This is a genomic window from Pseudomonas sp. Pseusp3, from assembly GCF_047304225.1.
GTDB classification, from domain to species: Bacteria; Pseudomonadota; Gammaproteobacteria; order Pseudomonadales; family Pseudomonadaceae; genus Aquipseudomonas; species Aquipseudomonas fluorescens_CD.
In genome coordinates this window covers 1-57671 of sequence record NZ_JBGLYV010000033.1, presented here as the reverse complement: position 1 = coordinate 57671, position 57671 = coordinate 1, and the positions used below count along the sequence as shown (strand labels likewise).

The following is a 57671-nucleotide window of genomic DNA, read 5'->3' as shown; positions in this document are numbered from 1 at the left end:
AGTGAGGCGAGCAACAGGGCAAACTTCCTGTCCATCGTTGCCATGCGTTTGCCGGCATTATCCGACTGCCCCTCCCTGAAGTAGGAAAAGATCAGCAAGGCCTCGTTCACCATTTCGACCATCGCAGCATCAATTGCACCCACCTCATCCTTCAATGCAAGGGTAAAGGCTTGTATATCTGCACTGTGTTCAGCCTCATTGGCGATCCGTACCTCCAACTGTTTTTTGGCCATTGCCAAATGCTCGTTGAAGGCGCGCAAGGCTTCATCCATGTTCCGCGATTCGGCTTCAACATTATGTGTATCGAACACATTATTGCCCGGCGCATTGACTGTGGAAGCCAGGCTGCCCAGCGTTGAATAGCTCGACAGCTGTTGGACCCACGACTGGTTTGCCTTGATGGAGCGGTGATAGGTATCGACGATCAGGTGATTCAATAGCACGCTCAGCACAACAACCAGCACGTCGAACCCCGCAAGAAAAAAGTACATGCGGTGCCATTTGGTCGAGCGCGGCTTATTTGAACGGGTGGGTATGTCTTGCTTTGCGGCGCTTTTATTCCTGAAAAAATCCATTTCACAATCTCCAAACATAATCCTTCTAAATTGGCCAATAGAAGCGGTATTCGGAAACCTATTAACCTTTTGTGCCGACACCTGAACCTGAGAACACACCGCACGTAGCATTAGCCAAATTTTTTCTCTGTTCTGGATTCACGCTGGTTTTCGTGAGCGAAGCTCCCGAGACAAGCATTAGCTACCGAAGCTATACGTCTTAAGTGTCACGCCAACCAACCATTCGACACTAAGCAATGCATTTGGCGATGCTAATTTCATGGTGAAATTTTTTACCCTCGGAAGCAGTCTCTTAACATTTCAGCGATAAAACGAAATCATCTTCATTTGCTGTGTTTGAGATCATCGTTTCAGGTAACGATTCTCCTCGCTCTCCATTGTAGAACTGAACGTCGGCAATCACTTTTGCCAGATGTTCTGTTCCTTTCAATTTCCTCAGCCTCTTTCTGCGCCTCTGGCGAGCGTGCAGACCTTGGCCAGCATGTCTGGGGTGAGCATATCCCCGCTTTCGCAGTGCCCAGCCGCACCGTAGCGAAAGTCGATTCGATCCTGAGTGATCCCGACAGATCCAGTCCAAACCCTGCGCCTGCAGGTGCAGGGTTTGCTCCATGTCTTGCCGAGTGCCGTTGCGGATTTGCGCCCCTGAACTGGATGCTTCACGCAGCATAGTCGGGTGACATAGGGCACGTTGCGGGTCATTTCCGCGCAGCCTGCCGGACTGCCTGAACAGTTTCGACAGCAGACCAAGCATAGCCACTAATTTGCCATTATTCTGTTCGCCGACTGCTCCAGGTCGGTAGCAGCCCTTGATGGTCGGCAGCTTTTCAACCCAAAGCAGCCCTCCGAGAAGGGCTGATATCGGGCAACAGCAGACTTCTGCGATGAAAAACTCTCCTAACTATGTCACCCAACGTGCATATGGAATGCACTACCTCAAAACATAACTGGCCGTCATGGCCTAACCTCGACTTCAGACGAACGCTCAAATGAGGGTTGCCAAGGGATCTTAATGAGGCAGATTGGCAGTCACTCACTCGTTCCACGCGTAAAAAAAATACGTGAAAAAAGTTAGATTAGATAAGTGACTGATTTATGGAAGATAAAACAAATATAACTGTTAACGAGGCTCCGGAACCCATGAGTCAACCGATCGAGCCCGACGTACCGAGCCATGCCGCTCAACAACGTCAGCGTGCCAGCCACCTGGCGCAGGCCGTACGCAATGAACTGCAAAAAGCCTTGATCGGCCAGGACAGCGTGATCGACGACGTCCTGACTGCGCTGATCGCCGGCGGTCACGTGCTGCTCGAAGGCGTACCGGGTTTGGGCAAGACCCTGTTGGTGCGCGCCCTCGCCCGCTGCTTCGGCGGCGAGTTTGCGCGCATCCAGTTCACCCCGGACCTGATGCCCAGCGACGTCACCGGGCACGCGGTGTACGACTTGCAGACCGAGCAATTCAAACTGCGCAAAGGCCCGCTGTTCACCAACCTGTTGTTGGCCGACGAAATCAACCGCGCCCCGGCGAAAACCCAGGCGGCGCTGCTCGAAGCCATGCAGGAACGGCAAGTCACCCTTGAAGGCCGTCCATTGCCGATTGGACAACCGTTCATGGTGCTCGCCACTCAGAACCCGATCGAACAGGAAGGCACTTACCCGTTGCCGGAGGCCGAACTCGACCGTTTCATGCTCAAGGTGCGCATGGATTACCCCGACGCCGAACAGGAGCTGAATATGGTCCGTCAGGTCAGCCGCTCGACCCGGGCCGACATGCTCGATGTCCAACCGATGCGCACGTTGTTGCAGGCCAAGGATGTACTGGCCCTGCAACGTATCGCCAGCGACCTGCCACTGGACGATCAGGTGCTCGATTACGCCGTGCGCCTGGCCCGCTCCACCCGCAACTGGCCCGGCTTGATCCTCGGCGCCGGGCCACGCGCGTCCATCGCGCTGGTGCGATGTGCCCGGGCCCGTGCGCTGCTGCGCGGTGGTGAGTTCGTGATTCCGGATGACATCAAGGGTTGCGCACTGGCCGTGCTGCGTCATCGTGTGCGCATCGCACCGGAGCTGGATATCGAGGGCCTGGATGTCGATCAGGTGCTCCGGCAGTTGCTCGACCAAGTGCCGGCGCCGCGCCTGTGAAACCGTCGCGTCTGATGCTCGTCTGGCTATTGATCCTGCTGGCCTGCGGCATTGTGTCGGGCACATTGCAAGCACTGGAGTTCACGGTTCCGGCGAATCTCATGGCGATCAACTGGGGGTTGCTCCTGGCGCTGCTGGCCCTGGCCCTGTTGGATGCTGTTCGCGTGAAGCACCTGCCATCGCCCCGGCTGAAGCGCCAGTTACCCGGCAGCCTGGCGCTGGGCCGATGGGGCGAAGTGCAACTGACCCTTGAGCACGACTTTGCCCAACCGCTGAACGTACAAGTCTTCGACCATGTGCCAGCGGGCCTGAGCTTCGAAAACCTGCCACTGTCAGTCGAGTTGCAACCCGGCCAGCACAGCCTGGCCGGTTATCGCCTGCGTCCGCTCAAACGCGGTCATTTCAGCTTCGAGCGCTGTGAAATCAGCCTGCCAAGTCCCTTGGGGCTCTGGTCGGACAGACGCTTGCTCGAGCTGCCCGACGCCACCCGCGTCTACCCCGACTTCGCCCGTCTCTATGAAGGGCAGTTGCTGGCGGTGGATAACTGGCTCAGCCAGCTTGGCGTACGCCAGAAACAACGACGGGGCCTGGGCCTGGAATTTCATCAATTGCGCGAGTTTCGCGAGGGCGACAGCCTGCGCCAGATCGACTGGAAAGCCACCGCCCGCCAGCGCACACCGATTGCCCGGGAGTACCAGGACGAGCGCGACCAGCAGATCATCTTCATGCTCGACTGCGGCCGGCACATGCGCAGCCAGGATGATGAGCTGTCGCACTTCGATCACGCCCTCAACGCCTGTCTGTTGCTCAGCTACGTCGCGCTACGCCAGGGCAACGCGGTGGGCCTGAGTACCTTTGCCAGCGAACAGCCGCGCTACCTTGCACCAGTAAAAGGCACCAGCCATCTCAACACACTGCTCAACAGCGTTTATGACTTGAACAGCACCCAACGCAGCGCCGACTATCAAGCAGCGGTAACGCAACTGCTGGCACGGCAAAAACGCCGGGCGCTGGTGGTGTTGGTGACCAACCTGCGGGATGAGGACGACGATGAGTTGCTCTCGGCAGTAAAACGCCTGAGCCAGCAACATCAGGTGCTGGTCGCGAGCCTGCGCGAAGAGGTGCTCGACACCCAGCGTCAGTCACCGGTGCAGACTTTGCCCGAAGCGCTGGCCTATTGCGGGACCGTGGACTACCTGAATGCACGCGCCGAACTCCATGAGCGCTTGAGCGCTCATGGAGTACTGGTGATGGATGCGCGACCCGGGGAGTTGGGCCCGGCCCTGGTGACGCAGTATTTAAGCTGGAAGCGGGCCGGAGCTGCGTAGGCATCTGGCGGCATACCCCCACGCATCGATGGATTAAAGCTCATAAGTCTGATCATCAACCTTGGCCCAAGCCAACTCCAGGGGTGCGAGATGCAGTTGAACGTCGAGGTCGGTCATACGTAAACCGCTCGATCCCCCCAGGCTGGAACCATGCAACTCGAACGTCATGTCTTTGTCAGCCGCCACGACCGTGAGCCCATAGGGCTCAAAGGGATTCCAATCCGCCAGAGGTCGATCCGGGAGTTTCCCGCTCAGATCAATGGGGTCCTCAACCCCGGTCCCCGATCTGACGATTACCTTGGAGTTTGCCCCATCACCAAAGTTTTCATATTGAAAGCTCAACCGATACCAGGCGTTCGCCAGTTGCGCGGTGGTGAGCGGTGCAGCGCTGAATGTCTGGGTAACGGCGGCCGCCCCATTCATCATCAGATAAAAGCCATACTCCGGGTCCGCGAATGTTCGCGCAATGCCCTTGCCATTGAAATGCGTCCAGTGCTCCCTCCAACCGGAGGAAAACCTGCCGTCTGCAATCAGGTTGCGACCACGAATTTCGTCATTGCTCATGATGCTTTCACACCTCTGTTGATCCATGACTCCTGAATCGACACCACGTCACCCAGGCACTGTTGAAACGACGTCAATCCCCCAACTTATCCAGCACAGCCTCGGTGTAAGCCGTCCCCCCTGCCTTCGCCAGGTACCGCACCTGCACAATGATGTCCGTCAGGCTTTCGATCAGGGCTTTTTGCTGCTCTGACGCATGCCGCGGAAAATGCAGTTGCCACCTCGAAACAGCCCCGGTTCCTTCGAATGGCAAGTAGCGTTCATCGCCAAACATCAGCTGGTGCAGGCCGGCATCATCCAGGCCGCTGCTGATGCCCACTTGCTGGTGACTGCGCAGGTTGAGCAGGATATCCGCCGGAGGCATCTGGTTGCCGTCGCCATACAGGTAGTCGAGTGAGTCAACACTGGCTTTGAGCACCGTGGTACTGGCGGTTTGCGTCAACGTCGCGCGCACATCCTGGTAAGGGCCCAACACCACGGGCAGCGACAGCGCCACCGTTGTGATCTGCCGGCAGTAATGGCCGGGGTAATCGCTGTCGAACAGCTTCTGGGTCAACTCGAAATCCAGCTTGCCCTTGCCGAGTTCTGCCAGCACCTGTTCCCAGGTTTTAGGTGTCGTGAATTGCCCCTTCTCGAACAGGTCGCGCAGGGAAATGGTCTTGATGAGTTCCAGTCGCCGCTCGTTGCGATAGAGGAAGTCCCGCTCCAGGCGCAACAAGTCGAGCTGCATCGATTCACCGGCGCTCAAGCCATGTCGGTTGTCCATCCAGACGTTGGGCCGAATGACCCGGGTGTCGAAATCACCCATTTCATACTGCCAGCTGGCTTCGGCGCTCAGGCACAGGCCCACCACAGCGTCATAGGCCTGGAAGTACAGCGTGGCCATCTGGCTCAACAACCAGCGGTAGAGTTCGACGTTGGTGGCGCGGGTTTTGTAGAAGGAGTAAAGCTCCTGGGCCTGCTCGTTGGCTTTTTGGGTTTGCAGCAGGCTGGCTCGAGCGGCCTTGAGTGTGTGTTCATGAGCTTCGAGCTGTTCGTCAATGACCCGCAACTCGCTCTTGGCCTGGGCCTCGGCGAAGCTCCATTCCTGGCTTCGACGCAGGTAAAAAGCGGTTCGCTGGAAAGCTTCACCTGTCGCATACGCGGTGGCGCCCGAAGTCGATAGCCCGTTACCCGTTGCTTTCAGGGGATCCCCACGATCTCCACCTTGCGTACCGGCCGATGCTAAGGGCAAGGGGCCAGCCGCGCCACCGAGCGTTTGCTCCTTCACGGCTGCATTTGTAACTGCGCCAGCGTTTACAGGAACAATAGCCGCAGCGCTCTTCAGCTTGCCAACCAGTCCGATCACATCCCCGGCTATTTCCATGTTCAGCAACGGGTCAGCATTGAGGTCCTCATAGTGCCTGGCTCGCTCCTCGATCATTCTTTGACTTTCTTTCAACGCCGCCTCCGACGACTCCAGTTGTTTGATCGTCTCTTCCTGAATGGTCCTGGCATGGCCGCCCAACGCAATCACATGACTCTGCTGCAACTCTTCCAGTTGCCCGCGATCACGCAGCTCCATCAATTGGCGAACCTCGCGACCAAACCCGATAAGCGTCTGCACCGCATTTTGCGCGGTGGCCAGCATGGTCCGGAATCGATAATGCGGAATGTTCAGCCAGCCGCCCGCACTGCGCGCGGCCCCCGAAGAACCACCCGCTTGGGCGCGTAGCAGATCGAGTGGATTGGTCGGCGGGGCGTACAACGCCAGCGACATCGGTTTGCCATCAATGGTCAGATTATGTCGCATGTTCCACAGGCATTCGTCGATGTACTTCCAGATCCCCAACAACTGATCATTGGTAGCCGGACGGAACTCATCCCGTGCCAGAATTTCAAAATCCGGTGTTCCCTCTACCCGTGCGGGCAGGTTCGCCACATTGACATCCAGTGACCGGGCGAATGTCAGAAGTGACGAGGTGCCGGTAGCCGCCTTGGGTTTGAGGATCTGGTCAGCGGACTGTGGCACCCAATGGCTCATCGCTTTTGCGGTGGGGGCGTTGCCCATCAGCGACAAGGCCCGCACATACTGCAGTTTCGCCGCCGCCAGGCTGTCACGGGTCAGCCGCCGATAGAGTGAATCGGCGTGGGCAATGATGCAGCGCACATAGGCGACAAAAATGGTTTTGCGGTAGTGGATGCGTTTGGAAAAGGCAATCGCGTCGGGGTCTACCAACCCCAGGGCTTCAAAGCCGGTATAGCCTTCTTCCAGCAATGGGCGGCACCACCAGTAGCGGTCGCTCGGTTTGACTGCTCCCGGACGCGGCTCGCGAATGTGCGGGTTGAAAATGTACTGATACCAGCGCTGCGATTCATGGTAATCGCGTGTCTCGCACAGACGATGGGCGATCAGGAACGGCAAGTGGAAGAACAATTCCCAGTAAAAAATGCCGTGGGCACTGTTGAAGTCGATGGGTGCGGTTGCGGGCGTAACACCCGCCGGTTGAGGCTCTAGGGTGTTCTGGGTTGCCCAGGACAATACCTCGTCGATGGAAATGGCGGCTTTGGCTACCAGCTCCGGACCAAACAGGGAGTTGAGGCGTATCCATTTTAGCCTGGTCAATGCCAGTGGCTGAATATCCAGGAACTGAGCACCGGTTGACTGTTTACTGATCAGTGGAACAGCGCTGGCATTCGGGGTCTGCTTGATCACGATTTCATAGCGGTTGCGACCATAACTACCATCGGCACTTTCCCCCCACACGACATGCAAGGTCTTGCCGACCGGATCGCCAGTCCAGCGATATTCAATCCAGGGGGTTTGAAACCAGCCCTTCAATTCGCTCAACGATTCCCACTTGCCTGGCGCGACCGTTGCACCATCCTTCACTTTCAGGCCCAGCGTGACTGTCTCCGGCTTCTGCACCAGAGACAACGTATTGCCGCTGCCCGCGAATGGCAGGTACTGAGTACCTGTCAATATGGAGAAACCGGCGCCGCCTCTGATGTGTCCGGGGCTTTGCAACCACAATATTTCCCGTTGCCGATGAGAAAGTACGATGTCCTTTTTGACGGAAACCCAACCATTGGCCAAGGCGAACTCATTCGCCTTGATAGCCGCCAATTCGACAGGCTTTCCTTCAACGTCATCCAGGCACAATGAAAAATCGAATCCCGACTCGGATTGACGGAAACAGGTCACCTTGATGCCTTTGGTTCCGACCCTGGAAATTTCAAAGAAGGTGACAAACGTTGCCACCTGGTGTTGAACGACCAAGGCAATGTCCTTCAACTCGTACTCGGGCCGGGTCAAATCGCAGACGCCTTGTACCTGCAACACATTTTCAGTCGCAAGGGCACCGTCGACCACGGTTTGCCGGCTGCTGAAATTGATATCCAACGAAAGGAACTTGCTCAGAGTGCCATCTCGCGTATCGTCGACAGCGGCAACGCTCGAAGCCGGTACGCGCACCTGACTGAGCACGGCTGCTTCACTGAGCAAGAGCTTGTGCTGCAAACCGTATTGATTGGCAAAACGACCATTGGCCAACACTTTAAGACTGGCCATGTCGGGCGGTAGCGGCTCAAACAGAGCATTGCGTGCGGCAAACATCCATCCGTGTTCCTGCTCGTTCTCCGCCGTCGCCTGCGCCGCTGGCAAATCCGTGGTGGTGAAACACACCGCCAACAGGTCATCGACGTCTTTTTTTGCACCCGCATAAGTTACAACCACCAAACGCGCGGACTCCACCGATGCCTTGGCGAACTCCTTCGTCCCCAGGGTCGATGGTGTCGACCAGATCCCGTTCACGGCAAGATAAGACAGCTTGGCTTCAACCTGCCACGTCCCTTCGGTAATCACTTCATTACCGTCGTTACCTTTCGTCTTCGTGTCCCGGGCTTTGGTCCCTTCGACCTGAACCACCATCAATCGACCGGCGAAAAACACCGGCCGGATCGCCAGCACGGTTGGCGCGGCGGGGATATCGACGGGCTTCCATTCGGTCCACGCGGTCGGGTTCAGAAACTCACTGGCGGCATTCAACTCAACATGGGCCTTGCGCCAAAAATAACCAAAGGGTTGAACCCGTTGCCGACCGATGAAGTAGTAATCGGCGTTCTTGAAGTTCGTTCCCTTTTCAGCTCCATTTCCCTCGGTACTGTCGATATAAGCCGAAATCAAATCGAGATTGCATACTTCTTCGAACCGCTTCAGATGCTCATAAAGCGCCATTTGCACCGATGCATCGTTGAGACTCGCTTGCCCGAGGTTGTTTTCCAGCTCTTTGAAAGATTCAGACTTATTGAGGCGCAATGTCGGATCGATGTAGTTTTCCGGATAATCCACAAGCATCTGATAACCGGCCCAATCGCTGATATTGCAATAACGTTGATGCCAGTCTTGCAGCTCATCTTTGGTAAACGCCTCGGTATGACCGGGCTCCATACCGCTGTAAATGGCGCCGATATATTGCTGCACACAAGCGATCGCCTCCGCCAGGCGTGCTGTTTCCAGCTCATGACCGACCTGACTGTCGAGCAACAGGTATTGATACAAGTCATTGAGCGAGGTCAGGTTCAGCTTGTTCGGACGGCCCTCATCTTCTTTCGGAGCCACTTGCCCCAAATAGAAATCCGCCAGGGCCATGCAACGACGCTCTTCCAACGCACCAATAATTGACTTGTTCATTGTTTTCTCCAGTTTTCAGTCTTAATGCGCTTGGCAACATCGAGGCAATAACCTGTTGCAGCGGCAATTACACGTCAGTACCGCCAGTGAAAAAAATCGCTGTATTCAAGACGGTTACTACCCCCGAAACTCGATCAACCTCTGGCAACAACAACAATTTCATGGTCGTAGCCCATCCAGGGGGAGGTCACGGAACCGACCTTCAAATTGGCTTCAAGAAAATGTGTACCAACGGCCAAGGGAGGGTGAAGCTGAACCCGCCAGCGCCCGTCTGAACCAACAACCCCCGCGGCATACACCGTTCCGTATTTAGCCCGGCACACATTAATTTCCGCTCCCGGCAACCCCACCCCTTCAATCCAGGACGCAGGATCTACTTTTGCTTTTACTATCGGGCTCACTATCGCTGCTGCGGCAATAGAGCTGTTTACTGTCACCCGAACATCCGGTGCCCAAGCCTCGGTCGTATCGATATGCCGCTGTTTCACTGAAATCACATGCGGCCCCATCGCCAGCGGTTCAGGCATCCGCACCGACCACTGCCCGTCATTCCCCACACTGGTACGCGCCAACAACGGCCCACCCCTGCCTTCAAACACATAAATCTGCGCCGATGGACTGCCAGTACCTTTAAGCAAGGGCTGAACTTCCACGGTGTTGCCAGTGGCGGGATAGATCAGCACCGGCGGCGGTGCGTCCAGCCGGCCCGGCAATACCAGGCGCTGGTCGAGACGATTGCAGAAGAAGGTCAAGTCGAATGCGCCATTGCGCAGGTCCTTGCAATCGACATCCCAGTGGAGTTTCGTATTGCCGCCGATGATGACGTAGGCCCCGGTGGGCGGGCTGAAGATCATTCCCAGGCCTTTGGCCGAGAGCTCTCCGCTCCAGATCAGCATCGCCCGGGCATCCTTGAGGTCCACCGACGTTGGCAGGTCAATCTCGAGTCTGTATTGGCGCCCGCGGATAAACGCCAGAGGCGCCCCACTGATAACGGCATTGGTTGTGGTATCGATCAGTTTGTAAGTCCACTGAATGGCCGGAACGACTTTGAGATTGAACGTGCGTATTTGCCCTGTGGTGCTCTTGAGCCTGGCGGTCACCACGTAGTCCCCCTCTGCATCCGCCTCGAACGCAAAGGTCGAACGGCCCAATACATCGGTGGAGATATCGACCCGCGTCGAACTGCTCCCTCCGTTTTTTTGCACCGTCCATTCAACCGGGCTGTTGGGTATGAGCCTGGACTGGTTGTTCGCTTCCTCCCGGACGGCGACCCACAACAAGGTCGGCGTCCCCGAGCCCGCTATCGGGTACAGGAAGTCAGTAGACTCACCATGGATCACTGCCGTTTTAGCCACGTAGACATCAAGCCGTTGCTCGCCCATTTCGACCTTGGCGATATAGGTCTGATCTCCGTCGGTTGGCGTGGTCACGGTGTACTGCGCAATCCCCACGGCCGAGGTAGTGCCCTCTCCAAGCTTCGTTTCTCCTTTGAAGAACTCGACTTTCACACCAGGCGCCGGCTTCTTGGTCAAACCGATAACGTGACAACTCAACACAAGTGGTTGCCCGACGACAGCCATCGAGGTTGCCTCCAGCAGTTTGATGAACGGCTTGTCAACAAACGTGATGTTGTTGATGACGAGGGGATCCTTGGTGCTGTAGCTCGCCACCAGACTGGCCTTTTCCACCGGTTCCATACTTCTGACTTTGGTTCGGGCATAGCCCTGATCGTCGGTCACCACCACCAGCGGATCGGCAACCACACCCTTCCCGGCGAATGTCACGGCACGGCCGCGCCCCGGATTCCCGTGTCTATCGACAAGCTGAACATACACAGGGAAAAACGCCTGTCCGCCAGCAAGGAATGTCTCGTCTTTTCCCGGATCCTCAGTACTGTCGAGGCTGAAGCCCAGGGAGAATTCATCGCAGTCGATCAGGATTTTCGGTGCATACACCGTTTGAGCCAGACCGTAGGTGCCTTTCACTTGCACGGCGCCCATCCAGGATCCTTTTTCCGGCTTGAAGTGAATCACCGCGCGCCCCTCATGATCGGTGATAGAGACCGACTCCATCAGCCCTGGACGATCACTGCTCCAGGTCACGGTGATATTCGGCAATACCTGATTGGTCAGGTCACGCAACGTCAATTCAACCAGCGCGACTTGATTACTCACATTAGCGATCAGGGTGTCGTTGAGACACCTGATGTCGTGCGTCACGCTCTGGCCGATTTCACCGAATACCTGAGACTGGCCGTGTACCGCCGATTCGGACAAGCATTCCAGTACATGTTCGGCCGCACTGCGGCAGGCATGTTTGTCGCTGTCCGGGGTGAGCGCGCCCAATCCGATAATGGCCTTGGCGTCCAGCCCGCTGCTGGATGCCAAACCTCGAATGCGAATCAATGTGTCGAGGGCTAAAAGATCACGCACGACCGGCATTGACGGGCTGATATAGAGAATGCACTCCAACACTTCCCTTACCCCCCACTTCACCACTTCCGCCAGCTTGCTCGCTGCCGAATCACGAATCAGGCGCAGGTCTTCCGGCGTCAGATAGGTGGGCAAGGTGTTTACCAACTCCAGGTAATGCAGCAGTTTTTCCGCCGGCTGCCCGGTAAAGGCCACCATTCGCTGAAACAGTGTCAAGTAATACAAGGAACCGATGGATATCGTCTCCGGGTGTCTGAGGTCGAGCCACTGCCAGTTATGCCGGGTGGTCAGAGCGACCAGCATTGCGGAACTGAGCCCCAGCTTTTGCACGACGTCTGCGCGCCGCACCAAATGTGCCAGCAGGTTTAACACCTCATCACCGACATTGACCTTTTCAGAGCCAGAAGTCACCGCTTCCAGCGCCCGAGTGGTGTCCAGCAGCAACATGTGGACACCACCTCTGTTGACCCATTTGAGTAACGGCAACACCAGGTCCTGGGAAAGGCTCAGGTACACTGACAAGCTTTCCTGAACCACCGCATTCTGAGCGTCCCGAGCCTGCAGCAGCAGGGCCAGAATCGCCTCACAAACCCGTTCGAAATCTTCTTGCCGAACCTGCGCCAGGGTCACCGCCGCTTCAATTTCCCCACGTGCCAGCCGTTCGTAGTCATCCGCTTCGCCCGTGTGACTCAACACCAGGCCATCCTCATCGACGACCTCTTCGAGCAGTTCCAGCCACCCCCCGTAATAATTGTTATGGGGGGACCCACCTACCGCCCTCAGCGCCTCTTCATAGAGCCGCACCGGTTGCAGGCGTTTGTGCAGTTCCTGCAACAGCATCGTGTCGGCCTCAGTGGCCAAGGGTGGAGCAATCCTCGGGGTGACATGCTGCACCAGCCAGGACACGCTCAACTCATTGTCCTGACACCATTGAACGCAGGAGTGCACAGCATGCATCACACTCAATACATCGCCATTACTGGTGGCGCCGCTGACCCGCAAACGGGGTTCGCCCAGCACCCGCTGCAACAGTTCACTGCCCCCCTTGTTACTCAAGGCCTCCAGCAACGCCCCCAGTTCTATCGCGCTGATTCCGAGAAACGCAGCCAGTAACACATGACGATAGAAGGACGAGAGAACCGGCAGACTGCACTGCAATTCGTCCATCAGGTTGTAACTCTTGGCCACGAACCGCGCCAGATAGCGCCAGGCTTCCTGGTTGATCCCCAGACTGCTGCAAATATGGTCGACGATGCGTTTATCGGCGCGGGTCTGCGGGTCGATTGCGAAGGAGACGTTACTCAACGTTAAAGGCGTATCGAACAAAGCCTGGGCATTGAAGATCCGGTCGAACTGCGAGAGTTCTTCCCCACGGCCATAAGGAGAGATTTCGTCAATCAACGCAGCGAATTGCTCGGCAGTGCACTTGAAGCGCAGACGAAACTCCTGGAACAGACCGATCGCCCGAAGGGTATTGTTGGTGATCCGCTTCGGCGCATCTGCCAGGTCTTGCGAATCGACGAGGTCGGCCCGTTGCTCAGCCCGGATTGCGGCCATGACCAGACGATCAGTTTGCTCCACAGGCAATTTCAACCAACGGCTCAGACGCAACATCCGGCTCATGCGTTCAAAGCGGTTATCGGTACTGTTTGTGAATTCGCGCGTGCCATTGGCCGGCGTACTGAGGTCCATCGCAGCGGTTGCACCATCGTTGATGAACGCTGAGCCAAAAACCTTGGGGGAGGCCGCGGGTACAACGCCCGCGGCGACGTTGTCCGATAGCTTGGGCAAACAGTCTTCGATCGATAAAAAGGACGTAAGCGTCTGCGCATCGATCGAGGTCTGGGCACAGAAGTGCACCGAGTCCAACAATGCCTTCCCAGTGGAGCCAAAGTCTCTTTTGTAGAACGCTGCTTTGTCCGGGTTGTTGGGAAACAGAAAGTTTTCCAGGAGCATCCGCTGGCCCTGGGGCCCGATATTGCAGGATTGACGCAGGGCAATGTCCGAAAGGTTTCCCTGAACCCCCAATTGCTTGAAATACGGCGCCGTCAGGTCAATGGCCCGCACCACTTCCCCCAGCGACAACTTGTTCTCCTCCAGAACCTGCTTCCATTGTTCGGCATACCACTCGAACGGCATGGTGCGAAATGGAAAACGCGTTTCCAGCAAGCGGTCATCGACCACTTTGTCGTCTGCATTCACGGGGGCGGAATTGTTGCTGATGAACGATTTGATGATGCTTTCCAGCACCTCATTGACCAGGGTCACCGTCGGCTTGATCTGGAACATGCTCACCGAATCAATGATGAGGTCGTCCAGGTCCGGCCGCCGAGTATCCAGCTTGATGAATCCGGCCCCGCCCGTCGCGCGACCTTCCAGCTGCCGGGCCAGCAAGACCAGCCTCACGAAATAGGCCGCTGGCGAGATGCTCGAATCCGGACTTTGCGAGGGGCTGGCACCCTCCCAATCGGGATCGAACAAATCGTCGAACGTCGGCGTATCCACCAGCGCCTGGATTCCGGTGCGATGCAAGGGATTGGGCGGTGCATGAGTCACCAGGCGCTGCTCACGGAACTCGCGAGCGGTATGCACCGCAAGACTCCGCGCCTTGTCCAGCAATGCCTGGGCAGCGCGGCTGTGCAGCCCGAACGTCTCCACGACTTCTTGACGCCCCAACTTCAGCAGGTCGAAAACCGAGCCGCCTTCCGCGACGAAGCGCTCGTAGTTGCTTTGCACGGCGGGCTCATCTGTGCCCGGCGTCAGATCCAGGAGTTGCTTGAGAGGCGAGGTCGAGTCGTTGCTCATTGTAAATCTCCTGAAAGTCTGGGTGATCGAGCACCGGGCGGCAACGAAGGGAGATATTTGCATTTACCCTTTCGTGGTTTTTTTACGCTTTACCTGCGCCGAAAATCACCTGCCATAAATGACAGTTCAGACGAACGGTAAAGTGGATTGAAGTTTGAGAACGGCGTTTGATTCCAATAAAAGCGTTCACCAGCAGTGGGTAATCAGAGGCGATTGGAAAATGCCAGGCACCCAGGAACGAGTGCCCATTTCCCCAAAGGCACTTGAACAGTTTTTAAAGGATTTCGAAGGGTGGAAGTCAATCGACTGGTGGGGTTAAAACATAAAAATATTTGATAAATACCCAATCCGACTCTTCATTTTGTGAACCGCTGTACCATACCGCGAGCGTATGCAATTCATGAGGGCCTGGATCCATTTCCATCTGATAGCGCCCCAAATGCGCGTCTCTTTCTGCATAAGGGCCGTCATAATAAAAGTGGATTTTGAACTTCTTCGCAGCGTAAGTCCCGCCTTCACCACGGGTAATATCAACGTAAAAAGGTGAGCGATAAACCTCTCCGGCCTTAGGGCTGTTAACGACGGGCGGACGAATATCAATCAACGGATGCTGGTCGTCTTGAAGTGTTGTCATTTTCAAATCCCCGATCATAAAACGGTCAGTTGTTCCACAGTGCTATTGCTACACCATCTTCTGGCGTGAGAGCACCTGTAACAAATGACAGTTCAGACGAATGGCAAAGAAGTCTTCAACTGGATGAACTGGGGAATATTCCGGACGACATTGACCTGAGCACGGCTGTCAGGCTGAAGCCGGCAACGGCAGAAAACTGAAATACTGCTTCAACGCCTCCACCAGTTGCCCAAACTCCGGCGGTGCCCGTTGCAGGCTGAACCCGGCGTCGTAATGTTGAGGGGTCACGTCTTCATGGCACCACAGGCAACAGGCTTGCAGGTTGATGATCCGCTGGCCACCTTCGCTGGCGGGAATTTTCAGGCGCAGGTTGAAGTCCGCGCCGATCATCATCGGCAGCTGGCTGATGAGCATCAGCCCGTCTTCAGAGACGTTGCCCAGAAAACCGATGGGTTTGTCGGTGGTGCCGTTGAATACTTTCAGGAAGTACGGCAGTTGATGCCGCTCGATTCGGCGGTCGGTGAACATGTGCAATATCGCTATGCAAGGCTCTTAAGCAGAGCCGCACTACTGCTTCGGAACGGGTACGCATAAGTCTTTGCCCGCTCTCCCCGCTTCCGGTGCGCCAGTTCTTGAAGCGCAGAGTCTTGCTTGTGCCGGTCACAGGTGTTGCCCCGGTTCAGAGGCAAGGCTCCAGAACCGGTTTATTCGACTATAGCTCACCACCGCCGGGGAACCAGCGATTGAATGATGCCTGCCATCAGTACTGTGTCGGTTTTGCCGCTGCGGCACTGCGCATCGGGTAGTGGCCCAGGCTCTGCAAGGTTTCCAGGCGGGCGCGGGCGCGGTAGGCGTATTCGCTTTGCGGATACGAGTCAATCATGAACTGGTAGGTCTGGGCCGCATCGATGAACATCTTCTGCCGTTCCAGGCACTGGCCGCGCATCATCGACACTTCCGGCCACACGTAAGGCCGCGCGCGGCTGTCGCGTTCGACTTTGGACAGCTCGAGCATCACTTGCTCGCAATTGCCCCGGTCATAGGCGCTGTAGGCATTGTTCAAATGATGGTTCATCGACCAACGGGTGCAGCCCGTGACACTGAGGACGCTGATGGCAAGGGCGGCAATGAGCACGAATCGCATGGGGGATCTCCTGTCTTGAACCCTGTATCGACCCGTGGTCGGAAATCTTCAGGCTGTAGAAGCGAGAAGTTGCCTGGCTCCATAAGGAAGGCAATAACCAGGTTCTTCAAAAAAACCAGGCTCTTCACGAAAAAGTAGTGCAAACGAACAATGACTACACCTTCGGAGCATAGTAGCCTCACTCAGCGCTTGAACTCAGGAGTCTTTGCATGTCCGTCCGTCGTACCAAAATCGTCGCCACCCTTGGCCCGGCCAGTAACTCGCCGGAAGTTCTCGAACAGCTGATCCTGGCTGGCCTGGACGTCGCCCGCCTGAACTTCTCCCACGGCACTCCCGACGAGCACAAGGCTCGCGCGAAGCTGGTGCGTGACCTCGCGGCCAAGCACGGTCGCTTCGTCGCCCTGCTGGGTGACCTGCAAGGCCCGAAAATCCGTATCGCCAAATTCGCCAACAAGAAGATCGAGCTGAAGATCGGTGATCAATTCACCTTCTCCACCAGCCATCCTCTGACCGAAGGCAATCAGCAAGTGGTCGGCATCGACTACCCGGACCTGGTCAAGGACTGCGGCGTGGGCGACGAGCTGCTGCTCGACGACGGTCGCGTGGTGATGCGCGTCGATACCGCCACTGCCACCGAACTGAACTGCACCGTGACCATCGGCGGCCCGCTGTCCGACCACAAAGGCATCAACCGTCGCGGTGGCGGCCTGACCGCTCCGGCCCTGACTGAAAAAGACAAGGCTGACATCAAGCTCGCTGCGGAAATGCAAGTCGACTACCTCGCGGTATCCTTCCCGCGTGACGCCGCCGACATGGAATACGCCCGTCAACTGCGCGACGAGGCCGGCGGCACTGCCTGGCTGGTGGCGAAGATCGAACGCGCCGAAGCCGTGGCCGATGACGAAACCCTCGACGGCCTGATCAAGGCGTCCGACGCGGTAATGGTTGCCCGTGGTGACCTGGGTGTGGAAATCGGCGACGCCGAGCTGGTGGGCATCCAGAAGAAGATCATTCTGCACGCACGCCGCCACAACAAGGCTGTGATCGTTGCGACCCAGATGATGGAGTCGATGATCCAGAACCCGATGCCGACCCGCGCCGAAGTGTCCGACGTGGCCAACGCCGTGCTCGACTACACCGATGCCGTGATGCTCTCGGCCGAAAGTGCCGCCGGCCTGTACCCGCTGGAAGCCGTTCAGGCCATGGCGCGTATCTGCGTCGGTGCCGAAAAGCACCCGACCAGCAAGACCTCCAGCCACCGCATCGGCAAAGAGTTCGAGCGCTGCGACGAAAGCATCGCACTGGCGACCATGTACACCGCCAACCACTTCCCGGGCGTGAAAGCGATCATCGCCCTGACCGAAAGTGGCTACACCCCGCTGATCATGTCGCGCATCCGTTCCTCGGTGCCGATCTACGCGTTCACCCCGCACCGCGAAGCCCAGGCTCGCGCGGCCATGTTCCGCGGCGTGTACACCATCCCGTTCGATCCGGCTTCGCTGGCACCGAACGAAGTCAGCCAGAAGGCAATCGACGAGCTGGTCAAGCGCGGCGTCGTGGAGAAAGGCGACTGGGTCATCCTGACCAAGGGCGACAGCTACCACACCACCGGCGGCACCAACGGCATGAAGATCCTGCACGTTGGCGACCCGATGGTCTGAGTGACCGGTTGCTGAAAAACGAAAGCCCCGCCATGTGAATGGCGGGGCTTTTTGTTTTCTGATCCAACAGGTGTGTTGACTGATCGGGCCCCTTCGCGAGCAAGCCCGCTCCCACAGGGTTTTGTATTGGTCACATGATTTGTTAGCAACTCCGGTCAATGTGGGAGCGGGCTTGCTCGCGAAGGGGCCGGTACAGTCAGCGAAAGACTCAATGCCGCTTGATGAACCCGGTCAACGCAGCCAGTGCTTCCGGCGAACTCAACCGCTGGGTGAACAACGCCCCCTCCTCTTCGATCACCCTGCGCAACAACTCGCGATCCGGCGCCTTCATCAATTGCTTGCTGATACGCACCGCTTCCGGTGGCAGCGTCTCGAAGCGCAGCGCCATTTCCCGCGCCTTGGCCAAGACTTCTTCGCCACTGCCCAGCGCCTCGGACGCAATGCCCCACGCAGCAGCCTGTTCACCATTGAACCCCTCACCGAGCAGCAATAACTCCGCCGCTTTGGCATGCCCGAGCAAGCGCGGCAGGAGCAGGCTGGAACCAAATTCAGGGCATAAACCCAGGTTGACGAACGGCATGCGCAAGCGCGCATCACGGCTGACGTAGACCAGATCGCAATGCAGCAACATCGTCGTGCCAATGCCCACCGCCGCTCCAGCCACGGCGGCGATCACCGGTTTGCGGCATTCAAGCAGGCTGAGCATGAACTGGAATACCGGGCTGTCGAGGCCGCTCGGCGGTTGCTGGATGAAATCGGCGATGTCGTTGCCGGCGGTGAAGCATTCGGCGGAGCCGGTGATCAGCACGGCGTTGATCTCGGGGTCGCTGTCGGCCTGTTTCAACGCTTCGGCCAGGTGGCTGTACATGGCGCGGGTCAGGGCGTTTTTCTTGTCCGGGCGATTCAGGCGCAGGGTCAACAGGCCGCGTTCGCGTTCAACTTGGATGGCATCGGTCATGGCAGGTCTCGCGTCTGAAAGTCAGCGCTCAACCACGGGGCAGGAACACATCGGCCAGCAGTTGATTGCGCGGCAATCCCGCCAGGTACAGGCGCCGGGCAAAGGCGTCGACACTGTCGGGGGCTCCGCAGAGTAAGGCCAGGGTTTGCCGCGAAACAAGCCGCAGTTGCGCCAAAGCCGCTGGCAACTCGGCCGGGGTCCACAGTTCGACACTCAGGTTAGGACGGCTGGCGGCCATGGCTTGCAGTGGTTTTGCCAGGTAGTGCTCATCGGCATCATGGGCCAGGTGAATGACACGGATGGCGCCCTGATGATCGTGGCGCAGCGCTTCGCGCAATACGCCAAACAACGGCCCCAACCCGGTGCCGGCCGCCATAAGCCACAACGGTCGGGTGTGCCAGTCAGGGTCGTAGTGCAACGCCCCGCCGCGCAACTCGCCGAGACGCATCGGATCGCCGATGTTCAACTGGCGGGCTGCATCGCTGAACTCCCCCGGCAGGCGACAATCGAGGTGAAACTCCAGAAAGCGGTCGTCTTCCGGCAGGCTGGCAAGGGAATACGGCCGCGCAACGCTGCCCGCCCACAACACCAGATGCTGGCCGGCGCTGTAGCGCAACGGTCGCTGCGGGGTCAAGCGCAAGCGCAACACGCTGTCGCTCAACCAATCGACAGCCGCAACCTCGGCCGGGCGACCGTCCTCTAGCGGGTCGAAGGCATGCACCTGCAAGTCCTCGACCACCTGGCACTGGCACGCCAGTCGCCAGCCCTGTTCACGCTGCTGTGCACTCAGGGCATCCGGGCGGCTGTCACTCGGCAGGCCCCGTACACACTGCACCAGGCACGCATGGCAACTGCCGGCGCGGCAACTGTAAGGCACCGGTACGCCGTTCTGATTCAGCGCATCGAGCAGATTGCTGCCCGCCGCCACCGACCAGTGGCGCTCGCCGACCCGCAGCTCAGGCATCGACGTTCTCCCACGCTGCCGCGCATCGGTTGCGGCCATCACGTTTGGCGCGATAGAGCGCCTGATCGGCCTGTTGCAGGGCATCATCGAGGTCGTCGCCGAGTTCCAGCAGGGTCATGCCGGCGGACAGGCTGAGGTTACGCACATTCAGCCCGATCAATTCGACATCGGTGAATGCAATGCGCAGTCGTTCGCAGCACGAAGTCAGACTGTCGGCATCACAATCGGGCAGCAGCACCACGAACTCTTCGCCACCGTAGCGAGCCAGAACGTCACCGTCGCGCAGGCACGCGGTGGCTACGCCGGCAAAGGCTTGCAGCACCTGATCGCCGGCGGCATGGCCGTGCAGGTCGTTGATGCGTTTGAAATGGTCAAGATCGATCAACGCCAGGCCATGCATGACACCCGCATCCATGGCTTTCAACTCGCGGGAAGCAAGGCGCAGGAAATGCCGGCGATTGAACAGGCCGGTCAGCTCGTCGGTGGCCACCAGGTCTTCGAGCTGACGCATCATCCCGCGCAATGTGTCCTGGTGTGCCTGCAACGCAAAACGCCGCTGACGCATACGCTGTCGCGAGGCCTGGACATGGCGGGCATACAGCACCAGCCACACCAGTACGATGAACAGCACGCAGACCTGCAACACCGCCATGGCCGGGTCAGGCAGCTGGAAGTGGTAGCCCTCCCACAACGTGATCGCGCTGAAACTGCAAAACACCAGCAACGCACATCGTACAAAAGACCGGCGTGACAGATGGAACAGGCCGAACAGCAGGATCAGCACGTAAAACACCAGAAACGCGCCCCGTGCTTCGTCCAGATGGGCAATCAGCCAGGTTTGCCAACCCAGCCCCAGCAACACTTGCGCCTCGGTCAGGCTGGGGTCGGCGAGACGCAGGTTGTAGCCGCTGTAGAACACCGCGAACAGGATGACCTGACTGGTCACTACCAGTACGCTGCCGATGACGACACTGGAAAGCGGCGCGTCGTAGTGACCAGTAAAAAACGCCAGCCAAAGCAACAGCAATGCCAGGGCATAGGTGCCGGCCGCCAGGGCGAAACGTTTAAGCAACAGGCGCTGGATGGCGTTATGGGTCAATCGTTGATTCACCAAATGAAAGGAGACTGACAGAGCGTCCTACTCTACAGACCGTATGTCACTTTAGTGGCGTGGCCGATAAATGACCATTCAATTTTCGGCATGGGCAAGGTCATCTCGGTTGCAGGAGCTTATGCGACCAACGATTGACTGTCGGCGCGTGTGCAGGCCTTTGATGCGCGGTATACTGCCGCGCCTTTTTAGCGTCGCGCCAGCATGCCCGGCGTGCCTTGAAAGGTGCTTGCAACCGACCGATGCACCCAAGCTGCAAGCACCTTAATTGAATGTTCCCGTCTTTTAGAGGAGCGCGACTCATGACCGTGATCAAGCAAGACGACCTGATTCAGAGCGTTGCCGACGCCCTGCAGTTCATTTCCTACTACCACCCCGTGGATTTCATCCAGGCGATGCACGAGGCCTACCTGCGCGAAGAATCGCCAGCGGCCCGCGACTCGATGGCACAGATCCTGATCAACTCGCGCATGTGTGCCACCGGCCACCGCCCAATCTGCCAGGACACCGGTATCGTCACCGTGTTTGTCCGTGTCGGCATGGACGTGCGCTGGGATGGCGCCACCATGGGCCTGGACGACATGATCAACGAAGGCGTGCGTCGCGCCTACAACCTGCCGGAAAACGTCCTGCGTGCCTCGATCCTCGCCGACCCGGCGGGCGCTCGCAAGAACACCAAGGACAACACCCCGGCCGTTATCCACTACTCCATCGTTCCGGGTAACACCGTGGAAGTGGACGTGGCGGCCAAGGGCGGCGGTTCCGAGAACAAGTCGAAGATGGCCATGCTCAACCCGTCCGACTCGATCGTCGACTGGGTGCTCAAAACCGTTCCGGAAATGGGCGCCGGCTGGTGCCCACCGGGCATGCTCGGCATCGGCATCGGCGGCACCGCCGAGAAAGCCGCGGTGATGGCCAAGGAAGTGTTGATGGAATCCATCGACATTCACGAGCTCAAAGCCCGTGGTCCGCAGAACCGCATTGAAGAAATGCGCCTGGAGCTGTTCGAGAAGGTCAACCAGCTGGGCATCGGCGCCCAGGGCCTCGGTGGCCTGACCACCGTGCTCGACGTGAAGATCATGGACTACCCGACCCACGCCGCCTCCCTGCCGGTGTGCATGATCCCCAACTGCGCCGCCACCCGTCACGCGCACTTCGTGCTCGACGGTTCCGGCCCGGCCTCGCTGGAAGCGCCACCGTTGGACGCCTACCCGGAAATCGTCTGGGAAGCCGGTCCGTCGGCCCGTCGCGTCAACCTCGACACCCTGACCCCGGAAGAAGTGCAGAGCTGGAAGCCGGGCGAAACCGTCCTGCTCAACGGCAAGATGCTCACCGGTCGCGACGCCGCGCACAAGCGCATGGTCGAGATGCTGAACAAGGGCGAAACCCTGCCGGTTGACCTCAAGGGTCGCTTCATCTACTACGTCGGCCCGGTCGATCCGGTCGGTGACGAAGTGGTTGGCCCGGCTGGCCCTACCACCGCGACGCGGATGGACAAGTTCACCCGTCAGATCCTCGAGCAGACTGGCCTGCTGGGCATGATCGGCAAATCCGAGCGCGGCCCGACCGCGATCGAAGCGATCAAGGACAGCAAGGCCGTGTACCTGATGGCCGTCGGCGGCGCCGCTTACCTGGTCGCCCAGGCGATCAAGAAGTCCAAGGTGCTGGCGTTCGCCGAACTGGGCATGGAAGCGATCTACGAGTTCGAGGTCAAGGACATGCCGGTCACCGTTGCGGTCGACAGCAAGGGCGAGTCCGTACACATCACCGGTCCTGCCATCTGGCAGAAAAAGATCAGTGAAAGCCTGGCGGTGGAAGTTCAGTAAGCACTGACAGCGCACAGTAAGAACCGGTCTGCTGGCAACGGCAGACCGGTTTTTTTACGCCTGATAAAAAGCGATCGAAGGCTGAAGCTCACGCATCGTTTGTTCTAATAAATCCCGGCTGACCTGTCAGATCTGACAGGTTACAGCCGCCCGTGTCGCTGATAGCTTGAATGCACTCGATGCATTCTCTGTCACGGCGGACACTCCCATGGCGACTGAACAGCAGGGCACCCTCGAAATCAACGCACCCGCCCTGCCCAAAGGCGGCGGCGCCATCCAGAGCATCGGCAAGGGCTGGGGCGGTGTCGGCACCACCGGTGCGGCGTCGCTGGAGCTGCCACTGCCCATCAGCAAGGCGCCCAATCGTGACATGGTCCCGGCCCTGGGCCTGGGTTACAGCAGCGATGTCGGTAACAGTCCGTTCGGCATCGGCTGGCGCCTGACCACCAATGCGATCACCCTGCGCACCACCAAAGGCGTGCCGAAGTACGATGGCAGCGACCAGGTGGTTGGCCCCGGCGGTGACGTGTGGATGCCCGAGAAGAGTGATGACGGCAAACTGATCTCCAGGGCGGTGTCCGGGTACAACGGCGTCCAGATCGGCATGCATCAGGTCGTGCGCTACTGGCCGCGGGTCGAAGGCGCTTTCGATTTGATCGAGCACTGGACCAAAGAGGGCGATGCGGACAATCCGGCGGGCTTCTGGCTGATCCACGGTGCCGACGGCAGCCTGCACTGCTACGGCAAAACCGAGGCGTCACGCCGGGCCGATTCGAACGACAAGTCCCGCGTCGGTGTGTGGCTGATCGATGAAAGCCTGAACCTGCGCGGCGAACATGTGGTGTACCTGTACCAGGCAGAAGTCGATGTGCCGACCGCCCCACAGTTGCGTGACTACCGTGCCCAGCGCTACCTGCGTCGGGTCTTGTACGGCAACGCCCAGGCCAGCGCCAACCTGTATGCATGGAAAGCCAATGGCTGGAAAGACGTGGCCTGGCATTTCCACCTGCTGTTCGATTACGGCGAACGCAGTGCCGACCTGACGCAAGTGCCGATGTACGATCTACCCGGTATAGAGCGCGGAGACTGGGGCGAACCACGCAAGGATCCATTCTGGAACTACGCCTACGGTTTTGAACTGGGCTCCCGGCGCCTGTGCCGTCAGGTCCTGATGTTTCATCAGTTCGCCGAAGAGCTCGGTAACGACCCGGTACTGGTCCAGCGCCTGCTGCTCGAGCATCGCCAGAGTCCGCTGGGCTACAACCATCTGACCGCCGCCCACATCCAGGCGTATGACAATCAGGGACAGATGGAAAGCCGGCCGCCCATGGAGTTCTTCTATAACCCGTTCGAACTCGATCCGCAGCGCGAGGGTTACCGCAAGTTCCCGCAGATGCCCGGTCTCAATGATGGCCAGCGTTATCAACTGGTGGACTTGTATGGCGAAGGCATGCCCGGCGTGCTGTTCAGCAGCGACAAGGCCTGGTATTACCGCGAACCGCTACGCGCCGCCAGTGGCGGCAATGAAGTGAGTTATGGCGACTGGGCGCTATTGCCCGGCATTCCCGTGGCCGACAGCAGCAAACCGGTTCGCCAGTCCCTCAGCGACCTGACGGGCGACGGCAAGCTCGACTGGGTCATCGCCCAGCCCGGTCTGTCCGGTTTCTTCACCCTCAATCCCGACCGAACCTGGTCGAACTTCGTGGCCTACGCGGCATTTCCCACGGAGTTTTTTCATCCCAAGGCGCAACTCGCCGACCTGGTGGGCGACGGCCTGACTGACCTGGCGTTGATCGGCCCGCGGAGTGTGCGGTTGTACTCCAGCCGTCGTGAAGTCGGGTTCAGCCAAGGGGCCGACGTCCCTCACGGTGAAGACTCACTGCCGCTGCTGAGCAATGCCCAGACCGAACTGGTGGCGTTCAGCGACCCACTGGGCAGCGGCACGCAGCACTTGGTGCGCATCCGTCACAACGAAGTCAAATGCTGGCCGAATCTGGGTCATGGAAAGTTCGGCAAAGGCTTCGTGCTTTGCGACCTGCCCTTCGACTATGCCGAGTTCGATGCATCGCGGGTACGACTGGCAGACCTGGACGGCTCGGGTGCCGTTGACCTGATCTACCTGGAGTCCGACGGATTCCGGGTGTTCATGAACCACGGCGGCGAAGGCTTCGATGAAGCCTCGGTGACAATGCCGTGGCCGCAAGGCGTGCGTTACGACCGCCTCTGCCAGGTGAGCATCGCCGACCTGCAAGGGCTGGGTTGTTCCAGCCTGATCCTGACCGTACCGCACATGGAGCCCCGGCACTGGCGCTACGATTTCGTCAGCGCCAAGCCGTATCTGGTGAGTGCCAGCCACAACAATATGGGCGCCGTGACGGGCGTGAGCTACCGCAGTTCGGCCCAGGAATGGCTGGATGAAAAAGCCGAGCTGATCGCGGCCGGCAAAGCCCCGGTTTCGCACCTGCCGTTTGCCATGCATCTGGTCAGCCAGCAGACCCAGCTCGATGAAATCACCGGCAATCGACTGACCCAGGGCTTCACTTACCGCCAGGGTTTCTACGACAGTTTCGAACGTGAGTTCCGTGGTTTTGGCCTGCTGCTGCAAACCGATACTGAGGCTTCGGTGGCCGAACGTTCAAGCCTGGGCTTCACTGCGCCGATTCTCAGCAAGACCTGGTTCCATACGGGCAAAGCCATAGACATGCGTGACGATAGTTACTACCGGGGGGACACCAACGCCGTCGATTTGCGCGCAACCCTGCTGCACGAGTATCACCTCAGCGACGCGGCGGGACGAGTGATCGAGCCCGACGAAGAACTCGTCCGCGAGATGGCCCGCGCCCTCAGCGGCTCTGTGTTGCGCTCAGAGGTTTTTGCCGCTGACGATGATCCCGCAACGGCTGTGCCCTATACAGTGCAGGAGAACCGCTTTCTCATTCGCCAGTTGCGCCCCAAAGGTAAACATCACCCCTATGCCGTGTTGCAGTCACTGGCGCTGGAAAGCATCGCTTACCAGTACGAAAAAACACTCGCCGACGACCCGCTGGTCCAGCACACGATCAACCTGGAGTGGGACAAGTTCGGCAGCCTGACTCATGGTTTTGTCGTGCACTACGCCCGGCGTAAAACCGACAAGGACAATCCGCCCTTCCACGTCGATCAGCCCGGCGACGAAAGCGATGAAGACTACGAAAACAAATGGTGGCTGGACGCCCACGACGAAGCGCAACAATGCTGGTATCTGACCGAGGCGAAAGCCGAGCATTGCCATTTGGAAAACACTGACGGCTGGCGCCTGGGCCTGCCCTATCGTCAGCGCGGCAATGCGCTGGTCCTGGAAAAAAACGAACTCAAACCTGTCGACATCCACCATGAGAAGCTCCTTGAGTGGGCCGCCGACGCAGGAGCCTGGGCAGGCAAAGCGGTGCTGACCGGTTTGTCGCTGCAACGCTATCAGGACCCGGCCACCGGCCAATTGCTGGACCCGGACCGACTGATTTTCACCGCCCTGCCCGACTACCTGGAAACCGCCGAACTGGATGCCGCCGCCCTGAGCGCCTACGACAAGCTCAAGGACGAAAACGGCAACATGCCGTTCAACCTCAAGGAGAAACTCCAATCACCCGAAGTCGGTTACCACATCATGGATCTGTTCCTGCCGGATGCTCCCGCGGGTGACCCCGTAGACCCGACCGATGCCAAGAACTATCTGTGGTCCGTGCGCAAGAGCTTCCCCACTTACCACGGCCTGGAAGGGTTCCATAACGTCGAAAAATTCCAGCAGACCAAAAGCCATGGCATCACCTCAGTCGCGTATGACGAGCACTGGTGCCTGAGTACCGCCGTCACGTTGCCGGATGGCTGCACCACAGGCATCCTCGATATCGACTACCGATCGTTCCTGCCAGCAGGCATCATCGACCCCAATCAAAACACCCAGGAGGCTCGCTACAACGCGTTCGGCGAAGTGCTGGTGACCAGTTTCTACGGCACGGAACTGGGCGTCGAGGTCGGTTTCCATCCGCTCAGCGGTTACCAGCCACCTGAGGACCGCACCCCGGCAGGCGCTATCGCCGACAAGAACAAAGCCATCGACAACTACGCCACGGCCAACTTCTCCGCGCCCTTCAGCTGGATGGGCAAAATCCCCCCGGCAGCGCCCGCGCCCTGGCTGGCCTGGGCCCGCGCCGAAGGTTTCGTATTGCCCGACGGCCATCTTTGCAGCCGGGCACGTGTGCACCTTGAAGGCCTGCAAAATCCTTCCGCGAACGAACGGCAGCTTCAGCAATACCTCGACAACGCGCATCGCGAACCCGTGCATGTCGTCACCTTGCAGGCCGACCGCTACCCCGGCGATCCGGAGCTGCAAATCCGCGCGGCCATCGCCTGCTGGGATGGCTTCGGACGCTCCCTGCAAACCAAACAGGAGGTCGAACCCGGCCTGGCCTGGGTGGTCAACGACAAAGGCGAACTTGAGCCCGACGAAAACGGTCGCCCCAAGGAAGAACAGGCGGCCCGGCGCTGGCGGGTCAGCGAACGGGTCGAGTACAACAATAAAGGCGAAACCGTGCGGATCTATCGCCCCTACTTCGCCAGCGCCTACCGCTACATCAACGACGCCTCGATCCGCGAGTCGGGCTACCACGACCAGCAGTTCTACGACGCCGCCGGCCGGCCGACACACACTGTGCTGGCGAAAAAAATGCTGCAGGGCAATCCACCAGAAGAAAAACCGTTGCGTCGGGAACAACGCTATCGCACCTGGTACACCATTGCGTTTGACGAAAACGACTTGTTTGATCCGCCACCCGCACAACGGCAATCCATCTGGACAATCCATTGAGCGCAAACATCCACCGCCATACGCCAGCGCTGGCTGCTACCGACGGTCGTGGCATAGTGGTACGGCAAGTGGCTTACCTTCGTGCCTTGAGACCGAAGTGGAACAAATGTGCAAAAAAATGAGCGATTGAAAGCTCAAGATATTCACCAGGGCACAGTGAGATGAGATCTGGCGCAAGATAGTCCGCATGCTATCTTGCGCCTCTTATCTTTTGTCCGATTTCCGTTCGATGCTCCCGACCTCCCGAACCCTGCGCCTGGCGCTCTACACCCTGTTGATCATCGCCGGCGCCGCCATCGCCGCGACCCTGGCCGTGCGCCACTCCGTGCGTCAGTCAATGGTCGAAGACGCCGCCCGCGCCAATCAGCAATTGGCGCTGTACGCCACGTCCCTGCATACCTTGATCGAACGTTACCGTGCCCTGCCCGCCGTGCTGGCGCTGGACCCGGAATTGCGCTCGGCGCTCAGGGGGGCGGTGAGCCCCGAACAGCAGGATGCGTTGAACCGCAAACTGGAAAAAATCAACGGCGCCGCCCAATCCTCGACCCTGGAATTGCTCGACCGCAACGGCCTGGCCATCGCGGCCAGCAACTGGCGCCTGCCCAGCAGTTATGTCGGTCACAACTACGCGTTCCGCCCTTATTTCAACCAGACTCGCACTCAGGGCACCGGGCGTTTTTACGCGGTAGGCGTGACCAGCGGGATTCCCGGTTACTTCCTCTCCAGTGCGGTCAGCGATGACGATGGCCAGTTCCTTGGCGCCATGGTGGTGAAACTGGAATTTCCCGAACTGGAGCGCGAGTGGCGTCAGGGCAGCGATACGCTGCTGGTCAGCGATGCGCGCGGGATCATCTTCATCGCCAACCAGCCGGGCTGGCGCTACCGCCTGCTCAAGCCGCTGAGCGATAGCGATCATGCCGAACTCAAGACCACCCGCCAGTACGATAAACAGCCCCTGACGCCGCTTGAGTTTCAATCGTTGCGGCGCTTCGACGACAACAGTGACCTGTCTCGGGTCGATGGTCCGGACGGCAAGGCGGATTACCTGTGGGAATCCCTGCCGCTGAGTGCCGAGGGCTGGACCCTGCACCTGCTGCGTCGCCCGCAAGTCGCCTTCGAAGACAGCCGCAATGCGGCGCTCGCCGCGGCCGGGCTATGGCTGACCCTGGTGTTCCTGCTGCTGTTTCTCAACCAGCGCTGGCGCCTGGCGAAAATGCGCCAGCGCAGTCGCGAAGAACTCGAACGACTGGTAGAAGAGCGTACCCGCGACCTGCGCACCGCCCAGGAAGGCCTGGTGCAGTCGGCCAAACTCGCGGCGCTGGGGCAGATGTCCGCCGCCCTGGCCCATGAGATCAACCAGCCGCTCACCGCCCAGCGCATGCAGCTGGCGACCTTGCGCCTGCTGCTCGACAACGGCCGCGTCGACGACGCCTACAAGGCGCTCAAACCGGTGGATGAAATGCTCACCCGCATGGCGGCCCTCACCGGCCACCTGAAAACCTTCGCCCGCAAGAGCCCCAGCGGTCTGCGCGAACGCCTGGACCTGGCAACGGTGGTGGACCAGTCGCTGCAACTGCTCGACACAAGGTTGCGCGACGAACAGGTCAGCACGGTGTTGCACCTGACCCGCCCGGCCTGGGTGCGCGGCGATGCGATTCGTCTGGAACAGGTGCTGATCAATCTGCTGCGCAACGCCCTCGATGCGATGCAGGACAAACCCTGCAAACGCCTGGAAATCCGCCTGGAAGCCGACGAGCAATTGTGGCGCCTGAGCGTGAAAGACAATGGTGGCGGTATCGCCGAAGAGAACCTGTCCAAGGTCTTCGATCCGTTCTTCACCACCAAACCGGTGGGCGATGGCCTGGGCATCGGCCTGGCCGTATCGTTTGCCATCGTTCACGAATCCGGCGGGCGCCTGAGTGCCGCCAATCATGACAAAGGTGCCGTGTTTACCATGACCTTGCCCATCGACCTGGAGGTGCATGAACCATGCTGAACTCAGTGATGGTGGTCGACGACGAAAGCAGCATCCGCAGTGCCGTTGAGCAATGGTTGAGCCTGTCGGGTTTCGAGGTGCAGCTGTTCAGCCGCGCCGATGAATGCCTGGCGCAATTGCCCAGGCACTTTGCCGGGGTGATTCTCAGCGATGTGCGCATGCCCGGCATGACCGGCCTGGAACTGCTGGCCGAGGTGCAACGCCGGGATGCCGATTTGCCGGTGATCCTGTTGACCGGCCACGGCGATGTACCGATGGCCGTCGAGGCCATGCGCGACGGTGCCTACGATTTCCTCGAAAAACCCTTCAGCCCGGAAACCCTGCTTGGCAGCCTGCGCCGCGCCCTCGACAAGCGCCGGCTGGTGCTGGAAAACCGTGCGCTGCACGAGCAGGCGGACAACCGCGCCAAACTGGATGCCACGCTGCTCGGCGTGTCCCGGGGTTTGCAGACCCTGCGGCGGCAGGTGCTGGACCTGGCAGCACTGCCGGTCAACGTGCTGATTCGCGGTGAAACCGGCAGCGGCAAGGAACTGGTTGCGCGTTGCCTGCACGACTTCGGGCCCCGGGCCGACAAGCCCTTTGTCGCACTCAACTGCGCGGCCATCCCCGAGCAATTGTTCGAGGCCGAGCTGTTCGGTCACGAGAGCGGCGCGTTCACCGGGGCGTCCGGCAAGCGCATTGGCAAACTGGAGTACGCCGACGGCGGCACACTGTTTCTCGATGAAATCGAAAGCATGCCGCTGGCCCAGCAGGTGAAACTGCTGCGGGTGTTGCAGGAGCAAAAGCTTGAGCGACTGGGGTCGAACCAGAGCATCCGCGTGGATTTGCGCATCATCGCCGCGACCAAACCGGACCTGCTCGACGAAGCGCGGGCCGGACGTTTTCGCGAAGACCTGGCCTATCGTTTGAACGTCGCCGAGCTGCGCTTGCCGCCGCTGCGCGACCGGCGCGAGGACATCCCGTTGCTCTACGAGTCGTTTGCCCGCAACGCTGCCGAACGCCTGGGGCGGACCTTGCCACCGTTGAGCGGTCCACAGCTGAGCCATCTATTGAGCCACGACTGGCCGGGCAATGTGCGCGAACTGGCGAACGTCGCCGAACGTCAGGTATTGGGGCTCGGCGAGCCGGAGCCCCTGGGCATCGAGCCCGGCCAGTCACTGGCGGCGCAGCAGGAAGCGTTTGAGGCGCAATGCCTGCGTGCGGCGTTGACCCGGCACAAGGGTGATGTGAAGGCGGTGCTCGAAGAACTGCAGCTGCCGCGCCGGACCTTCAATGAAAAGATGCAGCGGCATGGGTTGAGTCGGGAGATGTTTTTGTAGCGCCTGAACTGGCCTCTTCGCGAGCAAGCCCGCTCCCACAGTGGATCTCCAGTGAACACAAGATTTGTGTACGTCTCAGATCAATTGTGAGAGCGGGCTTGCTCGCGAAGAGGCCGGTACAGGCGACACAAACCCAGGAGCCCGAATAAGCAACTTTCCGCCCACCACCAACCACAGATAAGCGGATTTCCGCTCACTGAAACACCCTCCCCCCTCTAAACCGGCCCTCTCCCCGTTGGCACAGCTCCTGCTATAGCCCAGGCAGGCTGCGTTTCATCGCGCTCCACAAAAACAATTAAATGAAGGATCCTTCAATGGATAACTCCAACTCCCTGCCGCTTGGGTCGGCTGCCGTACCGGCCAAAGAAAGAACCACTTCCAGTCGCATCAAATCGATCTTCAGCGGTTCCGTCGGCAACATGGTCGAGTGGTACGACTGGTACGTCTATGCCGCCTTCTCCCTGTACTTCGCCAAGACTTTCTTCCCCAAAGGCGACACCACCGCCCAACTGCTCAACACCGCCGCGATCTTCGCCGTGGGCTTCCTGATGCGTCCAATCGGTGGCTGGCTGATGGGCCTGTATGCCGACAAGGTCGGGCGCAAAAAGGCCCTGATGGCCTCGGTGTACCTGATGTGCTTCGGCTCGCTGCTGATCGCCTTGAGCCCAAGCTACGAAGTCATTGGCATCGGCGCGCCGATACTGCTGGTGTTCGCGCGCTTGCTGCAAGGCCTGTCGGTGGGTGGCGAATACGGCACCTCCGCCACTTACCTGAGCGAAATGGCGACCAAGGAGCGTCGCGGCTTCTACTCCAGCTTCCAGTACGTGACCCTGATCTCCGGCCAGCTCATCGCTTTGGCAGTGCTGATCGTGCTGCAACAACTGCTGACCACCGAAGAGCTCTACGCCTGGGGCTGGCGCATCCCGTTCGCCATCGGCGCGCTGTGTGCCGTGGTTGCGTTGTACCTGCGTCGCGGCATGGAAGAGACCGAGTCGTTCACCAAAAAAGAGAAAGCCAAGGAAAGCGCGATGCGCACCTTGCTGCGTCATCCCAAGGAACTGATGACCGTGGTCGGCCTGACCATGGGCGGTACCCTGGCGTTCTACACCTACACCACGTACATGCAGAAATACCTGGTGAACACCGTCGGCATGAGCATTTCCGACTCCACCACCATTTCCGCCGCCACGCTGTTCCTGTTCATGTGCCTGCAGCCGGTCATCGGCGGGCTGTCGGATAAAATCGGTCGCCGGCCGATCCTGATTGCCTTCGGTATCCTCGGGACCCTGTTCACCGTGCCGATCCTCACCACCCTGCACACCGTTACGACCTGGTGGGGCGCGTTCTTCCTGATCATGGCGGCGCTGATCATCGTCAGCGGCTATACCTCGATCAACGCCGTGGTGAAAGCCGAACTGTTCCCGACCGAGATTCGCGCCCTGGGCGTGGGCCTGCCATACGCACTGACCGTATCGATCTTCGGCGGCACCGCCGAATACATCGCGCTGTGGTTCAAGAGCATCGGCATGGAAACCGGTTACTACTGGTATGTCACCGCGTGTATTGCCGTGTCGTTGCTGGTGTACGTGACCATGAAAGACACCCGCAAGCATTCGCGGATCGTGACGGACTGACCGTCCACCGGCACTCACTGCAACGGTGAGTGCCATGAGCCTTCGCGAGCGACCTCGCGAAGGCCACCATTCGTCTCCCCCTCCAGCAAGATAATCATCGGTTAATTCACCGGCCGCACCCTGCGCCTGAGTGCATCCAGATGAACAGGACGCACGTATATCCGTTACAGGCCTCGAAAGAGCATCTGAACGAACCCATTACGAACGTACCTGGAGTACCTGTCATGAAAACCCGACTGATCCTTGCCCTGACCCTTTCCGTGCTGGCTGCCAATGCCTTTGCAGCCGACGGTTACGACAAAACCGGCTCGGCCTCCTACGGCACCGGCACCAGCGCTGCCATCGAGCACGCCCGTTCGGGCACCTATGCCGCCGATGGCTTCGATAAAACCGGCACCGCTGAAAGTATCGGCTGATTGTGGAGGGGAATTGGGGGGACGTAGAAGTATTCGGGTCAACCATGGAACCTGTGGGAGCGGGCTTGCTCGCGAAAGCGGTGTATCAGTCACATTGATGCTGGATGTGCCGACGCATTCGTCGGAACGCCGCCCGGAGCAAGCCCGCTCCCACATTTGACCTCATCACCTCAAGTGCTGAATCCGGCTGGAAATCTGCGGCGCGTGCTTGCACCATGAGCGTCTCCCGCCCGCTCCGGAAATTCTCCCCAATGCCCGACGACATCCACTTCTACGAACCCGCCAACGGCCACGGCCTGCCCCACGATCCGTTCAACGCCATCGTCGGCCCACGCCCCATTGGCTGGATCTCTTCGCAGAATGCCGAGGGCCGCCTGAACCTGGCGCCCTACAGCTTCTTCAACGCCTTCAACTACATTCCGCCGATCATCGGTTTTTCCAGCGTCGGGCGCAAAGACAGCCTGAACAACATCGAACAGACCGGTGAATTCGTCTGGAACCTGGCCACGCGGCCGCTGGCCGAGCAGATGAACCAGAGCTGCGCCATGGTCGGGCCTGAGGTCAACGAATTCGAACTGGCCGGACTGACGACCGTTGCCTCGAAGGTGATTCAGGTGCCACGAGTGGCCGAAAGCCCGGTGTCGTTCGAGTGCAAGGTCACGCAGATCATCCAGTTGCAACGGGCGGACGGCAATGTGGTGCCGAGCTGGCTGATCCTCGGCGAAGTGGTCGCCGTGCATATCGCCAAATGGTTGTTGAAGGATGGGATATACGACACCGCCGCGGCAGAACCGATTCTGCGCGGCGGCGGGCCAGCGGATTATTTCCAGCTGGGGCCTGAGGCGTTGTTCAAGATGTACCGCCCGGGGGCGGTGAAGTGATCACCAGAGCAGGTCGGTGTTTTCCTTGACGTCCTTGAGGCGGGTCAGCTCCTTGGCGGCCGCATCATCGGCCTCGTGGGCAGTCTTGAAGACCTGGCCTTCCAGCACTTTGTGAAAACGCGGGGCGCCGGAACCACCCAGCGCTTTGACGGCGATAGCGGCGTGGTAACCACCCTCGCCCGGTACTACAGCGGAAACAGCTTCAAAGTGTTCAAAGGCTTTACGTGCCATGTCGCGAATCCTGGCTGGTTGAGAATGCTGTCATTAAACCCTCAACCGGCCAGTTTGTGTACCGCCACTGCGGACTGACCGAGGGCCTGCGCCGCCGACACATCCTTGAAGGTATGGAAATCCAGGCTATTGACCACCAGGTCCTGCACCAGCTCGGCAAAAACCTCCATCGCCGGCGTGCTGAAGTACGCGGTCATGGCCTGTTGATTGCTCCAGAAACCGGACACCAGCCACAGATCCGGATCGCACTGCGAATGCTGCAAGGCAAAACTCAGGCAGCCCGGCGCTGCGCGGGACGGCTCGATCAGGGCACTGAGGCGCACACCAAGTTCCACCGAGCGCCCGGCGCGCGCTCGAACGAAGGCCATATGACTGACGGGGATTTGCTTGGACATGTTCAACCCTCCCGGGGAGTCGCGAGGCAGCCGGGGGACGGGCTGCGACAGGATCAAAGGTTAAGGGCCGCGACGCCGGTCTCGTTAGTCGATTCCTGCCGGTGCGTTGCACAATCCTGCGAAACTGCATGGGAAGCCTGTAACAAGCGGTAAAACCCTGTCACGGTTCTGCCATACGAGTTTCAAGCAAGTTTTTCCGGTGCAAGGCTCTAGTGTTAATACCGCCGGTCGAGCCCAGGCAGAATCAGGCAAGCATCCGGCAGGATGTGTCTACCACTGTCACTTGCACAAACTTATGCTCTGCTCCATTCCCACCCTGCCTTGCCGAGGATGCCTCGCATGTCGTCGCCCGATCACTTTCAAGCCCCGCTGGACACCGACATGGAAAAGCAGCGCGCGGAACTGGCGGCGATCATCCGCCGTAACACCGCCGAAGACGGCAGTTATGCCACGGCCATCGCCTCGCTGTTCATGTCACGCCACAGCCAGTCCCACGAGTTCGCCCCGGTGCTCGCGCAACCGGCGCTGTGCATCATGGCTCAGGGACGCAAGGAAGTTCAGTTGGCCAACGAGTACTTCAACTACGACCCGTTGAACTACCTGGTGGTCTCGGTCTCGATGCCGCTGAGTGGACGGGTGGTGGATGTCTCGGCCGAGGAACCGATCCTGGCCTTGCGCCTGGACATCGACCCGGCGGAAATCACTGCATTGATCGCCGACGCCGGCCCCCTCGGCGTACCCACCCGGCCGACCGGGCGCGGGCTGTATGTCGAACGACTCGACACCGCCATGCTTGATGCGGTGCTGCGTCTGGCACGGCTACTGGACACGCCCAAAGACATCGCCATGCTCGCGCCGCTGATTCGCCGGGAGATCCTCTATCGACTGTTGCGCAGCAAACAGGGGCATCGGCTGTACGAAATCGCCATCGCCAACAGCCAGAGCCATCGCATCAGCCAGGCGATCAAATGGCTCAACGGCAACTTCGAGCAGCCGTTGCGCATCGATGATCTGGCGAAGGAAGTGAACCTGAGCGTGTCGACCTTGCATCACCGTTTCAAGGCGATGACGGCGATGAGTCCGTTGCAATATCAAAAGCAGCTTCGCCTGCAGGAAGCGCGGCGGCTGATGCTGGCCGAAGGGCTGGAGGCTTCGGCGGCGGGGTATCGCGTCGGCTATGAAAGCCCTTCGCAGTTCAGCCGGGAGTACAGCCGGTTGTTCGGCGCGCCGCCGTTAAGGGATCTGGCGCGGTTGCGGTTGTCAGTCTGATCCGGAATTTTTGGTGTGGCTGCTGACCCCTTCGCGAGCAAGCCCGCTCCCACAGGTTCTGTGAACGCCACATACCCTGTAGGAGCTGGCTTGCCAGCGATAAGGCCAGCAAGGCCAACATCAAATCCGGATCAGGCCCCGAGTACCCGGCAAGCCTCCGCCGGCAACGTCACCGACACCGGATGCCCGATGCTCAGGCCGAAGCCCTGACATGGTGTGCTCAGCGCGGTAAACGACACCCCGGAACACTCCACCGTGGTCTCGATGGTCGCGCCGATATCGCGCACGAACGTCACCTTGCCCAGCAAGCGGTTGCCTGCGGTCGCCTGGGGTGCCGACAGTTGCAGGTCTTCAGGACGAATCAGCATCTTCAACTTCTCCCCTGCCGCAATACTCGTGCAGATCGGCACTTGCAGCGCATCGCCACCCGGCAGGCAGACCTTGCCGTTGCCCAGCGCCGTGGCCGGGAAGATGTTGCCCGAGCCGATGAAATCGGCGACGAACTCATTGGCCGGGTGCCGGTAGATTTCAATCGGCGTGCCCACTTGCTGCACCCGATGTTCACCCAGCACCACCACGATATCAGCCATGGTCATGGCCTCGCGCTGGTCGTGGGTCACCATGATGGTGGTGATGTTCAGGCGTTGTTGCAGTTGACGGATTTCCACCTGCATCGACTCGCGCAGCTTGGCGTCCAGCGCCGACAACGGTTCGTCGAGCAGCAGGATCTTCGGGTGCGAGGCAATCGCCCGGGCAATCGCCACGCGCTGACGCTGGCCGCCGGAGAGCTTGGCCACCGGACGATTGATCATCGGTTGCAGCTGGATCAGTTCCAGCAATTCCACCACCCGCTTCTGCTGATCGGCCTTGCCGACCCCGCGCAGTTTCAGCGGATAGGCGATGTTCTCGCCCACGGTCATGTGCGGGAACAGTGCCAGGGACTGGAACACCATGCCGAAGTTGCGCAGGTGCGCCGGGGTGTTGCCGATGTCTTCACCGTCCAGGCGGATCTCGCCGCCGGTCAGGCTTTCAAGGCCGGCAATCATGCGCAGCAACGTGGTTTTGCCACAGCCCGAAGGGCCGAGGAAACACACCAGCTTGCCCTCGGGCAAATGCAGGTTCACATCCGTTACCGCGCAGGCCGAGCCGTAATGTTTCTCGACGTTTTCCAGAATCAGACCAGACATAAGAATCACCTCAAAAATAAGGTTCTGTCTGGAGGTCGCCGAGCGATGATCAGGCAAGGCAAAAGTCTGCGAAGAAGCGGAGTTGACTTTAGTCAATGAGCATTCTGAGCTGACTTTTAACGCAGCATGATCGAGCGCAGGCACCTCCGGGCAGAAGCTAGAACGAAACGCCACCTTCGCCGACTAACTTCTCCAGCGCCCAGATCAGGACGAAGTCGATCAGCACGATCAGCACGGCAAACGAAAATACGGTTGGGTCGAGCGAAGACACGGTGCGGCTGTACATCCAGATCGGCACGGTCATCACATCGATGGTGTAGAGGAAGTAGGTCACGGTGAACTCGTTGAACGAGACGATGAACGCCAGCAGCATGCCCGCCAGGATCCCCGACTTCATCAACGGCACCACCACATCGACAATCGCCCGCAGCGGTGAAGCGCCGAGCATCTGCGCGGCCTCCTCGACTTCGCTGCCGATGGAGAGCATCGCCGCCGTGCAGTTCTTCACCACGAACGGCAATGCGAGGATCACGTGGGCAATCACCAGGCGCGAGGTAGTCATGTGGAACGGCAGGCTGTCGAACACCAGCAGCAATGCCAGGCCCAACACCACCATCGGGAACACCAGTGGCAACGACATCAGTTGCAGCGCCACGGCCTTGCCGCGGAACTCGCAACGGGTCAGCGCGTAGGCCGCCGGCACCGCGATCAGCGTGGCGAAGATCATGGTCAGGCACGACACCAGCAGGCTGGTGCTCATGGCCTGGCCGAGGCTCAGGACGTCGCTGGCGTCCGGTGACACAAAGGTGTGCCAGGCGGCTTTGTACCATTGCAGGCTGTAGCTGCTCGGCGGGAAGTCGAGGTTCGACGCGCCGCTGAACGACATCACGATCATGGTCAGGATCGGCAACACCGCCAACAGCAGGATGAAGCCCGAGAGGATGCCGGCAAACTTGCCGGTATCACCCGGCAACAGTGACTGGCGCTTCTTGATCAGGGTACTCATTGCGAAGCCTCCAGCATGCGGCGACGACGGCCAGTGATGTATTCGGACAGGGTCATGATCGCCAGGGTGGTAACGATCAGCACCACACCGGCAGCGGATGCGGCGGGCCAGTTCATCAGCGGGGCGATCTGGTCATGCACCATCACCGCCAGCATCGGCACGCGCCGGCCACCGAGCAGCAACGGCACCACAAAACTGCTGGCGTTGTAGGCGAACACCAGGGTCGCACCGGTAATGATCCCCGGCAGACTCATCGGCAATACCACCTGGCGGAATACCTGCAAGCGACTGGCGCCGAGGGTGGCGGCGGCCTCTTCATAGCTGCGAGCGACACCGCGCATGGCGCTGGCAATCGGCAACACGGCCAGCGGGAAGGCGGTTTGCACCAGGCCCATCAACACGCCGTTCTGGTTGTACAACAGCATGATCGGGCGCTTGATCAGGCCCAGGCCCATCAGGGTCTGGTTGAGCATGCCGCCGGGACCGAGGATCACCAGCCAGCCGTAGCTTTGCAGCAGCAGGTTGACCAGCAAGGGCAGCAGCACCGCCGCAAGGAAGATCCGTCGCACGAACGGCGAGGTCAGGCGCGACATGGTGTAGGCCACCGGGATCGCCAGAATCACTGCGATCACCGCGCTGATCAGCGCCAGGCGCAGGGTCAGCATCAGCGATTTGAGGTAATAGGGTTCCAGCAACTGGGCGTAACTGGCCAGGCTGAAGCCGGACCATTCCGCGCCCTTGGTGCCCACGCTCATGCGCAGTACCAGCAGGCTGGCGGCAATCAGTACGCCAAGAAACAGCATCGACGGCGAAAGGAAAAACCAGGCGCGCGCCGTTGGCGAAACACCCTGAGCAGCGCGCACGGGGGCGGCACTCACCGGATGGGTCAGAGGTTGGTGTTCCATAGCAAAGGGTCTCGTCAATGGAAGATCAATGGCACACGGAAGCGGGGTGTAAACCCCGATCCCCTGTAGGAGCGAGCTAGCTCGCGAAGGAAGTGAGGGCGCCACGTTCATTCAGGCAGCCCTCGTCATCGTTAACATCCATCGCGAGCTAGCTCGCTCCTACAGATCAGGAAGAAAAGATTTCCGTGTAACGACGAATCCACTGGTCATGCACAGTCGCCAGGAAGGCGTTGTCGTGCATGATCGCCTTCTCGGCAATCTGCTCCGGCGTGAGGATGTACGGACTCTTGCGTGCTTCGGCGGAGATGATCGCCTTGGCGTTGACCGGGCCGTTGTAGATGTCTTCAGCCATCTTGCCCTGCACCAGTGGGTCCAGAGAGTGGTTGATGAAGGCGTAGGCCATATCGGTATCGCCCGGACGGTTCTTCGGCATCACCGACAGCATCAGGTCGGTGTAGAAACCTTCCTTCATGCCGAACGTGGCGCCCAGGCCGTAGTTCGGATCGCGGATCTGTTTCGGGAAGAACGCTGGAGCGTACAGACCGCCCATGTCCAGGGAACCGGTGCGGAACAGTTCGGCGATCTGGTTCGGGTTTTCACCCAGCGTCACCACACGATCTTTCAGCTCGGCGAGTTTCTTGAAGCCCGGTTCGATGTTGTGCTCGTCACCACCGGCCAGTTTGGCGGCGATGATGATCAGGTCCATGGCCTCGGTCCAGTTCGGCGGCGGCAGGAAGATGTTCGGGGCCAGCTCCGGGTCCCACAGGGCCGCGTAGCTGTCTGGCGCTTGTTTCTGGGTGCGGGTGCTGTAGACCAGGCTGTTGCACCACAGCAGGTAACCGATACCGTGGCCATTGGCGCCGGTGCGGTACTTTTCCGGTACATCGACGAGGTTGGGAATGCGGTTGAGGTCGGGTTTTTCCAGCAGGTTGGCGGCGGCCAGACCTTCGGCGCCGACGCCTGCCAGGGTGATGATGTCGTATTGCGGACGATCACCGCCGGCCTTGAGCTTGGCGACCATTTCCGAGGTACTGCCGGTGCGGTCAGCGATGACCTTGCAACCGTACTTGTCTTCGAACGTCGCGGCGATGTTGCGCAGTGCAGCCAGGCCGGTGTCATCGGACCAGGTCAGCAAACGCAGGGTCTTGCCGGCAAAACGTGTATCGCTGGCATTGGCCTTGATGAACGGCATGCTCATGGCCGCTGCTGCAACCGAGGCTACGCCCACGGTCTTGATGAATTGACGTCTGTTCAGATCATGCTCGCCCATTACGGACTCCCTTTGTTTTTGTAGGTATGAGGCTGGTCGAAACTGTTGCATCCGCGCGGCTGGATCAGCTTTAGCCCCTGTGTTTTCGGGGGCCTGGCTGAGTCAGCGGGTTCATCCTGAGGTCGTGTAAAACACCTGACTATCGATAAAAACTCATTGAAGCCATGACGTCAGCGCATGCCTCCTTTTCCTTGTGGGAGCGAGCTTGCTCGCGATGGACGTCAACGATAATGCGGGGCATCAGACAGCCCGTGTCGTCCATGCGTCCATCGCGAGCAAGCTCGCTCCTACACAGTGCCAGGCGTCAGACGGCCCGAATCACGTGTTTGATTTCCTGGAAAGCCTGCAAGCCCCACGGCCCCAATTCGCGGCCGATGCTGCTCTGCTTGTAGCCGCCCCAGGCGGTCTGCGGGAAGATCACCTGCGGTGCGTTGATCCACACAAGCCCCGCCTGCAACGCGTTGGCGACGCGGTCGGCGGTCTCGGCATTGCACGTCACCACACTGGCGACCAGGCCAAACTGACTGTCGTTAGCCAAGGCAATCGCTTCGGCTTCAGAGGCGAAACTGCGCACGCAGATCACCGGGCCGAAAATCTCTTCATTCCACAGCGCACTGTCGAGGGGCACTTCGGTGAAGACTGTCGGCTGCAAAAAATATCCGCGCGGCAGGTCGGCCGGGCGATTTCCACCGCAAACCAGTTTGGCGCCGGCACTCAAACCACGATCGATGTGACCGAGCACGCGCTGGTACTGCGCCTGATTGACCAGGGCGCCCATTTCCACGTTCGGGTCGAACGGGTCGGCCACGCGAATCGCTTCGGCACGGGCTTTCACACGGGTCAGGAACTCGTCGGCCAGCTCATTGGCGACCAGCACACGGCTGGTGGCGGAACACATTTGCCCGGCGTTGAAGAAACCGCCGCCGCAAGCCACGTCCACCGCCAGGTCGATATCGGCATCGGCCAGTACCAGCAGCGAAGATTTGCCGCCCAGTTCCAGGCTCACGCCCTTGACGGTTTCCGCCGCACGTTGCATGACCTGCACGCCGACCGCATTGCTGCCGGTGAACGACACTTTGGCGATGCGTGGGTCAGCCGACAGCGGAGCGCCAACTGCCAGGCCGGTGCCGCACACCAGGTTGAAGACACCCGCCGGCACACCGGCTTGCGCGATGATTGCCGCCAGTTCCAGTTCCGGCAGCGGCGTCACTTCCGAAGGCTTGAGCACCACGCAGCAACCGGCGGCCAGGGCCGGGGCGAGTTTCCACGCGGTGGTGACCATCGGGAAGTTCCACGGCACGATCAGACCAACCACACCGCACGGCTCACGGCGCAAGCGAGCGCTGAAGTCGTCGCTCGGCAGCTCAATGGCACTGTCCTGTTTCGCGTCCAGGCCTTCGGCCAGACCGGCGTAATACTCGAACGTGGCGATCACGTCATCGACGTCGATCGCGGCTTCGAACTGCGGCTTGCCGTTGTTGCTCGACTGCAAGTGCATCAGTTTTTCGCGATTGGCCTGCACGCCCGCGGCGATTTTGCGCAGGATGGCAGCGCGTTCGGCGCCCGTGGTTTTCGACCAGGCGGCGAACGCCTGGGTCGCCGCGCTCACGGCTTGATCGACCGCGCGTTCATCGCCACCGTTCACCGTGGTCAACAGGGCTTCGGTCGCCGGGTTGATGACACGCAGGTGTTCATTGCCCGCCGACCATTGGCCGTTGATGTACAGGCCATCCAGGGTAGTCGGGAAACTCATTTCGACACCGCCTGCATCCATTCGGCCTGATCGATTTCAATCAGGGTCGGACCCTGGCGATCGGTGGCCACGCGCAAGGCGCCGCGCAATTGCTCGACACTGCTGACGGCTTCGGCCGCGCAACCCAATGCTTTGGCCACTCCGATGAAGTCCGGGGTGTAGATGTCCACGCCGACCGGCTCGATGGCGCGGTTGACCATGTATTTCTTGATCTCTTCGTAGCCCTGGTTATTCCACAGCAGCACGATCACCGGGGTGCGCGCTTCAACGGCACTGGCCAGTTCCGGCAGGGTGAACTGCAGGCCTCCGTCGCCGATCAGGCACACCACGGGAGGACGAGCGCCGTTTTCAACGCTGCCGCCGAGCCAGGCACCAATGGCCGCAGGCAAGGCGTAACCGAGAGTGCCGTAACCGGTGGACGAGTTGAACCAGCGGCGCGGACGCTCCGGGTTGAAGGTCAGGTTGCCGGTGTACACCGGCTGGGTCGAATCGCCGACGAACACGGCGTCCGGCAGTTCGTGCAGCACGGTTTCCAGGAAACGGGTCTGGGCCAGGGTCGGTGCGTCCCAGGTAGCGGCCAGGTCTTCACGCAGACGAGCGGCGCGTACTTGCCCCCAATCGTTGCGGCGCTCGGCCAGGGATTTGTGCGACAAGGCGCTGAGCAAGGCCTGGGCGGCGTTGCGCGAGTCGGCCACCAATGCCACGTGCGGCGGGTAGTTGCGCACGGTCTGGTCCGGGTCGATGTCCACGCGCAGCAGCTGGCCTGGAATCTCGAAGCCACCGGCGAAGGTCACGTCGTAGTCGGTCTCGGCCAGCTCGGTGCCGATGGCCAGTACCACATCGGCCTCGGCGACCAGCGCACGGGTGGCGACCAGGCTCTGGGTCGAACCGATCAGCAGCGGGTGGCCGGAGGCGAGCATGCCCTTGGCATTGATGGTCAGGGCTACCGGTGCGTCCAGCAGCTCGGCCAGCTCGGTCAGCTCGGCCGCCGCGTCGATTGCACCGCCGCCGGCGAGAATCAGCGGACGCTTGGCGCCGGCCAGCAAATCAGTCATGCGCGACACGGCGCTCGGCGAAGCACCGGCGCGGTCGATGTTGACCGGCAGGCTGGTGAGCAGGTCGTCGGCGTCTTCAACCAACACATCCAGCGGAATCTCAATGTGTACCGGACGCGGACGGCCAGCCTGGAACAGCGCAAAGGCGCGAGCCAGCACGCCCGGCAATTCCGATGCCGACATCAGGGTGTGGGAGAAGGCCGCGACACCGGCGCACAATGCGCCCTGGTTCGGCAGCTCATGCAGCTTGCCGCGACCGCCGCCCAACTGGCTGCGCGATTGCACGCTGGAGATCACCAGCATCGGGATCGAATCGGCGTAGGCCTGGCCCATGGCGGTGGTGATGTTGGTCATGCCTGGGCCGGTGATGATGAAACACACACCAGGTTTGCCGCTGGTGCGGGCGTAGCCGTCGGCCATGAAGCCGGCGCCCTGTTCATGGCGCGGCGTGACGTGGTTGATGCTCGAACGGGCCAGCCCGCGATACAACTCCACGGTATGAACCCCCGGAATGCCGAACACCTGCTCGACTCCGTAGTTTTCGAGTAACTTGACCAATACTTCGCCACACGTCGCCATGTCATTGCCCTTCTTGTTCGTTTGAGACGCCGGGCATGCGCTGTGTTTATGATGGATTCGCAGGCCCGGGAATGGCCTCATTGGAACGGGCGACACATAGCCGCAACAATGGATAAAAAGTCATACTAGCCATGTCCTCACGTCATACCTTGGATCCCAATGAAACGACTGCCTCCCCTGCCGGCACTGCACACATTCCTGATTACCGCGCAGTGCTGCAATTTCACCCGTGCTGCCGAACAGCTGTTTATCACCCAGGGCGCGGTGAGTCGGCAGATCGCCGGGCTGGAAGATTTTCTGGGTTATGAATTGTTCATCCGTCAGGCGCGAGGCCTGGACCTGACAGCCGAAGGACGGGAATGGCTGCCGCGGGTCCAGCAGATTTTCGGCCTGATCGACGAGGCGGTGGAGCAGATCGGCGAGAAGCGCGAAACCCTGCAGCTCAAGGCTCCGACCTGCGTCATGCGCTGGTTGCTGCCGCGTCTGTTGCAATGGCAAAGGGAGCGTCCGGACGTGCCGGTGGAACTGACCACCACAGTCAAGCACGGCGTGGATTTTCATCGCGAGCAGTTCGATGCGGCGGTGATGTACGGCGCACCGCCGGACGATTCATTGATGTCGCAAAAGCTCTTCGATGAACAACTCACGCCGGTGTGTTCCAGGCCGATGCTCGAAGGCCCGATGCCCCTGCAGACTCCAGCCGATCTGCAACAACACCTGCTGTTGCATCCGACCCGCGATGAACGGGACTGGAAGGCCTGGTTGAAAGCCGCGGATGTACAGTTGAGCAATGTCGGCAAGGGTCAGCATTTCGAAACACTGGACCTGGCGATGTCGATGGCGTCCCAGGGAACGGGGGTGGCGATTGGCGACTGGTCGCTGATCGGCGATGACCTGAACGCCGGGCGGCTGGTCATGCCATTCGAATTGAAGGTGACAACCGGGCTGGCGTATTACCTGGTATTCCCCGAAAAACCCGGGCCTTCGCCGAAGTTGCGCGAATTGATGGGCTGGCTGGTGGAGCAGGCACAATCGCGCTGAACAATACCTTGTAGGAGCGAGCTCGCTCGCGATGAACCTGAGAATACCGCGGGGTATCAGGTTCCCAGCGTTATCGTTGGCGATCATCACGAGCGAGCTCGCTCCTACAGGAGATCAGTGATCTTCAATAACCGACCGTAAACCGCTGCCGCGAATGCTTCGGTGCTTCCACTTCATCGAGCATCGCGATCGCGTAGTCGGCAAAGGTAATCCAGCTGCGCCCTGCGCTGCTCACCAGCAAATCGTCCTTGCCGACGCGGAACTTGCCCGTGCGCTCGCCCTCGACAAATTCGGCCGATGGCGACAAGAAGGTCCACTCCAGATCCCGCTCTTCACGCAAGTTTGCGAGGAATTCGGCACCGGCGCTGGCCTCTGCCTTGTAAGCCTCAGGGAAGCCTTTGCTATCGATCACCCGAGTGCCATCCGGCAACAACAGCGACCCCGCACCGCCCACCACCAGCAAGCGATTGACCCCAGCCTTTTTCACCGGCCCGGTAACGGCACTCGCCGGCAACGTCGAGAAATGCGCGGCGCTGATCACCACATCATGACCGGCGACGGCTGCTTGCAGGGCCGCGGCATCGAGGGCATCGACATCTTTGCTGACCACACCGTCACGCTGACCGATTTTCGCCGTGTTGCGGGCGATCGCGGTAACGCTGTGGCCGCGACGCAAGGCCTCTTCCAGCAATTGGCTACCGGCACGACCGGTGGCCCCGATGATTGCGATTTTGCTCATGACATTCTCCAACAGGTTGGGTAGCTCAATGGGTTACCACTTCATCTCGCCCTTCGCGACCTGGGCGCTCAGCTCAAGAGAGCTTTCGTCGCCCAAGGTCGGGAAGCGTTTTTTCATCGCGGCGATCAGTGCGGCAGAATCCTTGGCCTTGGCGGTTTCTTCATCGAAGGCCTTGATGTAGTCGGCGGTGAACTGCACAGAGGCCAATGAACCCGTGCTGTCGCCCAGGTAATGACCCGGCACCACGGTTTGCGGTTTCAGGGTTTCAATGGAATGCAGCGTAGCCAACCAATCGGTATGGGACTGTGGCGTTTGGGTGTCAGCCATCCACACGTGGATGTTTTGCGCCACCACGACACCCCCGACTACGGCCTTGATCGATGGAATCCACACGAAGCTGCGATCCGGCTGCGGGCCCTCAAGACCCACCACCTGCAGCTTCTGCCCTTCGAGGATCAGGCTGTCGCCCTTGAGCACGTCTGGCACGATGGTTTTGGCCGGTACATCGCCCCCCATTTTCGGACCCCAGAATGCCAGTTTGCCGTCGACGGTTTGCTGGATGTGGTCAACGGTCGGCTGCGAAGCAAGGACCCTGGCCTTGGGGAACGCGGCCGTCAGGGTATCGAGGCCGAAGTAGTAGTCCGGGTCACCGTGACTGATGTAGATGGTGGTCAGCTGCTTGCCGCTGGCGCGGATTTTTTCCACCACCTGTTCGGCCTGGGACTTGCCGAATTGCGCATCCACCAGAATCGCTTCCTTTTCGCCGCTGACCAGCACCGAGGTCACCGGGAAGATGGCTTTTTCGCCAGGGTTGTAGACATCCAGCGTCAGGGTCGAGGCGCTGGCATGGGCGGCAAAACCGAGGGCGGCGCTTGCCAGCAAAACACGCTTGAGAATGGTGAATCCGATCATCTGTTGCTCCGTTGTCCGAATGCCTAGCTAGGCGAATGCCCTTTTTGTAGGAGCGAGCTTGCTCGCGATGGTCGTTAACGATAACGCGGGATACCGGTTATACGCGGCGTCTTCGAGTCCATCGCGAGCAAGCTCGCTCCTACAGAGGAACAGAGCTTAGTTGCCTGACTCAGTACAAAAAATGCGATGCTTGAACATAGTTTGTTTCTGAAAGCGGGCAAATCATGGATCGTCTTCAAGCAATGCGCGTGTTCGTCACGGTGGTCGACCTCGGCAGCCAGTCGGCCGCCGCCGATCATCTGGAGCTGTCACGGCCGGTGGTATCGCGGTATCTGGCGGAACTGGAAGACTGGGTCGGCGCACGCCTGATGCACCGCACCACACGCAAATTGAGCCTGACCGCCGCCGGCACCGAAATCCTGCCCCGCTGCCGGCAGATGCTCGATTTGTCCAGCGACATGCAAGCCGCCGTCAGCGAACCGGATGACGCACCGCGCGGCCTGCTGCGGATCAGCGTCAGCACCTCCTTCGGCCAGGCGCAACTGGCCGATGCCATGGTCGCCTATGTGCGACGCTACCCCGGCGTCAGCATCGACATGCAGATGCTCGATCGCACCGTGAACCTGGTGGATGAGCGCATCGACCTGGCGATCCGCACCAGCAACGACCTGGACCCGAACCTGATCGCCCGTCGCCTTACGGTTTGTCGCTCGGTGATCTGCGCGTCCCCCGCTTACCTGCGCGAGCACCCGGCACCGCAACGGGTCGAGGACCTGAGCCTGCACAACTGCCTGACCCATTCCTACTTCGGCAAAAGCCTCTGGCATTTCGAGCAGGACGGCGAACAGGTTTCAGTACCGGTGCAGGGCAACATCAGCGCCAACGAGGCCAGCACGCTTTTGCGCGCAACGCTCGCCGGCGCCGGGGTGTCGATGCTGCCCACGTACCAGGCCGGCGTACACATCCACAGCGGCGAATTGATTCGCCTGCTGCCGATGGCCGAACCCCGGCAAATGAACGTGTATGCGGTGTATGCATCGCGCAAGCACATGCCGGCGGCATTGCGCAGCTTGTTGGATTTTCTGGTGCTTAGATTTCCGGAAGAACCACAATGGGATATCGGCCTGTAACCGGATCACTTGTGGGAGCGGGCTTGCTCGCGAAGAGGTCGGTACATCCAATGCAAATTTTGCGCATGAAATATCGCTTTCGCGAGCAAGCCCGCTCCCACAAGTGGAAGTCATCAGTGGTCTGAATGGCGTGTCATGGCTGGTAACTCACAGGCGCTGACCTATGCTCAAAGTAATACCGAAAGGTATTCGTTCAGAGGTCAACGCCATGAACATCAAAACGAGAAGATACCTCGCGATCTTCATCACCTGCGCGGTCACGCTCGGGCTTTATGGCGCTGCAGCCTGGCGCGTCGAGCAATTGCGCAACCTGCCCCGTGATTACGCAACCTGCAACTTCGAGCACTGCGTTCCCCACAACGCCACCCTCGATGCCCTCCGGTAACGAAGGGGGTCAGGCTTCGTTGCCCTGATCGGCTTTCAAGCGGTCGCGGAACGCCTTGGGCGAAATCCCCACACGACGCCGGAACAGGCGCGTGAAATTGGTCGGATCGGAAAACCCCAACACGTCGGACATTTCATAAATGGTCATGCTGGTGTAGGTCAGCAAACGCTTGGCCTCCAGCAACTGCCGTTCGTGCACGATCTGCAACGCCGGTTGCCCCGCCAGCTCACGACAAGTGCCGTTGAGGTGGGACACGGAAATCCCCAGCCGGTGTGCCAGGTCCTCGACCTTGACGTGCTGGCGATAGGTCTCTTCCACCAGCTGAATAAAGCCGTTGAGATATTCCCGGGCCCGCTGCGGTCGCGCCATGGCGGTGCGACGCTGGATCACCTGGCGGCTGACCCACACCATGATCACACTGACCAGCGAATGCATGAGCATTTCCCGCGCCGGTTGATGGCTGGTGTACTCGTTCTGCAAGGCACTGAACAGGCTGTTGAGGTACTCGGCGTCCTTGCCTGCCGGGTAACTTTCGGCCTGTGCCAGGGCATTGACCGATTGCCCCAGTTGCATCTGCAGGTGGGCGATCAACGGCGCGGCGAGGGTCACGACAAAGCCTTCCACGTCCTCGGAAAAACGAAAGCCATGCACTGACAGCGGTGGCAGGATCTGGATCGCCGGTTCCACCAGTTGCGTACGCTGGCCTTCGATTTCAAGCTCTGCCTGACCTTTGAATACGAAGAGCAACTGGCACAAATCAGCGTGGCGGTGGGGTTTGATTTCCCAATGATGTTCGCTACTGCGTTTGGAAATGGTTTCACAGTGCAGCAAGTCCGGGGTCGGCCAATCCAGGCTTTCACCGTAGAGCTTGAACACCGGAATCGAAGGCAGGTCAGGCTTGTTCATCACTTCAATCCAGGCCTCGGAATAGATGACGGGCGATAATCGCACCGATTGGCAGAATGTACAGCTATCGGCTCAGTTTTCACCTTCAATTGACAGACTCGCAAGGGAAAAATGCAAGCACTCGATCCATAAAAATCACTCACCGGCCCTGGTCGCGTGAAGCTTGCGAGTCATAAAAACAATGAAAACACTGAAAACCCAGGTCGCTATCATTGGTGCCGGCCCTTCAGGCTTGTTGCTCGGCCAATTGCTGCACAACGCCGGCATCGACACCCTCATTCTAGAACGTCAGACCCCGGACTATGTACTCGGCCGAATCCGTGCCGGCGTGCTTGAGCAAGGCATGGTAGAGCTGTTGCGTCAGGCCGGCGTAAACCAGCGCATGGACGCCGAGGGACTGGTGCATGGCGGCTTTGAACTGGCCCTCGACGGGCGCCGGGTACACATCGATCTGCACGCCCTGACGGGTGGCAAAACCGTGATGGTCTACGGCCAGACCGAAGTCACCCGCGACCTGATGGCCGCTCGTCGGGAGGCCGGCGCGCAGACGATTTATCAAGCCGAAAACGTCGTCCCCCACGGCCTGAAAACCGATGAAGCGTTTGTCACTTTTGAAAAGGACGGTGAGACCTGGCGAGTCGATTGCGACTACATCGCCGGTTGCGACGGCTTCCATGGAGTGGCGCGGCAATCGATTCCCGCCGACAGCCTGAAAATCTTCGAACGGATCTATCCCTTCGGCTGGCTGGGGATTCTGGCCGATACCCCGCCGGTCCACGATGAGCTGGTCTACGCCCGCCATGAGCGCGGTTTCGCCCTGTGCAGCATGCGTTCGTCGACACGCACCCGTTATTACCTCCAGGTGCCCACCAGCGATCATGTCGAAAACTGGTCGGACCAACGCTTCTGGGACGAACTCAAGTCACGATTGCCGCAAGCGTTGGCGGACAGACTGGTCACGGGGCCGTCCATCGAAAAGAGCATCGCGCCGCTGCGCAGCTTCGTGGTCGAACCGATGCAGTACGGGCGGATGTTCCTGGTCGGCGATGCCGCGCACATCGTCCCGCCGACTGGTGCCAAGGGCCTGAATCTGGCAGCCAGTGATGTCAGTACCCTGTTCAACATTCTGCTCAAGGTTTACCGCGAAGATCGCGTCGATTTGCTGGAGAAGTACTCCGAAATTTGTCTGCGCAGGGTGTGGAAGGCGGAGCGTTTCTCCTGGTGGATGACTTCGATGTTGCACCGTTTCGACGACCACGATGCCTTCAGCCAGCGCATTGCCGAATCGGAGCTGGAATATTTCATCGACTCCGAGGCGGGTCGAAAAACCATCGCAGAAAACTACGTCGGGCTTCCTTATGAGGCTATCGAATAGCTTCCTACCGACTTACACTGGCGAGCATTCCCGCTCGCCTTGCCTCTTGCGGGTCAATCACTGCCCGCAGGTTTTCCCGTGACCAATCTCCGCCAGCCTGAAACGCCCAAACCCGCCATCCGCAGCGTGCTGATCGCCTTGATGCTGGCGATTTTTCTCGGGGCGCTGGACCAGACCATCGTCGCCGTTTCGATGCCGGCCATTTCCGCGCAGTTCAAGGACGTCAGCCTGCTGGCCTGGGTGATTTCCGGCTACATGGTGGCCATGACCGTGGCGGTGCCGATCTACGGCAAACTGGGCGACCTGTACGGGCGGCGCAAGCTGATGCTGTTCGGCATGGGCCTGTTCACCCTGGCGTCGGTGTTCTGCGGCATGGCACAGAGCATGGAGCAACTGGTACTGGCGCGAATCTTCCAGGGTATCGGGGCCGGCGGGATGATTTCGGTAAGCCAGGCGATCATCGGTGACATCGTGCCGCCACGGGAGCGCGGCCGGTATCAGGGCTATTTCAGCAGCATGTATGCAGTGGCCAGTGCGGCCGGCCCGGTGCTCGGCGGTTACATGACCGAATACCTGTCCTGGCGCTGGGTGTTCCTGATCAACCTGCCGCTGGGCCTGGGCGCCTGGCTGGTGGCTAATCGCACACTGGTCGGCCTGCCGATTCCGCAACGCAAACCGGTTATCGATTACCTGGGCACCGTGTTGATGATCATCGGGCTGACGGCGTTGTTGCTGGGTATCACGCAGGTCGGTCAGGGCCATTCCTGGCGCAGCCCCGAAGTGCTGGCGTTGCTCGCGTGTGCGGTGCTGGTGCTGGGGCTGTTTGTCGTTCACGAGCGGCGGGCACGGGAGCCCTTGCTGCCCATGCATCTGTTCGCCAACCGTAATGCGATCCTGTGCTGGTGCACGATTTTTTTCACCAGTTTCCAGGCCATCTCGCTGATTGTGCTGATGCCATTGCGCTTCCAGAGCGTGACCGGCGCTGGTGCCGACAGTGCCGCCCTGCATCTGTTGCCGCTGGCCATGGGCTTGCCGATTGGCGCGTATTTCGCCGGCCGCCGCACTTCCGTGACCGGACGCTACAAACCGATGATCCTCACCGGCGCTGCGCTGATGCCCATCGCAATTATTGGCATGGCGTTCAGCCCACCGCAGGCATTCGTCGTGAGCAGCCTGTTCATGTTGCTCTGCGGGATTTCCTCCGGCATGCAGTTCCCGACGTCATTGGTCGGCACGCAGAACTCGGTGGAGCAACGGGACATCGGCGTCGCCACCAGCACCACCAACCTCTTCCGTTCGCTGGGTGGTGCCGTGGGTGTGGCGTTGATGTCGGCGCTGCTGTTGGCGTTGTTGCAGGGCTCAAGTTTTGCGCACCTGGCCGGCTCGTCACTGATCGTCGAGGGCAGTTCAGGCAATGTGCTGCTCGACGGCTTGAACGCCGCACCGGGTGACGCGCAGGACGCCTTGCGTGCCGAGTTGCTGTTGACGTTCCGGCACTTGCTGACGGTCAGCGCGATGGTGTCGTTGCTGGGGCTGGCGGCAGCGATTGTCATGCCGAACATGCTGTTGCGCGGGCGCGAGGACAAGGTTCGCTAGGTAGACCGCGTCGCCTGTATTCGCGAGCAAGCCCGCTCCCACATTAGACCGCGTACTCATGAAGAACTCGGTCTAATGTGGGAGCGGGCTTGCTCGCGAAGGCGATCTGACAGTCACTACGATTCAAGGGCTGTAATACCCGACCGGCACCAGAAAGTACCCGACCTTCCTCAGAGTCCTCTGGCCGACGCGCTGATAGTCGACATGCTTGCGCTCTACATTACTGCCGGGCGCGCAGTTGCTGCTGAAGGTTCTGGATCTGCGCCTGGAGGGTATTGATGTTGCGGGTGACCTGGCTGCGGAACGCATCGAACTCGGCGGTATTGCTCGAGCCCTGTGTGACCGCCGGACGGTTGTCCTGCTCGCTCTTGAGCACGATCATGTCTTGCTCGAGACGCTCGATGGCAGCGCTCGGGTTGCCTTGTTTCTTCAGCGCGGTGATATCGGCGCCCAGGCTCTTCAGCTGTGCATCGAGTTTTTCCGAGTCGGACGGGGCACTTTTCAGGGCGGCCAATTCAGCGTTCAAGGCTTTGACCTGGGCCTGCAACTGAGTATTGGCTGTCTGATGTTCGTTGTTCTGGGCAGTCAACTGCGCCAGACGTTTGTCCAGCTCTGTGGATTGCGCAGTCATTTGCGCCAGTCGCTTGTCCAGGTCCGAGGCCTGGCCGGCAACACCTTGCTGCTGGGTGTTCTGGTCCTGGAGTTTGCTTTCCAGCTGGCGGATTTGCAGCTTCAGGGCCTCGCTGTCGGTGGTGACACTGGTCTGGCTGGCAACAACCTTTCCGGAAATATCCTGCAGGCGCCCTGCCGCTTCTTCACTGATTCGCGCAAAGCTCTCCTGGGTCGCCACCAGTTGCTGTTCCATCAGGGAAATCTGCTGAAAGCTCCACCAGCCCAGGCCCGCGAATGCGAAGAACAACGCCCCGACCAATGCCCACAGGGCACCGGTACCCGCCGCCTTGACCTTCACCACCGGCGCCGTGCGCGATTGCACGGCCGTGCGGGCAGTGGGCGGAAAATCGTCATCGAGAACGTCTGCACGCAGGCTCGGTACATCATCGAAGTCGTCGTTGGCATCGTTACGCATGGACATTGAGTCAACCTTAGTCAATCACATAATGGCTTTATGCCGCGCAGTATAAACCCCACAGCCGTAACCATTGACCCTGAAGCCCTGTATCCGGTTCAGTAAGGGGGGTTAAGCGAACGTCAGCGAACATCCTGAGCCTTCCACCAGCCACAGAATTCATCGAGCGCGGTCCAGAGGCTGACCTTGGGATCGTAATCCAGATAATGCCGGGCGCGGCTGATGTCCAGGGTGAAGTTTTTGTTCATGACCTGCGTGCCCAGTCGCGACAGCGTCGGTTCGGGACGCCCCGGCCACAACTTGCACACACCCTCGTTGAGCGCCGCCACGCTGTAGGCCAGGCCGTAGGAACGGTAGCGGGTAACCTGTGGGACTTCCATGTTGCGCATGACGTAATTGACCACGTCCCACAACGGAACCGGCGTGCCGTTGCTGATGTTGTAAGCCTTGCCCAGCGCGGAACCGCTGGCCAGCAAACTGCTGAGCAACGCCTCGTTGAGGTTTTGCACACTGGTGAAATCGACTTTGTTCAGACCGTTGCCGATGATCGCCAGGCGCCCCTTGCGCTGCATGTTCAACAGGCGCGGGAAGATGCTCATGTCGCCGGCCCCGGTGACGAAACGCGGGCGCAGGGCCAGGGTTTCCAGACCGAACTCCTGGGCACCGAAGACTTTTTGCTCGGCCAGGTACTTGGTGGCGGCATAGGGGTGTTTGAAGCGCTTGGGCACCTGCTCTTCGGTCAGGCCCAAGTGATCGCGACCATCGAAGTAGATCGACGGCGACGACAAATGCACCAGGCGCCGAACCCGTTGTTTCAGGCAGGCTTCGACCACGTTCTCGGTGACCTGAACGTTGCCCTGGTGGAAGTCCTGATAACGTCCCCATAAACCCACGGCACCGGCGCAATGCACCACGGCCTCGACGTCCGAACACAGTTCGCGTGCCAGCTCCGGGTCGCTCAAATCGCCCTGGACGAACTCGGCTCCGCGGCGCACCAGATGCTCCACACTCTCGGCCCGGCGACCGTTGACCCGCACGTCCAGGCCCTGCTCCAGGGCAAAACGCGCAAAGCGCCCGCCGATGAAGCCGCTTGCGCCGGTAACCAGAATCTTCATGAATTGCTCCGAATATTTCGTTTTGCGTATTACGTGAGGTCTTGACGCTGCGCGTCAGTCCAAGGGCACCAGCCATTGCTTCGAGGCGCGTACCAATTGATCGGTGAGCAGCCCCAGCAACTGCCCGCCATTACGCCAATGATGCCAGTACAGCGGCACATCGATTGGCTTATCTGGCAGCAGTTCCTGCAATATCCCCCTTTCAAGTTGCTCGCGTACCTGCAGTTCCGGAACCAGACCCCAGCCCAACCCGGCTTCCGTCAGACGGATAAAGCCTTCCGACGACGGGCATAAATGGTGTTCGAAACCACCCTCGACGCCGAGGGACGCCAGATAACGATGCTGCAGGAAATCGTCCGGGCCAAACACCAACGCCGGGCTTCGGGCCAACTGATCGGCACGTACGCCTTGCGGAAAATGCCGGGCAATAAAGGCGGGGCTGGCCAGCGCACGGTAACGCATCGCCCCCAGCAGCACGCTGCGCGCGCCCGCCACCGGACGCTCGCTGGCGCAGACACAGGCCGCCACTTCACCGGCGCGCATGCGCTTGAGGCCCACGGTCTGGTCTTCGACCACCAGGTCCATCAACAGATGCTGCTCCGCGCAAAATGCTCCCACGGCTTGCGCCCACCAAGTGGCCAAGCTGTCGGCGTTCAGGGCGATCCGCAGGCGCTCCGGCAGGCCCTCTTCATCCAGCGCCGGCACCAGGCTTTGCAAATCCCGTTCAAGCAATCGCACCTGTTGCACGTGGTTGAGCAACCGTCGACCGATTTCCGTCGGCGTTGGCGGCGTGGCACGCACGAGCACCGGTTGGCCAACCCGTGCTTCCAGCAGCTTGATGCGCTGGGAAATCGCCGATTGCGAAAGGCCCAGCACCTGGGCCGCCCGTTCAAAACCGGCCTGTTCGACGACGGCGGCCAGGGCGGAAAGCAATTTATAGTCGAACATCAGTTTTCCTAATGAGCGATCAGCATGATTTGTTTTTCTTATACAACCTTCGCAAGGACAATGACCAGCAAGAACTCTTGAACAAGGATCACCCACATGGCTGGCGAAACATCATTGGCAACGCTGCTGCGCAGCATGAGCCCGCAACTCAACGCTGGCGAATATGTGTTCTGCACCCTGCGCGACGGCAAATTGCCTGCGGACCTGGAGGTTGTCGGCAGCTTCCGCGAGCAGGAAGGCCTGACGGTGATTCTCGAACGTTCCCGTGCCGAAAAAGCCGGATTCAGCTTCGACTACATCGCCGCCTGGATCACCTTGAACGTGCATTCGGCCCTCGAAGCGGTCGGCCTGACCGCCGCGTTCGCCACGGCATTGGGCAAGGCCGGCATCAGCTGCAACGTGATTGCCGGCTACTACCACGACCATTTGTTTGTCGGCCAGGCCGACGCCGACCGCGCCCTGCAAGTACTGCGGGACCTGGCAGCCAACGCGGAGTAAGCAATCATGTGGCAAAGTTATATGAACGGGCTGCTCGTGGCCTTCGGCCTGATCATGGCGATCGGCACCCAGAATGCGTTTGTCCTGGCGCAAAGCCTGCGACGTGAACATCACTTGCCGGTAGCGGCCCTCTGCGTGGCCTGCGACGCCCTGTTGGTGGCGGCCGGGGTATTCGGACTGGCGACGGTACTGGCACAAAATCCGACACTGTTGGCGATTGCCCGCTGGGGCGGCGCAGCGTTTCTGTTGTGGTACGGCAGCCAGGCACTGCGCCGGGCCTTTTCGAAACAGAGCCTTGAGCAGGGCGAAAGCCAGACCGTACGCTCGCTGCGGGCGGTAATGCTCAGTGCACTGGCGGTGACGTTGCTCAACCCGCACGTTTACCTGGACACCGTTTTGCTGATCGGCTCCCTGGGCGCACAACAAACCGAACCGGGCGCTTATGTCGTGGGCGCGGCCAGTGCCTCGCTGCTGTGGTTCTTCACCCTGGCGCTCGGTGCGGCTTGGCTGGCACCGTGGCTCGCCCGCCCAGGTACCTGGCGAATTCTCGATCTGCTGGTGGCGGTGATGATGTTTGCCGTAGCGTTCCAGTTGATCGCGGCCATCTGATTCGCACAACCTCTATTCCACACAGTTGTTGCGTGGTTATGCCGCCCCCCCGGTGCTATGATCCGACTCCCTGCGCCGCAAAGAGTACAAACTCCCCGGCGCTTGTCTGGCCGCCCGTGATCGGCCTTGCGCTCACCGCAACTGACCTGATTAGGAGAATCATCATGGCTTTCGAATTGCCGCCGCTGCCTTACGCACACGACGCCCTGCAGCCGCACATTTCCAAGGAAACCCTGGAATACCACCACGACAAGCACCACAACACCTACGTCGTGAACCTGAACAACCTGGTGCCAGGCACCGAGTTCGAAGGCAAGACCCTGGAAGAAATCGTCAAGACTTCCTCGGGCGGTATCTTCAACAACGCCGCTCAGGTCTGGAACCACACTTTCTACTGGAACTGCCTGGCGCCAAACGCCGGCGGCCAACCAACCGGCGCACTGGCTGAAGCCATCAACGCGGCTTTCGGTTCGTTCGACAAGTTCAAGGAAGAGTTCAGCAAGACTTCCATCGGCACCTTCGGTTCCGGTTGGGGCTGGCTGGTGAAGAAGGCTGACGGTTCCCTGGCCCTGGCCAGCACCATCGGCGCCGGCAACCCGCTGACCAACGGCGACACCCCGCTGCTGACCTGCGACGTCTGGGAACACGCTTACTACATCGACTACCGCAACCTGCGTCCGAAGTATGTCGAAGCGTTCTGGAACCTGGTCAACTGGAAATTCGTGGCTGAGCAGTTCGAAGGCAAAACCTTCACCGCTTAAGCTCGATGCCAGTCAAAAAACCCGGCTTTTGCCGGGTTTTTTTATGGAAGGAATATGAGCAAAGGGACGGTGGCGATCGTTGCGCCGCCTTCGCGAGCAAGCCCGCTCCCACTGGCTCGGTGGTGACCTGTGGGAGCGGGCTTGCTCGCGAAGAACGATAACGCGGTCAGTCGGCCAACTACTGCGGATCGAGGTTATCCAGCGCGCGATTCACCGCCAGCTCCGCCAACATGACGATCTGCGCAATAGCCAGCGCCGTGTTGCGCTGGGGGCCAGTCAGGCAGGTGGCGAAATCACTCGCCATGACATTGGCTGAAGCCAGTGATTCACAGGCGTGGGCGAGGAGGCTTTCAGTGTCCATGTCGGGGACGATCGTGAACATGGTGCGGGGGCTGTAGGGTTTGGTGGTGTTGCTGGGGGGATCGGGGATTAACTTATCCAAAATATGCTCCTTATCGATTGGAGCCATCTCTCGCCGTTTCTCACGCGGACGAAGAGGTGGCAGCTATGTGCGGAGTGAGAAACCGGCAAGAGAGCAATCCGGCCAGACCTGGGTCTGCCCGCACACAGCCGCCATAAAGCATTGCTGGCAGCGGAAAAGCTGGCGGCAATTATGGTGGTACTGGCGCTGGATTAACACTCTCTTGCGGGTTCTCACGCCCGATCGCTGAAGCATTTCAGCGATCACCAAAGGTTATTCAGCCCGCTTCCGACGGACAACCTGAAAACTGCGTGGGAAACTTCTGGCGCTTTCCTACACCGCGCTAACGCCAAAAACGTAACGCGGAGCATCCATGGCCGCACTCCCACGCGGGCGTGTGGAAACGATATGTTGGGGTGTGGCTGAAAGTGCAATGTCGACTGTCCCGCCGTCTTCGCGGGCAAGCTCGCGAAAAACGCCAGGACACCGCGGGCATTCAGGCAGCCCGCGTCATCGTTAACGTCCATCGCGAGCAAGCTCGCTCCTACAGGGCCGAGCGTTAGCTCGCCTGCCGCTCTTGATCTTGATCCACCCGC

The 57671-nt window shown here is 59.8% G+C and carries 44 protein-coding genes (1 of these 44 running past the window's edge); 19 read left to right on the top strand and 25 right to left on the bottom strand.

Annotated elements, in window-relative coordinates; translation table 11 throughout:
* Positions 1-575, bottom strand: partial view of a putative bifunctional diguanylate cyclase/phosphodiesterase gene (locus ACCD00_RS13775; RefSeq protein WP_413425260.1) — the start only. Its footprint begins 1936 nt before the window's first position; 575 of the gene's 2511 nt are visible here — the first part of the coding sequence; it begins with the start codon at positions 573-575; its stop codon lies off the left edge, out of view.
* Between the two features lie 1137 nt (positions 576-1712).
* On the opposite strand from ACCD00_RS13775, the gene ACCD00_RS13770 reads away from it, so the two are divergent.
* Together ACCD00_RS13770 and ACCD00_RS13765 are read left to right on the top strand one after the other, a co-directional pair.
* Positions 1713-2714, top strand: a complete 1002-nt coding sequence (locus tag ACCD00_RS13770; protein ID WP_413425258.1) for an AAA family ATPase — start codon at positions 1713-1715, stop codon at positions 2712-2714.
* Positions 2711-4042, top strand: coding sequence for a DUF58 domain-containing protein (locus ACCD00_RS13765; protein WP_413425256.1), 1332 nt, complete (start codon positions 2711-2713; stop codon positions 4040-4042). Before ACCD00_RS13770 ends, ACCD00_RS13765 begins: the two co-directional genes overlap by 4 nt.
* Positions 4043-4075: 33 nt before the next feature.
* On the opposite strand, the gene ACCD00_RS13760 is transcribed toward ACCD00_RS13765, so the two are convergent.
* From ACCD00_RS13760 to ACCD00_RS13735, 6 genes are all read right to left on the bottom strand, one after another.
* The gene (locus ACCD00_RS13760) at positions 4076-4606 is read right to left on the bottom strand and encodes a hypothetical protein (protein WP_413425254.1); all 531 of its coding nucleotides are present in this window, start codon (positions 4604-4606) and stop codon (positions 4076-4078) included.
* Between the two features lie 73 nt (positions 4607-4679).
* Positions 4680-9278, bottom strand: coding sequence for a neuraminidase-like domain-containing protein (locus ACCD00_RS13755; protein WP_413425252.1), 4599 nt, complete (start codon positions 9276-9278; stop codon positions 4680-4682).
* Between the two features lie 134 nt (positions 9279-9412).
* A complete protein-coding gene (locus ACCD00_RS13750) occupies positions 9413-14515 on the bottom strand; it encodes a Tc toxin subunit A (protein ID WP_413425250.1) in 5103 nt (1700 codons plus the stop codon).
* A gap of 298 nt (positions 14516-14813) precedes the next feature.
* Positions 14814-15149, bottom strand: a complete 336-nt coding sequence (locus tag ACCD00_RS13745; RefSeq protein WP_413425248.1) for a hypothetical protein — start codon at positions 15147-15149, stop codon at positions 14814-14816.
* 168 nt (positions 15150-15317) lie between these two features.
* A complete protein-coding gene (locus tag ACCD00_RS13740; protein WP_413425246.1) occupies positions 15318-15677 on the bottom strand; it encodes a PilZ domain-containing protein in 360 nt (119 codons plus the stop codon).
* A gap of 232 nt (positions 15678-15909) precedes the next feature.
* A complete protein-coding gene (locus tag ACCD00_RS13735) occupies positions 15910-16293 on the bottom strand; it encodes a tetratricopeptide repeat protein (RefSeq protein WP_413425244.1) in 384 nt (127 codons plus the stop codon).
* A 209-nt stretch (positions 16294-16502) separates the two neighbouring features.
* On the opposite strand from ACCD00_RS13735, the gene pyk reads away from it, so the two are divergent.
* Positions 16503-17954 carry a pyruvate kinase gene (pyk, locus tag ACCD00_RS13730; protein ID WP_413425242.1) on the top strand — a complete coding sequence of 484 codons (1452 nt, stop codon included), beginning with the start codon at positions 16503-16505 and terminating at the stop codon, positions 17952-17954.
* Between the two features lie 208 nt (positions 17955-18162).
* Here pyk and ACCD00_RS13725 read toward each other — a convergent pair whose 3' ends face one another.
* The 3 genes from ACCD00_RS13725 to ACCD00_RS13715 are packed head-to-tail and all read right to left on the bottom strand — an operon-like array spanning position 18163 to position 20975.
* A complete protein-coding gene (locus ACCD00_RS13725; protein ID WP_413425240.1) occupies positions 18163-18912 on the bottom strand; it encodes an enoyl-CoA hydratase-related protein in 750 nt (249 codons plus the stop codon).
* A gap of 28 nt (positions 18913-18940) precedes the next feature.
* A complete protein-coding gene (locus ACCD00_RS13720) occupies positions 18941-19876 on the bottom strand; it encodes an iron-sulfur-binding ferredoxin reductase (RefSeq protein WP_413425238.1) in 936 nt (311 codons plus the stop codon).
* On the bottom strand, positions 19869-20975 hold the full coding sequence (locus ACCD00_RS13715) for a GGDEF domain-containing protein (RefSeq protein WP_413425236.1): 1107 nt from the start codon (positions 20973-20975) through the stop codon (positions 19869-19871). Before ACCD00_RS13715 ends, ACCD00_RS13720 begins: the two co-directional genes overlap by 8 nt.
* 314 nt (positions 20976-21289) lie before the next feature.
* On the opposite strand from ACCD00_RS13715, the gene ACCD00_RS13710 reads away from it, so the two are divergent.
* The 7 genes from ACCD00_RS13710 to ACCD00_RS13680 all read left to right on the top strand — a co-directional run bounded on the left by ACCD00_RS13710 (position 21290) and on the right by ACCD00_RS13680 (position 33902).
* Positions 21290-22813, top strand: coding sequence for a fumarate hydratase (locus ACCD00_RS13710; RefSeq protein WP_413425234.1), 1524 nt, complete (start codon positions 21290-21292; stop codon positions 22811-22813).
* 208 nt (positions 22814-23021) lie between these two features.
* Positions 23022-27656, top strand: a complete 4635-nt coding sequence (locus tag ACCD00_RS13705; RefSeq protein WP_413425232.1) for a SpvB/TcaC N-terminal domain-containing protein — start codon at positions 23022-23024, stop codon at positions 27654-27656.
* 229 nt (positions 27657-27885) lie between these two features.
* A complete protein-coding gene (locus ACCD00_RS13700; protein WP_413425270.1) occupies positions 27886-29652 on the top strand; it encodes an ATP-binding protein in 1767 nt (588 codons plus the stop codon).
* Positions 29646-30971, top strand: a complete 1326-nt coding sequence (locus ACCD00_RS13695; protein ID WP_413425230.1) for a sigma-54-dependent transcriptional regulator — start codon at positions 29646-29648, stop codon at positions 30969-30971. The genes ACCD00_RS13700 and ACCD00_RS13695 overlap by 7 nt, the downstream gene beginning before the upstream one ends.
* A gap of 314 nt (positions 30972-31285) precedes the next feature.
* Positions 31286-32605 (top strand): MFS transporter, encoded by a 1320-nt coding sequence (locus ACCD00_RS13690; protein ID WP_413425228.1) that lies wholly within the window; start codon positions 31286-31288, stop codon positions 32603-32605.
* 224 nt (positions 32606-32829) lie between these two features.
* Positions 32830-33021: a hypothetical protein gene (locus tag ACCD00_RS13685; RefSeq protein WP_413425226.1), complete on the top strand. Its 192-nt coding sequence runs from the start codon at positions 32830-32832 to the stop codon at positions 33019-33021.
* Between the two features lie 251 nt (positions 33022-33272).
* On the top strand, positions 33273-33902 hold the full coding sequence (locus ACCD00_RS13680; RefSeq protein WP_413425224.1) for a flavin reductase family protein: 630 nt from the start codon (positions 33273-33275) through the stop codon (positions 33900-33902).
* On the opposite strand, the gene ACCD00_RS13675 is transcribed toward ACCD00_RS13680, so the two are convergent.
* Complete coding sequence (locus tag ACCD00_RS13675; protein ID WP_085714463.1) at positions 33903-34133, bottom strand: hypothetical protein; 231 nt, start codon at positions 34131-34133, stop codon at positions 33903-33905.
* Positions 34134-34174: 41 nt separating this feature from the next.
* A complete protein-coding gene (locus ACCD00_RS13670) occupies positions 34175-34528 on the bottom strand; it encodes a putative quinol monooxygenase (protein ID WP_413425222.1) in 354 nt (117 codons plus the stop codon).
* Positions 34529-34867: 339 nt separating this feature from the next.
* Here ACCD00_RS13670 and ACCD00_RS13665 point away from each other — a divergent pair, with 339 nt between their 5' ends.
* Positions 34868-35797, top strand: a complete 930-nt coding sequence (locus ACCD00_RS13665; protein WP_413425220.1) for an AraC family transcriptional regulator — start codon at positions 34868-34870, stop codon at positions 35795-35797.
* A 131-nt stretch (positions 35798-35928) separates the two neighbouring features.
* On the opposite strand, the gene ACCD00_RS13660 is transcribed toward ACCD00_RS13665, so the two are convergent.
* The 6 genes from ACCD00_RS13660 to ACCD00_RS13635 form a co-directional block, all read right to left on the bottom strand.
* On the bottom strand, positions 35929-36984 hold the full coding sequence (locus tag ACCD00_RS13660; protein ID WP_413425218.1) for an ABC transporter ATP-binding protein: 1056 nt from the start codon (positions 36982-36984) through the stop codon (positions 35929-35931).
* Positions 36985-37141: 157 nt separating this feature from the next.
* The gene (locus ACCD00_RS13655) at positions 37142-37990 is read right to left on the bottom strand and encodes an ABC transporter permease (RefSeq protein WP_413425216.1); all 849 of its coding nucleotides are present in this window, start codon (positions 37988-37990) and stop codon (positions 37142-37144) included.
* Complete coding sequence (locus ACCD00_RS13650; RefSeq protein WP_057396286.1) at positions 37987-38895, bottom strand: ABC transporter permease; 909 nt, start codon at positions 38893-38895, stop codon at positions 37987-37989. Before ACCD00_RS13650 ends, ACCD00_RS13655 begins: the two co-directional genes overlap by 4 nt.
* Positions 38896-39061: 166 nt before the next feature.
* Positions 39062-40165 (bottom strand): ABC transporter substrate-binding protein, encoded by a 1104-nt coding sequence (locus ACCD00_RS13645; protein ID WP_007986100.1) that lies wholly within the window; start codon positions 40163-40165, stop codon positions 39062-39064.
* A 304-nt stretch (positions 40166-40469) separates the two neighbouring features.
* A complete protein-coding gene (locus ACCD00_RS13640) occupies positions 40470-41918 on the bottom strand; it encodes an aldehyde dehydrogenase family protein (RefSeq protein WP_413425213.1) in 1449 nt (482 codons plus the stop codon).
* Complete coding sequence (locus ACCD00_RS13635; protein WP_413425211.1) at positions 41915-43552, bottom strand: 5-guanidino-2-oxopentanoate decarboxylase; 1638 nt, start codon at positions 43550-43552, stop codon at positions 41915-41917. The genes ACCD00_RS13640 and ACCD00_RS13635 overlap by 4 nt, the downstream gene beginning before the upstream one ends.
* Positions 43553-43711: 159 nt before the next feature.
* Here ACCD00_RS13635 and ACCD00_RS13630 point away from each other — a divergent pair, with 159 nt between their 5' ends.
* Positions 43712-44593 carry a LysR substrate-binding domain-containing protein gene (locus ACCD00_RS13630; protein ID WP_413425209.1) on the top strand — a complete coding sequence of 294 codons (882 nt, stop codon included), beginning with the start codon at positions 43712-43714 and terminating at the stop codon, positions 44591-44593.
* A gap of 124 nt (positions 44594-44717) precedes the next feature.
* Here the strand turns inward: ACCD00_RS13630 and ACCD00_RS13625 are convergent, their stop codons facing one another.
* Together ACCD00_RS13625 and ACCD00_RS13620 are read right to left on the bottom strand one after the other, a co-directional pair.
* On the bottom strand, positions 44718-45332 hold the full coding sequence (locus tag ACCD00_RS13625; protein ID WP_413425207.1) for an NAD(P)-dependent oxidoreductase: 615 nt from the start codon (positions 45330-45332) through the stop codon (positions 44718-44720).
* Between the two features lie 33 nt (positions 45333-45365).
* Positions 45366-46244: an MBL fold metallo-hydrolase gene (locus tag ACCD00_RS13620; protein ID WP_413425205.1), complete on the bottom strand. Its 879-nt coding sequence runs from the start codon at positions 46242-46244 to the stop codon at positions 45366-45368.
* 224 nt (positions 46245-46468) lie between these two features.
* On the opposite strand from ACCD00_RS13620, the gene ACCD00_RS13615 reads away from it, so the two are divergent.
* Entirely contained in the window at positions 46469-47374 is a 906-nt protein-coding gene (locus ACCD00_RS13615) for a LysR family transcriptional regulator (RefSeq protein WP_413425203.1), read from the top strand.
* Positions 47375-47582: 208 nt separating this feature from the next.
* Positions 47583-47759: a hypothetical protein gene (locus ACCD00_RS13610; protein WP_413425201.1), complete on the top strand. Its 177-nt coding sequence runs from the start codon at positions 47583-47585 to the stop codon at positions 47757-47759.
* Positions 47760-47768: 9 nt separating this feature from the next.
* Here ACCD00_RS13610 and ACCD00_RS13605 read toward each other — a convergent pair whose 3' ends face one another.
* Positions 47769-48665 carry a helix-turn-helix domain-containing protein gene (locus tag ACCD00_RS13605; protein ID WP_413425199.1) on the bottom strand — a complete coding sequence of 299 codons (897 nt, stop codon included), beginning with the start codon at positions 48663-48665 and terminating at the stop codon, positions 47769-47771.
* Between the two features lie 190 nt (positions 48666-48855).
* Here ACCD00_RS13605 and pobA point away from each other — a divergent pair, with 190 nt between their 5' ends.
* The gene (pobA, locus tag ACCD00_RS13600) at positions 48856-50040 is read left to right on the top strand and encodes a 4-hydroxybenzoate 3-monooxygenase (RefSeq protein ID WP_413425268.1); all 1185 of its coding nucleotides are present in this window, start codon (positions 48856-48858) and stop codon (positions 50038-50040) included.
* Positions 50041-50118: 78 nt separating this feature from the next.
* Positions 50119-51636, top strand: coding sequence for an MDR family MFS transporter (locus tag ACCD00_RS13595; protein WP_413425197.1), 1518 nt, complete (start codon positions 50119-50121; stop codon positions 51634-51636).
* Between the two features lie 220 nt (positions 51637-51856).
* Here the strand turns inward: ACCD00_RS13595 and ACCD00_RS13590 are convergent, their stop codons facing one another.
* The 3 genes from ACCD00_RS13590 to ACCD00_RS13580 form a co-directional block, all read right to left on the bottom strand.
* Positions 51857-52729, bottom strand: coding sequence for an ATPase (locus ACCD00_RS13590; RefSeq protein WP_413425195.1), 873 nt, complete (start codon positions 52727-52729; stop codon positions 51857-51859).
* A gap of 116 nt (positions 52730-52845) precedes the next feature.
* Entirely contained in the window at positions 52846-53838 is a 993-nt protein-coding gene (locus ACCD00_RS13585; RefSeq protein WP_413425193.1) for an NAD-dependent epimerase/dehydratase family protein, read from the bottom strand.
* 54 nt (positions 53839-53892) lie between these two features.
* The gene (locus ACCD00_RS13580; RefSeq protein ID WP_413425191.1) at positions 53893-54786 is read right to left on the bottom strand and encodes a LysR family transcriptional regulator ArgP; all 894 of its coding nucleotides are present in this window, start codon (positions 54784-54786) and stop codon (positions 53893-53895) included.
* 96 nt (positions 54787-54882) lie between these two features.
* Between ACCD00_RS13580 and ACCD00_RS13575 the strand changes: the two genes are divergently transcribed.
* The 3 genes from ACCD00_RS13575 (at position 54883) to ACCD00_RS13565 (ending at position 56654) form a co-directional block, all read left to right on the top strand.
* A complete protein-coding gene (locus ACCD00_RS13575; RefSeq protein ID WP_413425189.1) occupies positions 54883-55284 on the top strand; it encodes an ACT domain-containing protein in 402 nt (133 codons plus the stop codon).
* A gap of 6 nt (positions 55285-55290) precedes the next feature.
* Entirely contained in the window at positions 55291-55893 is a 603-nt protein-coding gene (locus ACCD00_RS13570) for a LysE/ArgO family amino acid transporter (protein WP_413425187.1), read from the top strand.
* Between the two features lie 164 nt (positions 55894-56057).
* Positions 56058-56654, top strand: a complete 597-nt coding sequence (locus ACCD00_RS13565; RefSeq protein ID WP_007986065.1) for a superoxide dismutase — start codon at positions 56058-56060, stop codon at positions 56652-56654.
* Positions 56655-56832: 178 nt separating this feature from the next.
* Here ACCD00_RS13565 and ACCD00_RS13560 read toward each other — a convergent pair whose 3' ends face one another.
* Positions 56833-57096, bottom strand: a complete 264-nt coding sequence (locus ACCD00_RS13560; RefSeq protein WP_413425185.1) for a DUF6124 family protein — start codon at positions 57094-57096, stop codon at positions 56833-56835.
* Between the last annotated feature and the right edge of the window lie 575 nt (positions 57097-57671).

Coding starts and splice junctions, on each gene's coding strand:
- ACCD00_RS13770 (WP_413425258.1), top strand. CDS start 1,713: ATGAGTCAACCGATCGAGCCCGACGTACCGAGCCATGCCGCTCAACAA.
- ACCD00_RS13760 (WP_413425254.1), bottom strand. CDS start 4,606: ATGAGCAATGACGAAATTCGTGGTCGCAACCTGATTGCAGACGGCAGG.
- ACCD00_RS13755 (WP_413425252.1), bottom strand. CDS start 9,278: ATGAACAAGTCAATTATTGGTGCGTTGGAAGAGCGTCGTTGCATGGCC.
- ACCD00_RS13750 (WP_413425250.1), bottom strand. CDS start 14,515: ATGAGCAACGACTCGACCTCGCCTCTCAAGCAACTCCTGGATCTGACG.
- ACCD00_RS13745 (WP_413425248.1), bottom strand. CDS start 15,149: ATGACAACACTTCAAGACGACCAGCATCCGTTGATTGATATTCGTCCG.
- ACCD00_RS13740 (WP_413425246.1), bottom strand. CDS start 15,677: ATGTTCACCGACCGCCGAATCGAGCGGCATCAACTGCCGTACTTCCTG.
- ACCD00_RS13735 (WP_413425244.1), bottom strand. CDS start 16,293: ATGCGATTCGTGCTCATTGCCGCCCTTGCCATCAGCGTCCTCAGTGTC.
- pyk (WP_413425242.1), top strand. CDS start 16,503: ATGTCCGTCCGTCGTACCAAAATCGTCGCCACCCTTGGCCCGGCCAGT.
- ACCD00_RS13725 (WP_413425240.1), bottom strand. CDS start 18,912: ATGACCGATGCCATCCAAGTTGAACGCGAACGCGGCCTGTTGACCCTG.
- ACCD00_RS13720 (WP_413425238.1), bottom strand. CDS start 19,876: ATGCCTGAGCTGCGGGTCGGCGAGCGCCACTGGTCGGTGGCGGCGGGC.
- ACCD00_RS13710 (WP_413425234.1), top strand. CDS start 21,290: ATGACCGTGATCAAGCAAGACGACCTGATTCAGAGCGTTGCCGACGCC.
- ACCD00_RS13705 (WP_413425232.1), top strand. CDS start 23,022: ATGGCGACTGAACAGCAGGGCACCCTCGAAATCAACGCACCCGCCCTG.
- ACCD00_RS13700 (WP_413425270.1), top strand. CDS start 27,886: ATGCTCCCGACCTCCCGAACCCTGCGCCTGGCGCTCTACACCCTGTTG.
- ACCD00_RS13695 (WP_413425230.1), top strand. CDS start 29,646: ATGCTGAACTCAGTGATGGTGGTCGACGACGAAAGCAGCATCCGCAGT.
- ACCD00_RS13690 (WP_413425228.1), top strand. CDS start 31,286: ATGGATAACTCCAACTCCCTGCCGCTTGGGTCGGCTGCCGTACCGGCC.
- ACCD00_RS13685 (WP_413425226.1), top strand. CDS start 32,830: ATGAAAACCCGACTGATCCTTGCCCTGACCCTTTCCGTGCTGGCTGCC.
- ACCD00_RS13680 (WP_413425224.1), top strand. CDS start 33,273: ATGCCCGACGACATCCACTTCTACGAACCCGCCAACGGCCACGGCCTG.
- ACCD00_RS13675 (WP_085714463.1), bottom strand. CDS start 34,133: ATGGCACGTAAAGCCTTTGAACACTTTGAAGCTGTTTCCGCTGTAGTA.
- ACCD00_RS13670 (WP_413425222.1), bottom strand. CDS start 34,528: ATGTCCAAGCAAATCCCCGTCAGTCATATGGCCTTCGTTCGAGCGCGC.
- ACCD00_RS13665 (WP_413425220.1), top strand. CDS start 34,868: ATGTCGTCGCCCGATCACTTTCAAGCCCCGCTGGACACCGACATGGAA.
- ACCD00_RS13660 (WP_413425218.1), bottom strand. CDS start 36,984: ATGTCTGGTCTGATTCTGGAAAACGTCGAGAAACATTACGGCTCGGCC.
- ACCD00_RS13655 (WP_413425216.1), bottom strand. CDS start 37,990: ATGAGTACCCTGATCAAGAAGCGCCAGTCACTGTTGCCGGGTGATACC.
- ACCD00_RS13650 (WP_057396286.1), bottom strand. CDS start 38,895: ATGGAACACCAACCTCTGACCCATCCGGTGAGTGCCGCCCCCGTGCGC.
- ACCD00_RS13645 (WP_007986100.1), bottom strand. CDS start 40,165: ATGGGCGAGCATGATCTGAACAGACGTCAATTCATCAAGACCGTGGGC.
- ACCD00_RS13640 (WP_413425213.1), bottom strand. CDS start 41,918: ATGAGTTTCCCGACTACCCTGGATGGCCTGTACATCAACGGCCAATGG.
- ACCD00_RS13635 (WP_413425211.1), bottom strand. CDS start 43,552: ATGGCGACGTGTGGCGAAGTATTGGTCAAGTTACTCGAAAACTACGGA.
- ACCD00_RS13630 (WP_413425209.1), top strand. CDS start 43,712: ATGAAACGACTGCCTCCCCTGCCGGCACTGCACACATTCCTGATTACC.
- ACCD00_RS13625 (WP_413425207.1), bottom strand. CDS start 45,332: ATGAGCAAAATCGCAATCATCGGGGCCACCGGTCGTGCCGGTAGCCAA.
- ACCD00_RS13620 (WP_413425205.1), bottom strand. CDS start 46,244: ATGATCGGATTCACCATTCTCAAGCGTGTTTTGCTGGCAAGCGCCGCC.
- ACCD00_RS13615 (WP_413425203.1), top strand. CDS start 46,469: ATGGATCGTCTTCAAGCAATGCGCGTGTTCGTCACGGTGGTCGACCTC.
- ACCD00_RS13610 (WP_413425201.1), top strand. CDS start 47,583: ATGAACATCAAAACGAGAAGATACCTCGCGATCTTCATCACCTGCGCG.
- ACCD00_RS13605 (WP_413425199.1), bottom strand. CDS start 48,665: ATGAACAAGCCTGACCTGCCTTCGATTCCGGTGTTCAAGCTCTACGGT.
- ACCD00_RS13590 (WP_413425195.1), bottom strand. CDS start 52,729: ATGTCCATGCGTAACGATGCCAACGACGACTTCGATGATGTACCGAGC.
- ACCD00_RS13585 (WP_413425193.1), bottom strand. CDS start 53,838: ATGAAGATTCTGGTTACCGGCGCAAGCGGCTTCATCGGCGGGCGCTTT.
- ACCD00_RS13580 (WP_413425191.1), bottom strand. CDS start 54,786: ATGTTCGACTATAAATTGCTTTCCGCCCTGGCCGCCGTCGTCGAACAG.
- ACCD00_RS13575 (WP_413425189.1), top strand. CDS start 54,883: ATGGCTGGCGAAACATCATTGGCAACGCTGCTGCGCAGCATGAGCCCG.
- ACCD00_RS13570 (WP_413425187.1), top strand. CDS start 55,291: ATGTGGCAAAGTTATATGAACGGGCTGCTCGTGGCCTTCGGCCTGATC.
- ACCD00_RS13565 (WP_007986065.1), top strand. CDS start 56,058: ATGGCTTTCGAATTGCCGCCGCTGCCTTACGCACACGACGCCCTGCAG.